Below are 57,093 nucleotides of genomic sequence, written 5' to 3'. Positions count from 1 at the left end.
ACGCACGGGCGATGATGGCGCGTACCAGCAATTGCTGCGCCAGCGACATGCGCGCATTGGGCGGCATCTCGAAACCGCGGAACTCAACAAGCCCAAGCCGGCCGGTCGGGCCATCGGGCGAAAACAGCTTGTCGATGCAGATTTCCGAGCGGTGCGTATTGCCGGTGACATCGGTCAACAGGTTGCGAAACAGTCGGTCGACCAGCCAAGGCAGCGGTGGGTTGCCCTGGCCCGGGTGCGGCACCTGCGCCATCGCGATCTCGAGTTCGTAAAGCGAATCGTGCCGCGCCTCGTCGAAGCGCGGCGCCTGGCTGGTCGGGCCGATGAACAGGCCGGAGAATAGATAGGACAGCGACGGGCGCCGCTGCCATTGCAGCACCAGGCTCTTCAACAGATCGGGCCGGCGCAGGAACGGGCTGTCATTGGGCGTCGCGCCGCCGACGACGACATGGTTGCCCCCGCCGGTACCGGTGTGGCGGCCGTCGATCATGAACTTGTCGGCGCCAAGCCGCGTCTGCCGTGCTTCCTCGTAGATCGCCGTCGTCGTCGCCACGCAGTCCTGCCAGTTGGCAGCCGGATGGATGTTGACCTCGATGACGCCGGGATCGGGTGCCACCCTGATGACGTTGAGGCGCGGATCGTGCGGCGGTCCATAGCCTTCGATATGGACGGGAAGGCCGATCGCCTTGGCCGCGTTTTCGGCGGCTGCGACGAGTTCGAGATAGTCTTCCAGCGCCTCGACCGGCGGCATGAACACGCACAGCCGCCCGTCGCGTGGCTCGACCGAAAGTGCTGTACGCACCGCGCCGCCGATCTCGGTGATCTCCTGTTCGACCCTATCCTGCTGGCCGGTCGTCGCCGTGAAAGAAATCGCCTGCTGGCGTCGTGCCATCTCGTCGGCGCCTTCCAGCTCGGCCGGAGCCGGTTCTGGCAGTATGGCTTCCCGCGCCGGCAGCGGTCCACGCGGCAGCGACGGATCGACCGGCACAATATAGGGGAACTGCGCCGGCGGCACATAGGGCAGCGTGCCCAGCGGCAGGCGGTAACCGACAGGGGAATCGCCCGGCACCAGGAACAGCCGCCCGCGCCGGGTCTTCCACTTCTCCGAGCGCCAGCGCGGGTCCGAAGCCTGGCTGTTCCAGCGCTGCACCGGCAGCACGTAGCCCGACGGCTTGGTCAGCCCGCGCTCGAACACTTTCGCCATGCGGCTGCGCTCTTCCGGGTCTTCCAGCTTGGAGTTGGACGGATCGACATTGTCGGGCAGCTTGCCTTCTTTCAGCAGCCATTCGGCCGGGTCCTCATAGGCCTCGCTGACCATCGCCTTGTCGATGCCGAGTTCGCCGGCGATTGCCGTCAGCAAGCTCTCGGCCTGCTGCGGCCCCACCTTTGCGTCGCTCTTTTCGCGTGCGATCAGCGACGGATCGCTCCACACCGGCTGGCCGTCGGTGCGCCAATAGAGCGAAAAGGTCCAGCGCGGCAGGCTTTCGCCCGGATACCATTTGCCCTGGCCGTAGTGGAGGAAGCCGCCCGGCGCGAAGCGTTCGCGCAATTTACGGATCAGCGCATCGGCCTTTTCGCGCTTGGTCGGGCCGACGGCGGCGGTGTTCCACTCGGCGGACTCGAAATCGTCGATGGAGACAAAGGTCGGCTCGCCGCCCATGGTCAGCCTGACGTCGCCCGCTTGAAGTGCGGCGTCGACCTTGTTGCCCAGCGCATCCAGCGCCTGCCAGCTTTCGTCCGAGAATGGCTTGGTGATGCGCGGATGTTCGGCGATGCGGTCGACACGCATGTCGAAGCCGAATTCGACATTGGCGAAGCTCGCCATGCCGGAAATGGGTGCGGCGTTGCGGAAATGCGGCGTGGCCGCCAGCGGCACATGGCTTTCGCCGGTGAGCAGGCCGGACGTCGGATCGAAGCCGATCCAGCCGGCGCCCGGCAGATAGACCTCGCACCAGGCGTGCAGGTCGGTGAAGTCGACGGCGGTTCCGGCGGGGCCATCGAGCGCGACCAGATCGGGCTTCAGCTGGATCAGATAGCCGGAGACGAAACGCGCGGCGAGGCCGAGATTCCTGAGGATTTGCACCAGCAGCCAGCTCGAATCCCGGCACGATCCCTTTTTCGCGGCCAGCGTTTCCTCCGGCGAGAACACGCCGGTTTCCATCCGCACGATATAAGCGATCTCCCGCTGCAGCCGCGCATTGAGGTCGACGACGAAATTGACGGTGTTGGTGGCGCTACGGTCGATGGTTGCGAGGAAAGCAGACAGCAGCGGCCCCGCCGGCTCCGGCGTGCGGTAGATGGCGAGATCGTCCCTGATGTCTTCGGGGTACTCGAACGGGAAGGTCTCGGCCGATGGCTCGACGAAGAAATCGAACGGATTGTAGACCGTCATGTCGGCGACGAGGTCGACCTCGATCTTCAATTCCGTCACCGGTTCCGGGAAGACGAAGCGGGCCAGGAAATTGCCGTAGGGGTCCTGCTGCAGATTGACGAAGTGGTTCGCCGGCCCGACCTTCAGCGAATGGCTGAGCACCTTGGTGCGGGAATGCGGTGCCGGCTGCAGCCTGATGACCTGGGGCCCGAGAACCACCGGCCGGTCGTATTTGTAATGGGTCAGGTGGTAGACGGCTGCCAGTATTGCCATGGGGCCCCGGAGATCGGCGTTTCTTCAGCCGAACCCTGACACATCTATTGGCCATTCTCCAAGCAGAGATGTTGCGCTGCACCTAAATTAAGCAGCCGAAGTCGGCTACGCTGTGTCGAGATTCAGGTCAGGCCGAGTCGAAAATGGCTGATACCGAGAACCGGAGCAGAGCGTACTTTTGGTACGCGAGCACCGGAAGCGCAGGTATCGGCCATTTGCAGGCCGGCCTCACTTGAATTCGGCACAGCTTAGAAAAACGCCTGTATCCCCGTCTGAGCCCTGCCAAGGATCAGCGCATGCACGTCATGCGTGCCTTCATAGGTGTTGACCGTCTCCAGGTTCTGCGCGTGGCGCATGACGTGGTAGCCGATCTGGATGCCGTTGCCGCCATGCATGTCGCGGGCCTGGCGCGCGATGTCGAGCGCCTTGCCGCAATTGTTGCGCTTGACGATCGAGATCATTTCCGGGGCCATCTTGCCTTCATCCATCAGCCGCCCGACGCGCAGCGAGCCCTGCAAGCCGAGCGCAATCTCGGTCTGCATGTCGGCGAGCTTTTTCTGGAACAGCTGCGTGCCGGCGAGCGGCTTGCCGAACTGCTTGCGGTCGAGTCCATACTGCCGGGCCCGGTGCCAGCAATCCTCGGCGGCGCCCATCGCGCCCCAGGAAATGCCGTAGCGGGCCCGGTTGAGGCAGCCGAATGGGCCGCCGAGGCCCCTGGCGTTGGGCAGCAGCGCGTCTTCGCCGACTTCGACGCCTTCCATCACCACCTCGCCGGTGATCGAGGCCCTAAGGCTGAGCTTGCCGCCGATCTTCGGCGCCGACAGCCCCTTCATGCCCTTCTCCAGCACGAAACCGCGGATTTCGTCCTTGCCGTTGTCGCCCTTCAGCTTCGCCCAGACCACGAACACGTCGGCGATCGGCGCGTTGGATATCCACATTTTCGAGCCGGAAATCTTGTAGCCGTTCGCCGTCTTCTCGGCCCGCGTCTTCATGCCGCCCGGATCGGAACCGGCATCCGGCTCGGTCAGGCCGAAACAGCCGATCCATTCGCCCGAAGCCAGCTTCGGCAGGTACCTCTTGCGCTGTTCTTCCGAGCCATAGGCATGGATGGGGTACATCACCAGCGACGATTGCACCGACATCATCGACCGGTAGCCGGAATCGACCCGCTCGACCTCGCGCGCCACCAACCCGTAGGTGACGTAATTGGCGCCGAGCCCGCCATATTCCTCGGGAATGGTGATGCCGAGCAGGCCGGCCTCGCCCATCTCGCGAAAAATGCCGGCGTCGGTCTTTTCCTCGAGATAGGCCTCCTCGATGCGCGGCGCGAGCTTGTCGGCGGCAAAGGCGGCCGCGCCATCGCGCACCATACGCTCATCCTCGGAAAGCTGGTTCTCGATCAGGAAGGGGTCTTCCCAGACGAACGCGTTCTTGTCGGCGGCCATGGCTTCGCCCTCTCCCAAATCTTGAAGTGCTCGGGCTTATCCACCTCCGCTTCGGAAAAATCAAACAAAATTGCATCACAGATCAATGAGGTTTAGTAATGGATCATGAACGTCCAACGCCGGCTTTTACCCAGCACCAGCGCCCTTGCCGCCTTCGAGGCCGTGGCCCGCCTTGGCTCCTTCACCGCTGCCGCCCAGGAACTCGATTTGACCCAAGGGGCCGTCAGCCGCCAGATAGCCCTTCTGGAGGAACAGTTCGGCCGCCGGCTGTTCGAGCGCGACAGCCGCAATGTTCGGCTGTCCACGGCGGGCGAAATCTATGCCGAAGCCGTGCGGGCGGCACTCGGGCAATTGCGCGACGCCGCGCTCGGATTGATGAGCAATCGGCATAGCGGCATGCTGAACCTCGCCATACTGCCGACCTTCGGCACGCGCTGGCTGATGCCTCTGATCCCGGATTTCGTCGCAGAAAACCCTGACATCACCATCAACTTTGTCACCCGCATCGGCCGCTTCGACTTCGCCCGCGAGCGGCTCGACGCCGCCATCCATCATGGCCAGCCCGACTGGCCGGACGCCGATTCCACATTGTTGATGCGCGAAACCGTGATGCCGGTGGTTTCGCCCGACTTCCTTGCCAGCCGCGATATCACCACTGCGGCCGACATCAGCCGCCTGCCGCTGCTGCACATGGCGACGCGTCCCGGGGCCTGGGGCGAATGGTTCGAGGAACAGGGCTTGAGCGCACCGATCGGACCCGGCATGCAGTTCGAGCAATTCGGCACCGTTGCCCAAGCCTGCATGGCGGGGCTTGGCGTCGCGCTCCTGCCGCAAGTTCTTATCGCCGGCGAATTGCAGCGCGGTCAGCTCGTGCCGGCGCCGGGACAGCCGATGCAAAGCCGCAGCGCCTACTACCTCGTCGTCCCGAACGACAAGCGCGGCCACCCGCCCGTCGTCAGCTTTCGCGACTGGCTGCTGGGCCAGGTTGAGAAGGAACCGGCCGTTCTGGCCTGGTAGCTACTTCCGCTTCATCGGCACGGTTTCCGGCTGGAAGCGCAGCGTTTTTGCGACTTGCGTTCGGCAACTTTCGCATCGAGCTTGCTTTTGATCCGGGCGAAAGCCTGGTCTCCATCGACCGAACTGCCACTCGCCATGCCCTCGTCCCAAAGACGCCCCAACTCTTGGACACTCACTTTCTCGAAACTTGCCATATCGCGCGTATCTCCACACAAGGATGGTAGATAACGCTCTAGCGATTGCAAGGAACCATTCGAGGCTACTTCCGCTTCAAGGCATCGGCCAGTGCTGCGCCAAACGCGCCTTGCTGTGCCGGTCGTTCCGGCTGACGCTGCGGCATCGGCGAAGGTCGCGCCGGCTTGCCGCCGCCATTGTCGCGCGGCCCCTTCGGCGTCCCGCCCTCGCCGCCGTCCTTGCGCATGGACAGCGCGATGCGCTTGCGCTTGATGTCGACATCGACGACCCGCACCTTCACCACGTCGCCGGCCTTCACCACCTCATGCGCGTCCTTGATGAAACGATCGGCCAGTTGCGAGACATGCACCAGCCCGTCCTGGTGCACGCCGATATCGACGAAGGCGCCGAAGGCAGCGACATTGGTGACGGTGCCTTCCAGAAGCATGCCGGGCTTCAGATCCTTGATGTCGTCGATGCCATCGGCAAAGGTTGCGGTCTTGAAGCCGGGGCGCGGGTCGCGGCCGGGCTTTTCCAGCTCGGCAATGATGTCGCGCACCGTCGGCAGGCCGAACCGTTCGTCGACGAAGACGCGCGGATCGAGCGCCTTGAGCGCGGCACTGTCTCCCATCAGCGAGCGCACATCGCGACCGCAGGCGGCGACGATCTTCTTGGCCACGCCATAGGCTTCCGGATGGACCGACGAGGCGTCGAGCGGCTCGCTGCCATTGGCAATGCGCAGGAAGCCTGCGGACTGTTCGAACGCGCGCGGTCCGAGCCGCGCTACCTTGAGCAGCTCCTTGCGGCTGGCGAACGGCCCGGTCGCATCGCGATGCGCGACAATGGCGTCGGCAAGCGAAGCGCCTAGGCCTGACACGCGGGCCAAGAGCGGCGCCGAGGCGGTGTTGAGATCGACACCGACGGCATTGACCGCGTCCTCCACCACCGCTTCCAGCGAACGGCCGAGCCGATACTGGTCGACGTCATGCTGGTACTGGCCGACGCCGATCGATTTCGGTTCGATCTTGACCAGTTCGGCGAGCGGATCCTGCAGCCGCCTGGCTATGGACACCGCACCGCGCAGCGACACGTCGAGCCCGGGAAACTCAGCCGCCGCTGTCGCCGAGGCCGAATAGACCGAGGCGCCGGCCTCGCTGACGATCACCTTGAGCGGCTTTGGCCTACCATCCGAAGGCATGTCGGACAGCATGTCGGCGACCAGCTTTTCAGTCTCGCGGCTGCCGGTGCCGTTGCCGATCGAGATCAGCTCGACCTTATGCTGGCGGATGAGTGCTGCGAGCTGGGCCTGTGTGCCGCGCACATCGTTCCGCGGCGGAAATGGATAGACGGTCGTCGTCGCCAGCACCTTGCCGGTGCCATCTACCACCGCGACCTTGACGCCGGTGCGGATGCCGGGATCGAGCCCCATGGTCGGCCGCGAGCCGGCGGGTGCCGCCAGAAGCAAATCCTTGAGGTTGCGTGCAAAGACATGGATCGCCTCTTCCTCCGCCCGCTCGCGCAGGTCGCGCATCAAATCGAGCGTCAGGTGCAGCGAAAGCTTGATCCGCCAGGTCCAGCCGGCGACTTCCATCAGCCAGCGGTCGCCCGGCAGGCTGCCGCCGATGGCGTAGGCATTGGCGATCATCCGCTCGACCGGCTTCACCGGCGAGGCATCGTCGGCATCGACCTCGATGTCGAGCGACAACACCTCTTCGTTGCGGCCGCGCAGCATGGCCAGCGCGCGGTGGCTCGGAACATTTGCCCAACGCTCGACATGCTCGAAATAGTCGGAGAATTTCGCCCCGGCCTCCTGCTTACCGTCGACGACACGGGCACGCATGAAAGCGCGCTCCTTCATGTAGGTGCGAAGCTTGCCGACCAGATCGGCATTTTCCGCAAACTGTTCCGACAGGATGTCGCGTGCGCCTTCCAGTGCGGCCTTGGCGTCGGTCACATCCTCGGTCACATAAGCCAGCGCCGCCTCGGCGGGCACCAACGACCGGTTGGCCAAAATAGCCTCCGCCAATGGCGCCAGCCCGCGCTCCCGGGCGATCTCGGCCTTGGTGCGCCGCTTGGGCTTGTAGGGCAGGTAGATGTCTTCCAGTTCAGCCTTGGTGGCGGCAGCCACAATTTTGGCCTCAAGTTCTTCGGTCAGCTTGCCCTGCTCGCGGATCGAACTGCGAATGGTATCGCGGCGCGCATCGAGTTCGCGCAGATAGGCCAATCGCTCGGCAAGGTCGCGCAATTGGGTGTCGTCGAGCCCGCCGGTGACCTCCTTGCGGTAGCGCGCCACAAACGGCACCGTCGCGCCCTCATCGAGCAGCCCTATAGCTGCTGATGCCTGCTCCGGCCGCGCCCCGATCTCTGCCGCGATGATGGATGCGATGCGTTTGCTGTCTGCTGCCATGCTGGTCCCTGTCGCAAAGAGCGGCGACCATAGGCGCTGATGTCCGTCACGCCAACCGCAGTGTTCTCAAGCGTCAAAGAGGTCCACAGGAAAGCGCCTTGCTTTGGCTCGTCCTCAGACCATCCCGCTCAGCGCCTCGAAAAAGGCAACGATCTCGCGTTCGAGCGGATAATCTTCAGGCACCGGCTGCGACCCCATTTTTGCAATCACCACTTCCATCTTCGGATCGACGTAGAGCCATTGGCCGTGGATGCCGATGCCGCAGAAAGCACCGTTTGCCGCACCGGTTTGGTACCACTTGTTGCGATAGCGGCCCTTCGGGAACAGATGCACCATCGTGCCGCGCTGCCAGGCCTCCGCGCTGCCGCCGGCAACGGTCGTATCGCGCACCCAGCCTTCCGGCACGATGCGCCGGCCATTGGCCGTGCCGCCCTGCCGCATCATCTCGCCGATACGCGCCAGGTCGCGCGGCGTCACCGAAATGCCGCCGGCGGTGCGCGCCGTACCTTCCATGTCGACGCCGATCGAAGCCTCGCTGACAGCACCCAGCGGTAGCCACAGTTTCTCGCGCATCAGGTCCGGGAAGCGCTGGCCGGAAGCTCGTTCGAGCAGCAGGCCGAGCAGATCGGAATTGGGCGAACGGTAGCGGAAGGTTTTGCCGTGCGGTTCTTCGAGCCGCTGCAAGGTCAGAATGAATTCGCGCAAGCTTTCAGTGCCGCCGCCCGGGTTCCACAGGGTGGCGCGACGGTAACGGGCAAAGGCGCTTTCGGGATCGAGATAGGCCTCCTCGAAGTCGAGGCTGACGCTCATGTCGAGCACATGCCGGCAGCTTGCATCGGCATAGGCCGAGCCGGCGGCTTCCGGAATGTACTGGGTGACCGGCACCTCCGGATCGAACACGCCCTCGCCTTCCAATATGCCGGCGATGATGGCGGTGACCGATTTGCTGATCGAGAAGATGATGTGACGGGCGCCGAAATCCATATTGGGCGCGAACCAGTCGCCGATGACCTTGCCAGCCTTCATCACCGTCAGCGCGTCGCTGCTCGAACGTGTGAGGAATTCGGCCACCGTCTCCGGCGCGCCGGCGACGGAGACGTTTTCGCCGAGCAGGCCGCTCAGGTCCCGCACCGGTGCCTCGACGCTTCCCGGCGTCGCCGCCACGGGGGCGGTAGGCACCAGCTCGCCAAGGTTCTGGAACGACCAGCGGTTGAACGGGCTTTCGCGCCAGTTGGAGAGCAGCACCTCATTGCGGGCAAAGCCGTAGCGGGTCTCGAACGCGGTCTTGCCGGTCATGAACGTTTCCTCAGAGGGTGATTTGTTGTGGGTCAACCAAGCGCCATGGCGATGGTGTGCACCGCCTTCAGCGTTGCCACCGAATAGGCGACATTGCTGAAATCCGGATAGGTCGAAAGCTTGACCACGAGCATGCCGGTGTCCCAGTCGATATGGATCATCTGCCCGAACACGCCTCGGCACATCAAAGCGCGCGTGCGCGGATTCTCGATCCAGAACTGGTTGCGATAGCTGCCCTCCGGCAGGCTCGGATTGAAATCCGGCGCATGCCTGCCGTTGCGCGTCGCCTCGATCCAGTCGGCCGCCACGATGCCGCGGCCCTTGTCGAGGATCAGCTGGCCGAAGCGGGCGTAATCGCGCAGCGTCGCGTTGAAGCCGCCATCGGCCAGCGCATAGCCGGCGCTGTCGACCGTGAAGCAAGCGCTTTCGTCGGCGCCGAGCTTTTGCCACAGCTCCTCGGACACCAGCTGCGCCAGCCGTTTACCGGTGACCCGCTCCATGATGAAGGCAAGCACGTCGGTCTCGATCGAGCGGTACTCGAACGCGGCGCCATGCGGCCGCACCTTGTCCTTCAGCTGCAGGATCAACTCGAACAGATGCGGCGGCCATTGGAAATCCGGATCGCTGTCCGGCGGCACCGGCTTCCAGCCCGTGGCGACATCAACCTGGCCGATGTCGGAGTAACGGTCGGTGTAGTCCTCGGAAAACCGCACGCCGGTGGTCATATCCAGCACATGCTGCACGCTGGCGCCGTCCCAGCCGGTCGCGCCGAGCTCCGGCAGATAGGCGGTCACCGGTTTGGCCGGGTCGATCAAGCCGCGTCCAACCAGAATACCGAACACGGTGCCTGTTACCGACTTCGCCATCGACTGCGACAGATGCAGCGTGCGCTCGGCCATGCCGTTGAAATAGCGCTCATAGGCGACCTTGCCGTCTTTGAGCACCAGGAAGCCGTCCGTGTAGGTCTCGTCGAGCAGGCCAACGAGCGTCGTCGGACGGCCCTTGCTGTCTTCCACCGGCAGCGCGTCGAGATCGGTCTCTGCGCGCTCAAGACGATGGCGATGGCCATTACCGCGCCAGACCTCGATGGTCGGCAGGAATTCGCGGATGTGTTGGAAGGCCCAGCGATTCCATGGCGGCCGGTCCCAGTCGAGCTTCGGCAGCACCATTTGAGGCGGCGAGCCCTGCATGATCGACGGCCGCGGATCGCTGTTGCGATAGGAGTCCATGAAAGCCATTCCGGAAAAGAAAAGACCCGGCGGCGCATGCCGCCGGGTCTGTCAGACTGCGGTTATTTCTGCAGTTCGGTCCAGATCTTGGTGTAGATGTCCTGGATCTCAGGCGCGCACATCTTCTGGAATTCGCCTTGTGCCTTCGCAGCCTCCGGAATGACGACTTCCGGGGCATCCTTCATATCGGCCGGCATGTACTTGTCCGAGCCGGTAATGGCGTTTGCGTAGCGATGGAAGGCCGAGAGGCCGGCCGCGTTTTCCGGATCCATGATGAAGTTCTGGAACAGCTTGGCGTTCTCGACATTTCTGGCTTCCTTGAGAACGACGACGTTATCGCTCCACAGGCCGTAGCCTTCCTTCGGATAATTGTAATGGATGGCCGGATTGGCCAGCCGCTGACGCAGCGCCGAACCGTTCCAGTCGCTGGTCGCCTTGAAGTCGCCGGCGCCCATCTTTTCGATGGTGTTGTATTCCATGGCGATCCAGTTCGGCTTGGCCGCGACAAGCGTGTCGCGCACCTTCTTCAGCACCGTCTTGTCGTCGGTGCACTGCTGGCCGCCGACATATTTGATCGCCGCGAAGATAACGTCATTCATCTCGGGAACGACATTGGTCTTGCCCTTCAGCTCGTCCGGCGTGTTGAAGATGATGCCCCAGCTGTCGGCTGGTCCCTTGTAGGCATCGGTGTTGACGACGACGCCGACGGTGCCCAGCGCCCACGGCACGGAATATTTGCGGCCGGGGTCGAAGTCTGGATTGGCCCATTCCGGCGCCACGTTCTTGAAGTTCTCCATCTTGCCCGGATCGGTCTCCTGCACGAGGCCCTCCTTGATCCAGATCGGCACGTAGGTTTGCGACGGAACGGCGATGTCGAAGCCGGTGCCGCCCTGGCGTACCTTGGCGAGCGCCGTATCGTTGGAATCGTAATCGGTGATCGTCACCTTGACGTTGTATTTGGCTTCGAACTTTTTGATCACATCGGGGCTGGTATAGTTGCCCCAATTGTAAATGTTCAGCTCGCCATCGGCGCGGGCCAGGCTCGTCGTTGCGAGCAGCGCCAACCCGATGGCGGCTGTCGTTGTTTTCCAGTTCATGGTTTTAGCTCCCATTTGTCGGTTCAGTCTCTTTTCCTGCTGACGAAGAAAAACAACGTGACGATCGCGACCGAAAGCAGCAGGAAGGCGGTCGATATCGCGTTGATCTCAGGCGTGATGCCGCGGCGGATCTGGCCGAGCATGTAGGTGGGCAGCGTATCCTGGCCGCCCGATTTGACAAACTCGGTGATGACGACGTCATCGAGCGAGATGACGAAGGCCAGCATCAGTCCGGCCAGTATGCCGGGCCACAAAAGCGGCAGCGTGATGCGGCGGAAGGTCTTCCAAGGCGTCGCGTACAGATCGGCGGCCGCGCGCTCCAGCGTCAGGTCCATGTTTTCCAGCCGCGCCCGGATCGGCAGATAGGCGAACGGGATGCAGAACGCCGTGTGCGCGGCGATCAGATAGCCAATGCCGGAATAGCCGGTGAAGATCTTGATGCGCGAGAAGAAGATCAGCAGCGCCACGCCGGTGACGATCTCGGGCACCATCAGCGGCTGGTTGATCGCCGCATATTTGAAGGTGAGGCCCGGATAGGACGCGGTGCGCGTGGTGGCGAGCGCGGCCATGGTGGCAAAGATTGTCGACAGCACCGCAGCGACGGCGCCGATCTGGAACGAGCGTAGCGTCGCGTCGATAACTTGCACGTTCTGCCAAGCCGACTGGAACCAGCGCATCGAAAAGCCGCCCCATTCGGACGTCGAGTTCGCCGCGTTGAAGGCATAGGCGACCAGCACGATGATCGGCAGATAGAGCACGATAAAACAGGTCGCAGCGATCACCGTGAAGCCGGTCTGGTGCTTGATGGAAAAGTTCTTAGCCATGCCGCGCCCCCGACTTGCCGGCATTGCGCACATAGGCAAGCAGCGCCACCATGACGATGATCATCACCGTGATCGACAGCGCCGAGCCGAGCGGCCAGTTGCGGCCTTGGCCGAACTGCAATTCGATCAGGTTGGACAGCATCATATTCTTGCCGCCGCCAAGCACGCTCGGCGTCACATAGGCGCCAAGGGCTGGAATAAAGACCAGGATGGAGCCGGCAATGACGCCGGGTTTGACCAGCGGGAAAATGATCTTCCGCAATACCTTGAGACGGGTCGCGTAGAGGTCGTAGCCCGCCTCGACGAGGCGAAAATCAAGCTTCTCCATGCTGGCATAGATCGGCAGCACCATCAGCGGCAGATAGACATAGGCCATGCCGATCAGAATCGCCGTGTCGGTGAAGAGGATCTGCACCGGCGCCGAGACGATACCAAGCTTGATAAGGATGGTGTTGATGATGCCTTCGTTGCGGATGATCTGCAGCACGGCGAAGGTGCGGATCAGAAGGTTGGTCCAGAACGGAATGGTGATCAGGAACAGCCAGAGATCCCTGGTTTTCTCGCTGCGCGTCGCCATGAAATAGGCGGTTGGAAACCCCAATGCCAAAGTGGCGATCGTCGTTATCACCGCCAGCTTGATCGAGCGCCAGAAGATGGTGACATGCGCTGCCGCAAGCGAAAGCGTATCGTCGAAAATGTCGCGTTCCATGAACACCGACAGCCAGGCATCGGGCGAAAACTGCCACTTCACATCGCCATAGGGGCCAGGCGTCAGGAACGAGTAGATCAGCACGATCAGCAAGGGGCCGGTCGCGGCGAGCAAGATCACCAGCAAGGCTGGCGCTGACAGCAGCCAGCGGTCGCGCACATCGCGCCGCTCCGCTGCCTTGGCGACTTGTTCCGCGGTCGCCATGATCAGTCCTTCAGCACTTGCGCGGCGTCGTTGCCGATCGTGATGCCGATCTGGCCGCCCTGCACGAAGCCGTCACCGGCGCCGCGGCTGTTCTGACGCCGCACGATGAACGGCTCGCCACCGGCAAGGCGCAGATGGAAGTGCGTGTCGGTGCCGAGATAGACGATGTTTTCGACGGTACCGGACAGCGAAGCGCTCGGGCTGGCCGTGCCCAACTGCGCATGCTCTGGACGCACGACGATGGTGACCTTGCCGCTGGGGCTGAAGCCTTCCGGCAGCGAGGCTGGGATTTCCACACCAGACGGCAGCTTCACCGTCGCCCGGCCACCAGTCGCGCTAACCACATCCGCCTTGAGGAAGTTCGACTCGCCGATGAAGTCGGCGACGAAACGCTCGGCCGGCCGGTCGTAGATGTCGCGCGGCGACCCGACCTGCAGGATCTTGCCCGACGACATCACCGCGATGCGGTCCGACATGGTCAGCGCTTCCTCCTGGTCGTGGGTGACGAAGATGAAGGTAATTCCGGTCTCGTGCTGCAGCCGCTTCAATTCGATCTGCATTTCCTTGCGCAGCTTGTAGTCGAGCGCCGAGAGCGGTTCGTCGAGCAGGAGCACCTTGGGCTGCGGCGCCAGCGCCCGGGCGAGCGCCACGCGCTGCTGCTGGCCGCCGGAGATCTGGCTGGTTCGGCGGCCCGCCAGCGCCTCCATCTTCACCAGTTTCAGCATCTCGGCGACGCGCGCCTTGATCTCGGCCTTCGGCTTGCCCAGCATTTCCAGGCCAAAGCCGATATTGTCGGCGACCGTCATATGCGGGAACAGCGCGTAGGATTGGAAGACGGTGTTGACCGGCCGCTTGAAGGGCGGCAACGGCGCGATGTCCTGACCGTAGAGGAGGATTTCGCCGGCGGTTGGAAAGTCGAAGCCGGCAATCAGCCGCAGCAACGTGGTCTTGCCGCAGCCGGATGGTCCCAGCAGGGTGAAGAACTCATTCTCGCGGATGGATACCGAGACCGTATCGAGGGCAGCAACCTGCCCCTCACCCGATCCGAAAATTTTACTGACGTTTACGACTTCAATTGCATTCCGATCCGGTTTTTCCGGCACGATACGCCTCACTGTTGACCCCGCTCTTGCTGGCGGAGTTTTTCCCCTGTTCGATGTGACCACACGGCCGGTTGGTTGGCAAGTCCGGCATTGAACCACAGTTCAGTCGGTCATTTCGTCTTGCAAGCGGCAAGCTGTGCAAGCCGCATGCCATTGTCAGGCCTGGTAGGTGACCTTGCCACCGCAGACCGTCGTCACCGGTCGCAGCTTGTGCAGATCGGCCGGCGCCGTCTTCTCGATATCGGCCGACAAAACCACCAGATCCGCCATGTAGCCGGGTTTCAGAACGCCTTTGCGATGCTCGGCGAATTCGGCATAGGCGCCCTCGACCGTGTAGGCGGCAATCGCTTCCTGCAGCGAGAAACTCTGGTCAGGATCGCCTTCTGCCCATGGTTTGCGCTGCACTGCCGCCTGAATGCTCAGGATCGGGTCGATCGCTGCCACCGGCCAGTCCGAGGCGAACACGACATGGGCGCCGGCGCTTTTCAGGGTGCGCCAGGCATAGCTCAGCGGCCAGCGGGCCGGCCCGATGCGTGACACCGTCGGCTCCAGCGGAAAATCCATGGCGCCGGGCGGATGCGACGGCTGCATCGAGGCGATGACGCCGAGTTCGGCAAAACGCGGCACGTCGGCTGCTGTGGTGACCTCGATGTGCTCAACCCTGTGCCGGCTGTCGCGCTTGCCATTGACCTTCTGCGCCGCCTCGTAACCGTCGAGCACTGCGCGCACGGCGCCGTCACCGATCGAGTGCACGGCGATCTGCAGCCCGCGTTTGTCGATAGCCACGGCGAGATCGATAAATTGCTGCGGCGTGAACAGCGGCTCGCCGACCCAGTCGGGACGATCCGCATAGGGTTCGACCATAACCGCGGTCCAGGAATCGAGCACGCCGTCATAGAACACCTTGACCATGCCCGATGACAGCCACTCGCTGTCGTAGCGCTCGGCCATGACGGACGCCTTCTCGAGCATGTCGAGCGTCATGAAATTCTTGTAGTGGAACGGGATCTTGACGCGGCAGGGCAGGCCTTCCTCGGCCTCGATCTCGGAAAGCAATTCGAGTTGGTAGAGATTGCCGTCCATGTTCTGGATCGAGGTGATGCCGTGGCGCGCGCACCAGGCAAGTCCGCGCCGCATGATGTCACGGTCAGCGGCCCGCTCGGCGGCCGACGGCATTGGGTCCGGCTCGCCGCCGGTCGACAGCCCCAACCGCACCCGGCTTTCGCCGGCAAGGTCGAGCACCGGACCGAAGGCCTCGCCCTCGCGCAATTCGCCCGCGGCCAGGCCGTCGTCACCCATCACGATCTCGTTGCCCGGACCGAGCGTGCGTCCCTTCAGGATGCCGGCCATCTCCAACGCCTTGGTGTTGGCCCACATCGTATGGTGGTCGGGTGCCGCCATGCAGAAGGGGCGGTCGGGCAGGATGGCGTCGAGATGATGGCGTGTCACCCGCTCGTCGCCGAGCACGGTGTAGTCGACGCCCTGTCCCACAAGCATCTTCGCCTCGGGCCGCGTCGTGGCGTAGTCGCGGATGGCGCTTTGAAGCGCCTCGAAGCCATGGATACCGCCGAGTTGAAGATGCGCGAGCTCAGCCCCTCCCGAGAACAGATGCATGTGGGCTTCGATGAAACCGGGCAGGACCGAACCGCCCTTGGCGTCGATCACGTCTGTGGTCGTTCCCTTGAGTTTTTCGATGGCGGCGTGGTTGCCGATGGCGATGATGGCGCCGTCCTTGACGGCAATCGCCTCGGCGGCGGGATTGTCATCGTCCATGGTCCGCACGCGACCATTGATGACGATCAGATCAGCATTTTGACCCGCACCCGTGACAGACATCGCGACTCCGCGCTTTTGACGACTGGCTGAGACCGACAACCCTCTTATCCGACAAGCTGCCACTCCGCTGGAGCGGCGTTATCGGACGAAAACTGATGCCAGTGCGCTGTTTTGAAATTCCCCTTGTGATCTCTCAAGACAGCGTGGATAAAAGAATGCGACTAATTATTCGCGTTTGTCAACGTGCCGAATTTCGAATGTATTATGGACAACACACCACGCCAATGTTGAGACCCGGACCTGTGTTGAAACCGGCAGGGAACGAAGGCATCAATCCGTGAAGCGCAGTCTCAGCCGCGAAACCAGGATGGCGCTCGAACCGCGCAAGCAGCCGCGGCAGGAACGGTCGAGCAAGGTGGTCGACCGGATACTCGACGCGGCTTTGATCCTGACGCGGGAGCAAGGAACCAAGACACCGACGACGCTCGCCATCGCCCGGCGCGCGGGCCTGTCGGTCGGTTCGGTCTACCAGTACTTTCCCAACAAGGAAGCCATTCTCCTCGACCTCGCCCGGCGCTGGCTGTCGTCGTTTCCCGAGGTGATCGCCAGGCGCATCGAGGTCACCCCACCCACCAACCGCGACGAGTTTCGGCAGGAGGTGCGCAAGCTCTTCATCGATACCTCCAGAATATATCTCGAAAACGCCACCCTGATGCCGGTGATCGAGGCGATATCCGGCAATGCCGACCTCAGGCCGATCCAGGACGAATATGACGAGCAGATCATCGCGCTTTACGCCGCGTGGCTGCAGCATGTGAACCCGGCCCTTGAGGACAAGATCGCCAGCCGGCTCGGCGTGCTGATGATGGATGTCGGGCACGCCTGCCGGCTTGTGGGGCTGAAAAGAGACCGCAAGACATACGACCTCATCGAGGACGATGTGGAAAGAATGTGGCTCGCTTTGGTCACCCCCTATCTCAACCTTGACTGATTTCGCTATTTCGAGAGGAATTCATGAAGACTGTCTATTCGCCGCTTCATGCCGGCCATGCCGGCCAGATGGAACTGGTGACGTCGGCAATCGTGCCGGGTTTCGAAAAGCCGTCGCGGGCCGAGTTCATCAGGGCGCGGGTCGAGAGCGAGAAGCTGGGGCCGATCATCGGACCGGTCGAGCACGATCTCACAGCCGCCAAGCGCATCCACAAGGCCGACTATATCGACTTCCTGCCGACCGTCTGGCCGGCGTGGAAGGCCGCCGGCTTCGAGGGCACGGCGATGCCCTTCACCTGGCCGACGCGCGGCCTGCGCGGCGACGTGCCACCCAAGCGCGTCGACGCCTTGCTCGGCTACTATTCCTTCGACGCCGGCGCCACCTTCGTCGAAGGCACATGGACCGCGATCAAATCGTCCTATGACGTGGCGCTGACGGCGGCGGCCTTGGTCAAGGGTGGCGAGCGGTCGGCCTTCGCGCTCTGCCGCCCGCCCGGCCATCACGCCGGTGCCGGGTTCATGGGCGGCTACTGCTACATCAACAATGCCGCGGTCGCCGCGCAGTGGTTCCTCGATCAGGGCGCAAAACGCGTCTCGATCCTCGACGTCGACTATCACCACGGCAATGGCACGCAGGAGATCTTCTATGAACGCGCCGACGTGCAGGTTCTAAACCTGCATGGCGATCCGATGGTCGAGTACCCGTTCTTCCTCGGCCATGCCGACGAACGCGGCGCCGGCGCCGGCGAAGGCTTCAACGTCAATTATCCCATGCCCTTCGGCACCAATTGGGACGCCTGGAACGCCTCGCTGGAGGATGCCTGCGTCAAGCTCGCCGCCTACGCCCCCGATATCGTCATCGTCTCCCTTGGCGTCGACACCTTCGAGAAGGACCCGATCAGCAAGTTCAAGCTGAAAAGCCCGGACTATCCGAAGATCGGCCATCGCATCGCCAAGCTCGGCCTGCCGACGCTGTTCGTGATGGAAGGCGGCTACGCCGTCGAGGAGATCGGCATCAACGCCGTCGGCGTGCTCACCGGCTTCGAGGACAAATAGGAAAGCAATTCCAGGATAAGTGTGAAGCGGTTTTCCCGCCGGAATTGCGCCAAAGAGATATGGGGCGGCTCCGGCCGCCCCGACCTCTATCTAGGCGGCCGCCGCCGGGTTGGGCGCAACCACCGGAACGGCTGGCCTTCGCGACCGACCGATGCGGTAGACAATCACCGCCGCAATCACGCCTGCCGCCAGGATGGCGAGCGCCAGCAACGGTCGGTACCACAACCAGGCAATCGCAATCGTCACCGTGCCGACCAGGATCGCCAGGACGAAGGCGATAATGCCGGTACCCATCCGCGCCATGCTGCCGAGGAAGGGTATGACGTCGAGGATCACCCCGATCGGGCTGAGGAACAGCGCAAAGCCTGTGGTCAGCAACAGCAAGCCGGCGCCGCGCAGCAGCCAGGTGATCAGCGTGTTGGCGCTGACGGCGTCGGCGAACATCTTTTCGGCCGGGACGTTGCCGGTGTCGACCATCAGCAGCGCATCGCCGGCTTGCGTCTGGTAGGGCTCGAAGCGGCTGTCGGCCTGGCGCGCGATGATGCTGATCACGCCCAGCGGCGCCAGTTCGTAGCCGATTCGATAGTCACCCAAAGCGGGCGTCGTGTTGTCATTGCCGAGAAAAATCTTGCCATCGACGATGCTGAGCGGTTTCGTTCCGGTATAGGCAGCCTTTATCGCCGCCGACTGGTCGGCTGAGAGCGAATAGTCCTTGTCACCCTCGATACGGTCCAGCACTGGCGTATCGAGATCGAAGGCGACAAGCTTGCCCTCAGGAATCTGGAAGGTCCGGCCGTGGATTTCCATCGGCGGATTCTGGTGGCCGTCCGGCTTCTTGAAGTCCGACGAGTCGATCTGGCTGTCGTCCCACACCTTGGAATAGCTGTAGGTGGTCACCGTCTCTTCGCCACCGCCGAGCTTCTTGGTCGTCTCCGACTTGGACTCTTCCTTCCACTGATACATCTCGACACTGCGCGACAGCCGCAGCCCTTGCGTGGCGATGCCGAAATCCGGATCCGCCAGGCCGCTGTCCGCCGTCACCAGTCCGCTGACATGAACCAGCTTGCCGTCATTGGCGGTATCGACGCTGTCGGCGCCGACCGAAACCACCGCTCCAGAACCTTCGGCCAGCGAGCGCGCCGTCTGCACGGCGCGGCCTTCGTTCCAGAACAGCCCGATCACCATCAGCACGATCAGGATAAGGCCGAAGATGACCCCGCCGACCGCGCGCTTGATCCGCCCGAACCACGAGACGGATGTGACTTCCCGAAATGAATCGCTCATCGTTTCCCCCGAAACAAAGTTATCCCAAATTACAACGCGGCCGGCGGCTGCGCGTTTAGCCCGTCAATCGGCGTGGATCTGCGCGCCGCAATCCCTTTCGCCGGCGCAGGCGTGCACCGCGCGCGTCGTGCCGCCATCGCCAACCCGCCACGGCGAGGCAGACAGCGGCGCCTGGCGATTGCCCCCGAGAAGATCGAGCGCCCGCATCGCCGTCTCTTCACCAGCCTCGTCACGCTTGACGATCTCGACGTCCTTGAGGCCGATCGCGGCAAGCTGCGGCATCACCACATCGGGGTCGCCCGCCACCACGATCAGCGACGGATCGAGCGACGCCAGGGCCAGCGCCTGTTTCTGAACCGCATCGAGCGTCAGCTTCGTGCGCGCCGCCATGCGGGTTTGCTGGTCCTCCAGCGTCGATCCGCTGCCGACCGCGCCAATCAGCGAGGAGAACAGACCAGCCGACGTCTCGGCCGATCCAGCCAGCGCCCGGCGATAGACAGTCACCGTGCGGTCGACTTCGTCCTGCGCCACCGGCAAGGTGGTCAGGCCGGCAAATCCTTTCAGGATTTCGGTAATCGCCGGCCCGGTGTTGGCGCGCTCGACGGTGGTTGCCACGACCAATCCCGAGCCGGCCTTCATCGGGCTCATCAGATAGCTCGACACGCCATAGGAGTAGCCCTTCTCCTCGCGGATCACCGAATTCAGCCGGCTGGAGAAATCGGCGCCAAGCAGGTTGGAGACCGCGGTCGATTCAGCGCGCTCGCTCTCGTCGGTGCCGGGCGCCGGCCGCGCCACGAACAGCGCCGACTGGCTGGCGCCGGGTTCGGGCACCAGCAGCACTTTCTGTCCCCCGTTGAAATGCGCCGCCGGCGACGGCTCGACGGCATAGCCGGCGGTGTCGCTTGTCCACGCGCCGAATGCTTTTTCAAGGCTGGCGGCGACGGTCGCGACCGGCATCGGGCCGACGCTGTAGAAGGTCACCGCCTTCGGCGTGAACTCCGCCTTGAATGCGTCCCTCGCCTCGTCGAGCGAGATCGAGGCCAGCGCCTTTGCCGACCAGTCCACCGCTGCCTTGCCCGGCACCTGCGGGATCAGCGTCGCCTTTGCCATGCGGCCGGCAACGCCGGGCAGATCCGCCTCGCGGCCGTTTAGCCAGTCGACCGTCTGCGCCATCAGCACCGTCCATTCGGTCTTGTCGAAACGAGGCTTCAGCACCGCGTCGGCGAGCAGGCCAATACCCTGGTCGAGCTTTTCCGGCGGCACGCCAAGCGTCATCATCGTGGTCAGCGTCCCGGCCTGGTGGCCGACGCCGGCGCCGATGTCGCTGGCCGCCTTGGCGAAATCAGCCGAGCCGCGATCGGCGGCCCCGCGTGTCGCCGCCATGCTTGCTGCAAGCTCCAGCAATCCCTCCTTGCCTTCCGGCACGCTGTTCCAGCCGCCGGCGGCACTGGCCGCGACATACACCATCGGCGCTTCCGGCATTGTGTAGTGGACGAGTTTGATGCCATTCGAGAGCGTCGCCGTTTCCATGGCGGGCAGTGTTGCCGAGGGCGCTTGCCCGGCCGCATGCTTCGGAATGTCGATCGCCGCTCGCTCCGGCGCGGTGAACGGCTGCGGTGTGCCGGACGACCCGATCAGTGCATCGGGATAGCCGCCGCGCGGGCCGGGCTTCAGCACCAGTATGCTGGCGTCTTCCGGTTTCAACAGCCGCTTCATCGTTGCCTCGACGCCCGCCACGCTGGCGTCCTTCACCCGCGGGTCGTCGACCAGCGCGCTCTGCGCATCGCCGAGCACGTCGGCATTGTAGGAGACGACGCCGGCGCGATCCTTCAGTGCTTCGCTGCCGAGCCGCGCTGCCTGCAAGATGCCGGTGCGCGCACGCTCGACATCGACCGGATCGAGCGGGGTCTTCAGGAAATCCGCAAACGCCGTTTTCATCGCGCTTTCCAGCGCTTCCGGCGCCACACCTTCGGCGGCACCCGCCTCGAAGGTAAAGCGGCCACCGAGCAGACCGCCGGTCCAGCTCGCGCTGGCATAGGTGGCAATGCCCAACTGCGAAACCAGCCGGTTGCGCAAAAAACCATATTCGCCGTTGCCGAGCAGTTCGGCGGCAATGCTGAGCGCACCATTGTCGGGCGACTGCGCCACCGGGCCACTGAAGCCGACCACGACGATGGGGCTTGGCACACGATCCTCGAGCACCAGCTTGAGCCGGGCCTGCGTCGGTGCCGGCACGGCGGGCCGCGCCACATCGGCGCCGCGCGCCACGCGGCCGAACGTGTCGGCAATCAGCGCCTTGGTGTCGTCGATCTCCAAGTCGCCGACCAGCACCAGCACCGCATTGTTGGGCAGATAGTAGCTGTTGAAGAAACCCCTGACATCGTCGAGCGTCGCCGCATCGAGATCGGCGACCGAGCCGATGACCATGCGGCTATAGGGATGCGGCTTCGGGAACAGCCCGGACCAGAAAGCTTCCCAGCCGGATGCGCCGGCCTTGTCGAGCACGTTCTGGCGCATCTCGTTCTTGACCACCGAGCGCTGCAGATCGAGCTTGGCCTGAGTCACCGAGCGGCCGAGATTGGCCATGCGGTCGGCCTCCAGCGACAAGATCATCGGCAGTGACGACGACAGCCCGTCGACGTAATAAACCGTGCCGTCTTCGGTGGTCCAGGCATTGATCTCGTTGCCGAGCGCGGCGTGCGCGCCGAACACGTTCGGCCAGGCCGGCGTGCCGGAAAACATCAGATGTTCGAACAGATGCGCAAAGCCCGAGCGTCCCGCGGGTTCATTCATCGACCCGACGCGGTAGCGCAGGTTCATCACCACCTTCGGCACGCGATGGTCGGGCACCAGCACCACCTGCAGCCCGTTGTCGAGCGCATAGGTAACGGTCGGCTCAGCCTTGGCGGGCGCTGCCATGCCGGCAAGAGCCGCAAGCACCACCGTGAACGCCAGGAAAACCTGCTTCATCATGACCCCCGATGCTGATGGCCGCGAGCAAGCGCCGCCAAATCCGCCGTATGACCGAAGGGATGCCCACCCCTGCCGGCTGCCGAGACCCTATCGGAATCGATCGGCCCTCGATACGGCAGTATCGCAACACCCTCTGGCTTTTTCGTGTCGGCGTTTCAGGCCTTTTGCGGCGGAAAAGGCCGCGAAAGCAGCCCCTGAGTCGCTTGAGTCCAATAATATTGATTTTGTCAAATCGCGTTTGATGTCGGATTCATCTGCGGGTAGATTAGACCCGAATCAGCCGGTCCTTGGGGGGCGCGGCGACCACCCAAAGTCTCAAGTTCCGGCCAATGACCGGCACCAGACGCGGACGGCTTCGCGTTCCCTGAATGGATTCGGCGATCAGCGCGACCGCCGCGCCGTGTGAGTGCTTCGTAAACGTGATGCGTCTTCAAGTTCGGCCGCTGCTAACCCCAGCGTCCGGGCTCAAGAAAAGACTCCGGCCATGACATACAACCAAAGCATCCAATGAGCAGTTCCGCCGCGCTTCTCCAATCCGATACGTTAGGCTCGCGCCTCGAATCGCGCGGCGATCTCACCTCCTTTTTCATGCAGCTTGCCGCCGAGATCGGCGCCGACAGCTACATGCTCGTCGCCATCGTCCACGACCAGGACCGCAACGACGCCCGCATCGTCTCATCCAACTGGATCTTCGACGCCATTGAACTGATCGGCAAGCGGCTGATCGCCGGCCTTGCCCAGGGACCGCTGACCGTTGCACCTGGCATCCGCCCGAGGCCCCTGGTCGCCGCCGCGGCACCCGACGCCGGCGGACTGCTCACAGGCGAAGAGGCGCGCCTGCTCGACGTGCTTGGACATGCCGAAGTCTATTCACTGCGGCTCAATGTCGGCCGCCAGCGGCTGTTTGCGCTTTTCTCGGCGGCCGAGGCCGGCAGTATCGACCAGCCGGCGCTGATGAAGGCTCAGTTGAAGTGCTGTTACGCGCTGTCCGCCATCCCGCAATTGATCGCCGCCGTCGCCATGCAGGACCCGCTGTCCGACCGCGAGCGCGAATGCCTGTTCTGGGTGTCTGAAGGCAAAACCACCGATGAGGTCGCAGTGATCCTCGGGGTCTCGTCCAACACCGTCAACAGCTACATCACCCACGCCATCCAGAAATTCGCGGCGTCGAACCGCGCGATGGCCATCGCCACGGCGATCAGGAGCGGCATCATTTGAAACATGCTGACATCAAGGCGGCGGCCGAAGCCCTTTTCAACGAGCAGCGCAATCCGTTCGGCGCCTTCTCCATCGGTTCCGAGACGCACCATGCCGTTACCATCCCGGACGCGGTGCGCCGCTGCCGCTGGATCGCCGTCGACATCAACGCGTCGGCGTTTGGCCTCTACTTCGTCAGCCCCTCGCCGGAACGGGCGCGCCTGGTGCCGAGCTTCGATTCCGACTATCCCGCCACCGCGGTGACAACCAAATTCATTGCCGGCGCCAACGGTGAGGAGATGGTTCGCCACAGCGGCGCCTCGACAGCGCCGCGCTGGTGGGCCGATGACGGCATCGCCGGCTCGGACGCCGTCTTCAAGAACCTCGCCTGGGCGGAGCGGACGGAGCCGCTGGCGCCGGGCACCAACGGCATTGGCTTTCCCGTCCATGCCGATCGCGGCCATTGCGGGCTGGTGGTGTTCCTCGGCTCGACGATCGCTTTGCCGGAGGACACGCTCTACGAAATCCACGCCCGCTGTTTTTCGCTGTTCGCCGCCGTCGCCCGCATTCGTCCGAACGATGCCGGCCGGATGCGGTCGATCTCCAAGCGTGAACTGGAGTGCCTGAAGCTGACCGCCAACGGCAACACCAGCGAAGAGATCGCCAGGCTGTTGAAGCTGTCGGTCCACACCGCCAACCAGTATCTCACCCAGTCGACGCAGAAGCTCAACGCGGTCAACCGCAACCAGGCGGTGGCCAAGGCGCTGCGGCTGGGGCTGATCGAGTGATCGCGTCTGGCAGTTGGAGTAAGACAAAAGATCAGCGATAGGCGAGCGGCTCGGTCCTGCGGATTCGCGCCTCTTCGATCACCGTCTCCAGCAAAGCGGTGTTGTGCTCGGGGTCTTCCCCGGGCTTTTCGAACGACACATAGTTGACCGCGACCGAAGACCTCTCCTCGCTCAGCGTCAGCTGGAAATAGACGGTGACGCCCGGCGGCCGAAGCTCGAGATCGAGCACGATGCGCGGGCTGCCGCTCCAGTCGACATGTGCCTCTCCGCCATGGCCGAGCCTGAGCGTGCCTGGGAGGAAAAAAAGCTCCACAGCTGAATCCACCAGATCCGACAGGCAAGCGAAATGCTCGAGCCGGATGAAGGCGATGTAGTCGGCGACGTCGATCAGCCGCAACTCGTCGACCACCTGCTCGATGGCCTTGGCGACGATGAGTTCGCGGGATTTTGCGTGCGGTTGGCGGTTCATGAAATTTGTCTCCGCTCAGCCTTTTTGGAGTAGACGATCCGCACCAGTTCGGCGACGGCCTGGTAGAATTGCGACGGGATCACGCTATCAACCGAAACTTGCTTGTACATGGAGCGGGCGAGCGCCACGTCCTCGAAGATCGGGATGTTGTGCTCCTTGGCAATCTCGCGAATCTTGAGCGCCACAAGGTCCTGGCCCTTGGCCAGCACCATGGGTGCTGAATCCTCGTCGCGGACATATCTGAGCGCGATGGAAAAGTGCGTCGGATTGGCGATGATCAGCGTCGCGCGCGGCACCGCCGTCATCATCCGCTTGCGCGCCCGGTCGCGCGCCAGCGAGCGCAGCCGCGACTTGATGATCGGGTCGCCCTCGGACTGCTTGAACTCGTCCTTGACCTCCTGCTTGGTCATCCGCAGATCCTGCTTCCAGTGGAAGCGCGACCAGACGACGTCGACCGCCGCGATCAGCCCCATGACGAAGACGATCGCCACCAATATGTCGACGGTGATGCTTTTGATGACGAGGCCGAAAGCGACGGGGTTGGTGATCATGCCGGCCAGGAGCTGGCGGTAGTCCTGCGATAGCGTGAAGTAGAGCACGATGCTGGCGAAGCCGAGCTTGCCCAGCGATTTCAGGAACTCGACCCAGCCCTGAATGCCGAACATCCTGGTCCAGCCTTTGGCTATCGAGATGCGCGACAGTTGCGGCCGGATCCGCTCGCCGACGACTTGCGGCATGTTCTGCAGCACCGAGGCGCCGATGCCGGCCACCACCAGCAGCACCAGCAGGCTGACGACGGCGTTGCCTATTTCCATCATCACGGTCTTGTAGAGCGCGATGACGTCGGTCTCGGTGTCCATCGGCCACGCCTCGGGCTTTTCCAGGAACATCGACAGGAACATGCCGAGATCAACGACCGCGTCCTTGGCGTAGAAGACGGTGAACACCAGTATGGCGATGAAGGACGCCAGAAGTGCGGCCTCTCGCGAATGGGGCAGCTTGCCCTGTTCGACGGTGTCGCGGATCTTCTTTTCGGTCGCGTCTTCGGTTTTGGAGTCTTTGTCCGCCGCTTCAGCCATTCAGCGCTCGGCGTTAAGCCGCTTCGCTCTGCTGCGATGAGGGCAGTTCGAAAGCCCCCTCGCGCGAAAGCCGGATTGTCGCCACCGCGATGTTCTTGCGCGCCGTCATGATGTCGGCAAGCTGAATGCCTTCCGAGCCCTGGCCGAGCTCGGACTCGATCATGCGCCGCGACCGTGCGCCGATCGCCGACAGCACCGATTCCGTCAATGCGGGCGCCGCACCGCGCAGCGCCAGCGTGATCAGTTCGGTCGACAGCCCGTCGAAAAGGAGTACCCTCGCCTTCTGCGTCAAAAGCGGCAGATCGTCGAAGGCAAACAACCTGGAGCGAACACCGCCGAGGTCCGGCGTGCCGGCCTCTTCCAGATCCTGCATGACCTCTTCCAACTGAGGCTTGTCCATCTCGTTGAGCATACTGGCGACGCGCGCCTGTCCCGCCGAGATATCCTTGGTCGCGGTCTGCGCCAGCACGCTGGCGCGCAGCTGGTTCTCGATGATCCTGGTGGCCGCGTCCGGAATGGTCGCCATCGTCACCATGCGCTTGATGATCTCGCTGCGCATCGGCTTTTCCATGGTCAGCAAAATGTTGGCGGCGGCTTGCGGCGCAAGCTTCGACAGCACCATGGCCGCGGTCTGGGGATGCTCGGCGGCAAGGAATGTGCCCAGACGCGTCGGTTCGAGCTTTTCCAGCTCCGGCCAGATCGGCGGTGGCCCTTCCGGCGCAACCTCGAAGCGCTTGTCGCCCATGATGGCGCTCATCTCTTCGGGCGACAGCGATTCATTGAGGATCGTGTCCATCCGGTCGGCGGAATCGAGCAGGCCCGCACCTTCGGTGAACTCGGCCTCGAATTCGGCAACGATGCGTTCGAGGTCGCTTTGCGGAATGGTGCGCAGCAGCCGCGCCCCTTCGATCAGTGCCTTCAGTTCTTCTTGCTTGAAGAATTTCAGCAGCCGGCTGGCCGAAGGTTTGCCCATCGCCACCAGGATGGCGGCGGCCTTTTGCGGGCGCGTGAGCGTCACCGGCGTCGTCATGGCATCCGCTCCTGCTGAGACCGCATGTCATTCATTGCTCAAGCGCCCTTGGTCGCCGAGATAATTTCGGTCAGCCTGATGCCAAAGCGCGACGGATCGCTTTCCAGCACGGTGATCTCGCCGCGCGCGATCTTGCGGCCGTTGACCACGACATCGACCGGTTCGCCGATGCGCCGGTTGAGCGCCACCGTCGAGCCCTTCTGCAGCGCCATCAGGTCCGACACCGGCATTTCCGTACTGCCGAGGATGATCTGCACATCGACCGGGATGCTCATGATGATGTTGGAATTGGCGCCGGACGTGGCAGCCCGCAAGGCGGCGTCGGGGCGCTTTTCCTCCTCCTGGAGGACGCCGCGCAATTCCTCGATGGCGCGGTCGAGCTGCTCGTCCGGCTGGTCGATGTTGGCTTCCACCTTGGTCTTGGCCATAAGTCGTCTCCAAATGCTTGAGCTTGCCCGGCGTCAGCCCGGCATGAGCCCATCGACAAAATCCTGACCGGCATCGTAAGGATGCCTGATCCGGACGGTGTAGTTCTGCCCGAGTTTGCCGAACTCGCAGACAAACAGCGTCTTGTCGCGCGCGCTCAGCTTGGCGTGCGACTGCGCGGTTTCCTCGAACTCGATGATCTGGCCCGGCTCGAAACCGGCGAGATCGCCGAGCGTCAGGCAGGCCAGCGGCATGGTCGCTTCGAGCGTCACCGTCGAGCGCATGATCTCTTCGGAAAAACGTGCCCGCCAGTCGGAGGTCGTGCCTTCGCTGTCGTGGACATCGGCGATACCGCGTGTGGCCAGCAGGATGCGCTGCGGGATCATCACCGTGACCGTTCCGCTGTCGGTCGGCGTCGAGATGCCGAAGACGATGCGCACCGCCGCGCCATCGCGCAGCACGCGGCGCTTGGCTTCGCTGCCCGAAAGCGCCCGCGGCACCGGCAGCCGCAGTTCGAGCGAGCGCCGGCCCGATCCGTTCAACGCCTGCGCAACTTCCTGGAAGACCGTGGTCGCGACATCGGTCTCGATCTGCGACAGAGCGCGCTCGATCGGCGAAACCGGCTGATCCGGATCGCCGCCGAACAGCGCGCACACCATCACGGCGATGGCCGGCGCATCAGCCACCAGCGTCATCGCATCCGAAGACGTCGGCGATGCTATGATGGCCATGGCAAAGGCATCGCCGGCATTCGTGCGGGCATCGGGAACACGGCTGATCTCGACCGTGCGCAGGTCGACGGTGACCGGTGCACCGAGCTCGCCGGCCAGGCTCTTCTGCAGCAGCGGCAGTGCGCGCTCCCCCATCGAGCGCCCGGTTCCGATGACGTGAGCGGCCTCACCGCTGTCACCGACCAGACGCTCGATGATCAGCGAGCGGGCTTGCGAGGGGCTGCCAGGACTTGTCATGACGGCGTGCGGTCCTGTCTGTCGTCATGCATGGCTCAAGCCGCTTTCTTCTCGGCGGAAGCTGTGTTCATCGTGCTTTGCTCGACGGCATCGATCGTCGGCCGCTCATAGGATGAGATGGTCTTGCGGCCGAACTCGATCGCCACCTGCGGCAGAGCGCCGTTCATGTAGGCAAGCAGCGTCTGCTTGACGATGATATAGAGGCGGTTCTTCTTCTCGCGCACCGTCTTGATCTTGGTGGCGACCGGCCCGACCACTGCATAGGACAGGAAGATGCCGAGGAAGGTTCCGACAAGGGCGGCGCCGATCAGGCCGCCGAGGATTTCGGGCGACTGGTCGAGCGCGCCCATCGCCTTGACCACGCCGAGCACGGCGGCGACGATGCCGAGCGCCGGCAGACCGTCACCCACTGCCACCAGCGCGTGGTAGGCCTTCATCTTGTCGGACTTGATGGTCTGGATTTCCTCGTCCATCAGCGCCTCGATCTCATGCGAGCGGGCATTGCCGATGATGATGATGCGGCAGTAGTCGCAGATGAAATTCGTCAGGTCGTGGTTCTTGAGCACGGTCGGGAACGCCTGGAAGATCGCCGACTCCTCCGGATTGTCGATATGCGCCTCGACCTCGCTGCGCGACTTCGAGCGCAGTTCGCGCATCAGGCTGTGCAGCACGCCCAGCGTCTCCAGATAGTCGCGCTCTTTCGGCACCGCCTGCTTGAACGCTTCGAGGATACCCCTGCCGGTGTCCTTGACCGTCTTCATCGGGTTGGCGACGAGAAAGGTGCCAAGTGCGGCGCCACAGATGACCACCGCTTCCCAAGGCTGCATCAGCACATGCAGATGGCCGCCCATCGCCATGAAGCCGCCGAGAACACAGCCGAGCGTCACCACAAGTCCGATCAGAATGCCCACGCCAGATCCTTCCGCATCACGTCAGGCCTAACCGATAGCCCCCGTGCCTTGTGTGAGGCTTGAATCATGCAAGGTGAGGCGATTCAGCCTCGCGCAAGCAAGTCCGCATACTCTTGCTTTTGAAGCTGCGACCGGAGGCATGTCGTGTTGAGCACTTTTACCAGCTACCAGCTCATCGCCAGGGACATCCCCAAGGCGATCGACCGCATCGAGGCGGAGCCGATCACCAAGCGCGACACCGACTACTATCTCGCCAACATCGGCAGCGTGAAATCGATAGACGATTTCGTCAAGAACGACCGGCTGTTCAAATATGCCATGAAAGCTTTCGGTCTCGGCGACATGGCTTACGCCAAGGCCTTCATGGTCAAAGCCCTGAAGGAAGGGGTGTCGGATTCCGACAGCTTCGCCAACAAACTGAGCGACAAGCGTTATGCCGAGTTCGTGTCGGCCTTCAATTTCGCCGCACTTGGCGCTAATGCCACGAGCTACAATTCGGCGCAGCAGGGCGTGACCAACAATTATGGTCTCCAGGTCTCGGTCGGCCCTTCGCAGAACGGCTTCACCTACTACAAGGGCGAAACCTCGTACTACCTGAGCAACATTTCCAACGTAAAATCGATCGACGACCTGATGGGCAACGATCGCCTGCTCACCTATGCGATGGCCGCGTTCGGCCTGGACGCCGACGCCGAGCCGGCTGCGACCGTGCGGGCCATGCTGGAAGGCGGCGTCACCGACCCGAACAGCCCCGCAAACACGTCGACAAACAAGGGCTATGCGGCTTTCGTCGCGGCTTTCGACTTTGCCCAATATGGCGACCAGGCTACGGCGCGCGACGCCGTCCAGCAGGCGGTGCCGAAGGCTGTGATCGGCGGAACCGGACTGTTGCTCGTCAAGCCGACCGCGCAATACATCAAGGGCGAGGCCGACTACTACGCAGCCAACATCTCCAAGGTGAAGTCCATCGAAGACCTGCTGAAGGACAAGCGCCTGCTGACCTTCGCCATGGCTGCCTATGGGCTTGATGCATCGACCCAGACGACGAAGCAGATCCGCACCATGGTCAATGGCGGCGTCACCGATCCGTTGAGTCCCGCCAACCTGTTGACCGACAAGAGCTACGCCAACTTCGTCAGCGCCTTTGATTTTGCCCAGTATGGCGATCAGACGATCACGCGCGACGCGGTGCTGAAGACCACGCCGAAGCTCTACACGACCGAGTCCAGTCTTGGCCTCATCAAGCCGAATGCGGACGCCGTCGAGGCCGAGACCAGCTACTACCTCGCCAACATCACCAAGGTGAAATCGGTCGACGACCTGATGGCCGACAGCCGCCTTTATAACTATGCTCTGTCCGCAAGCGGGCTCGATCCGGCGACCACCAACAAGGATCTCGTCCGTGATGTCCTTGAGGGCGGTGTCCGCGATCCCGCCAGTGTCGCCAACAAGCTCTCCAACAAGGCCTATGCCAGGCTCGCCACCTCGTTGAATTTCGAGGCCTACGGCGAAGCGGCAACGACCCGCAGCCCGTCGCAGCAGCCGGTGGTCGACAAATACATGCGCCAGACCCTGGAAGAAGACGCCGGCAAGACCAATGAGGGCGTGCGGTTGGCGCTCTATTTCGAGCGCAAGGCCTCGACCATCACCAACTGGTACGACGTGCTGGCCGACACGGCCCTGGCCAGCGTGGTACGCACCGCCATCGGCCTGCCCGATTCCTTCGCTGCCGCAGATATCGACAAGCAGGCGCAGGCCTTCGACGCAAAGCTCGACCTCACCGATTTCACCGACCCGGCCAAGCTCGAGAAATTCCTCACCCGCTTCACCAGCCTTTGGGAAATCAATCATCCGACCTCGACCGCCCAGACATCGATCGGTGTGCTGTTTGCGCAGCCGACCACCGTCGGCATCTCGACCGATCTGATGATGGCCATGCAGAAACTGAGATTCTGAGAACACCATGCAGGACAGCCTTTACGTCGCCCTTTCCTCGCAGATCGCGCTTGAGCGCCGTCTCGACACCATCGCCGATAATGTCGCCAACGCCTCGACCATCGGCTTTCGCGCCACCGGCGTGAAGTTCGAGGATGTCGTCTCCGGCAGCGGCCCCAAATCGGTGTCCTTCGCCTCCTCCGGCAAGACCTATTTGTCCGGCGCGCATGGCGCGATGACGCAGACCGGCAACCCGTTCGACTTCGCCGTCCAGGGCGATGCCTGGTTCGGCATCGACACCCCGGCCGGCACCGTGATGACGCGCGACGGACGCTTTTCGATGAACGAGAACGGCGAGTTGATGTCGCTCGAAGGCCATCCGGTGCTCGACGCCGGCGGTGCGCCGATCCAGCTCGACCCGCGCGACGGCCCACCCAAGGCGGGCGCCGACGGCTCGCTGCGCCAGGGCGACAAGCTCGTCGGCGCCATCGGCCTGTTCAATTTCGATCCCGGCCCGAATTTCGTCCGCTACGGCAATTCTGGCATCGTGCCCGCGCGTGCGCCGGAGCCGGTCACCGACCGTTCCGATCTCGGCGTCGCGCAGGGCTATGTCGAGGAATCCAACGTCAATCCGGTGCTGGAGATGACGCGCCTGATCATGGTCCAGCGCGCCTTCGAGAACACGGCGGCGCTGATGCGCCAGACCGATGCCTCGACCGACGACGCCATCAAGACGCTCGGCTCCAAGTCGTAGCAGCATGTCGAGCAGCAAATCATCGATACGCGCGCTTGAACGGCAACCGGAGACAGCACCGGAAAACCGGCTGGCTGCGCTGGAGCGGATCTGGCGCCGCTTCGATGACACCGAGACGTTGCTGCGGCGCGGCGGCCGTGTTTCGGAGGTTTCGCCAACGCATTACAAGGTGCGCGGCCTGTCTGAAGTCGCCAGGCTTGGCGACCTCGTCGAACAGCGCGGCAATGCCGGCACGCGCCGCGGCGAGATCGTCAGGATCGGCCGCGACGAAGTCGTCATCGCCCCTTTCGAACGCAGCGCCGACGCCGGCATCGGCGACGCCGTGTTTCGCCGCGGCCCGCTGACGGTAACGCCGCATGCTTCGTGGCGTGGGCGCGCCATCGACGCGCTGACCCGCGTCATCGACGGCGGCCCGCCGCTGATCAGGATCGGCGAGGCTGCGAGCGGCGACGGCACAACGCCCGGCGCCATGGCGCGGCAGCGCGTCGGCACCGCCTTCACGACCGGGGTCAAGGTCATCGACATCTTCACGCCGCTCTGCCTCGGCCAGCGCCTCGGCGTCTTTGCCGGTTCCGGCGTCGGCAAGTCGACGCTGCTCGCCATGCTGGCCGGCGCCGACGCCTTCGACACCGTGGTCGTGGCGCTGATCGGCGAGCGCGGCCGCGAGGTACGCGAATTCCTCGAAGACACGATCGGCGCAGAGAGCATGGCCAAGACGGTCGCCGTCGTCGCTACCAGCGACGAGAGCGCCATGATGCGCCGGCGCGCGCCGGATACCGCCATGCGCGTTGCCGAACATTTTCGCGACCAGGGCCATCGCGTGCTGCTGGTGCTGGATTCGATTACCCGCTTTGCCCATGCGCTGCGCGAGGTAGCGACCGGCACCGGCGAGCCGCCGGTCGCCCGCGGCTATCCCGCTTCGGTTTTCACCGACCTGCCCAAGCTGCTCGAACGCGCTGGCCCGGGCGCTGAAGGCCCCGGTATCAAAGGACAGGGATCAATCACTGCCATCATCTCGGTGCTGGTCGACGGCGACGACCACAACGACCCGGTCGCCGATTCGGTACGCGGCATTCTCGACGGCCATGTCGTGCTCGACCGCGCCATTGCCGAACAGGGCCGCTACCCCCCGGTCAATCCGCTGTCGTCGATCTCGCGCCTCGCCGACAAGGCATGGAGCCCCGAGCAACGCATGCTGGTGACCAGGCTGAAGTCGATGATCTCGCGCTTCGAGGACACGCGCGACATCCGCCTGCTCGGCGCCTATCAGGGCGGCGCCGATGCCGAGCTCGATATTGCCGTGCGCCAGGTGCCGCTGATCTACGAGGCGCTGACGCAGTCGCCCAGGGATCGCGCCTCGAGCGACGCATTCTCCGACCTCGCCCGTCATCTGAAAGGCAAGCAAAGTGTCGATGCAGGAGACTGAGCTTCAGTACACCGAGCGGCTTTTGCGCGAGATGATCGCAGAGGCCAGTGCCGCCGAGGAAGCCCGGGCCAACGAAGCGAGAGCTGTCAGGGCAAAGGCCGATCTCGACAAGGCCGCCAAGGCTGAGGCCATTCTGGCCAGGGCCGCCAGGCCATTCTTGCCCAGGGTAGCCAGCGTAGTCGAGTCCACTGTGCCTCGCTTGGCCGAGCCTGCCTTGCCCAGCGTCGTCAAGCCTGAATTGCCAAGGACCCCTCGCGCCGGCCCCAAAGAAGCGATCGAGACCAGTCGTGGCTCGCTTCTCGACGGGCTGTTCCCGGTCACCGAATGGCCGCAGCCGCCAAGGCCGCAATATCCCAGGCTCGACAAGAAATCCGACCGCCGCAGCGATATCGTCTTTGCCGCGCTCGGCATCACGCTTGGCCTGATCTGCGCGCTGTTTCCCTGGTATATCTTCTTCAATCAGGACCAGTTCGGCGTGCAGGCGATCAAGTTCGGCGGCAGCGGCACCAATGCAGGGCGGGTCAGCGGCGGCTCGCAGATGGAGAACAGCGGTCAGCCGCTGACGGCAAACGATGTTCCCGATGTCGACCTGTTCGCCACCGGCACGCTGCAGGACCCCGAGGACAAGACCCAGCCTCCCGGCGTCGACCAGCAGCCCTTCCCGGCGGACGCCAAATTTCGCATGGTTCATGTCGCCAATGGCCGCGCCATGATCGAGGACGATGCCGGCCTGTGGATCGTCCAGCGCGGCTCGAAGCTGCCCGATACCAGCGTCGTCTCGTCGATCGAGCAACGGGGCGGCAAGTGGGTCATGGTCACCAGCACCGACCAGGTGATCGAACTCTCCAAATAGCGGCACACCGGATTTACCCCCGAGCCGCGCAAGGTCCGCGCAAGACTGGCAGCCTAGTCTTGTACGTACCAGCCCGGAGATCCCCATGGAGCCCGTCAATCTTTTCGATCTCGCCGCCAAGCAGTCGCAATGGCTGTCGGTGCGCCAGTCGGCCATTGCCGGCAACATCGCCAACGTCAACACGCCGGGCTACACCGCCGGCGATGTCGAGCCGTTTGAGAAGGTGCTCGACCGCACGGCAGTGTCGCTGACCGCCACCCAGGCAGGCCACCTCGGCACTGCCGCCACTAATGCCGGCTTCACGGTCAAGCCAGAAGAGACGACCGGCGCCATCATGCCCTCGAAGAACACGGTCGTGGTCGAGAACGAACTGATGAAGGCCGGCGAGGTCCGCCGCTCGTTTGAACTCAACACCGCGATCGTCAAGGCCTTCCATTCGATGATGATGATGGCGGTGAAGAGCTGACCATGGACGCCTTGACCTCAGCCCTCAAGATCGCCGCGTCCGGCCTCAGCGCCCAGTCGGACCGCTTGCGCGTCGTCTCGGAAAATCTCGCCAACGCGCAGTCGACCGGCAACACCCCGGGCGCTGACCCCTATCGCCGCAAGACCATCAGTTTCGTCTCGGAACTCGACCGTGCCTCCGGTGGCACGACAGTTGAGGTCAACTCCATCGACCGCGACCCCAGCGACTTTCCCGTCGAATTCCAGCCCGGCAACGAGGCCGCCGACGACAAGGGCTACGTCAAGATGCCCAATGTCAACGTGCTGGTCGAGATGGCCGACATGAGCGAGGCCAACCGCTCCTACGAAGCCAACCTTCAGGTCATCAAGCAGGCGCGTGATCTGATCTCCATGACCATCGACCTGATGAGGAACCAGTAATGATCAGCGGCATTGGCGGTATCGGATCGCTTCCCCTCAAGCCGGAGATCGGTGGCGCCGATACCACGACCGACCTGTTCCAGGGCACCAGGGCGCCGATGGCCGGCAGCGAAATCGGCGCCACCTTCGCCGAAGCGCTGAGCCAGGCTGCTTCAAAGACCGTCAACACCTTGCAGAACGCCGAGCAGGTCTCGATCCAGGCGCTCAAGGGCGACGCCGATACCCGTCAGGTCGTCGACGCCGTCATGAGCGCCCAGCAGGCCCTGCAGACCACGATCGCCATCCGCGACAAGGTCGTCTCCGCCTATCTCGAAATCAGCCGTATGGGCATCTGAGGAGACTTGCCGTGAAAGCACTCGCCATCGCAGCGACCGGCATGAATGCCCAGCAGACCAATCTGGAAGTGATCGCCAACAACATCGCCAACATCAACACCACCGGCTACAAGCGCGCGCGCGCCGAATTCTCCGACCTGCTCTACCAGGTCGACCGCACGCAGGGCGTGCCCAACCGCTCCAATTCATCGCTGGTGCCGGAAGGCGTGTCGATTGGCCTTGGCGTCAAGACGACGGCGGTGCGCAACGTCCATACCCAGGGCGAACTGACCTCGACCGGCAACAGTTTCGACATGGCGCTGACCGGCCGAGGCTGGTTCCAGATCGAGGGCGCCGACGGCGGCACACTCTACAGCCGCGCCGGCGCCTTCAACACCAACGCCACCGGCCAGCTGGTGACCGTCGACGGCGCCAATGTCATCCCGGCCATCACCGTGCCGACCGATGCCATCGAAGTCGTGGTCAACAAGACCGGCCAGGTCTTTGCCCGCATCGACGGCCAGACCGACCTCCAGCTGCTCGGCCAGCTGCAACTCGCCAACTTCGCCAATGAAGCCGGCCTGGCGCCGCTCGGCGATAATCTGTTCCAGGAAACGCCGGCCTCGGGCCCGGCCAATGTCGGCGTGCCCGGCGATCCCGGCTTCGCCTCGGTCGAGCAGGGTTATCTCGAGGCCTCCAACGTCGATCCTGTCAAGGAAATCACCGAGCTGATCTCGGCGCAGCGCGCCTATGAGATGAACTCCAAGGTCATCCAGGCCGCCGACGACATGGCCTCCGTCGTGTCCAAGAACATCAGGTAAGGTTTGATGCTCTCTCCGGCCTCCCGCTCCGCGCTTTGCCGCACCGCGCTGATGCTCGCGCTGGTAGCCGGCGGTGTGCCGGCGTTTGCCCAGGAGAGCGCAGACCAGCAGACCAGCACCCACGTCGCGAGCAGTCAGGCAACCGGCGAGATCGTTCTGATCCCCAACCGGGTCATTTATCCCGGCGAGATGATCGACACCGGCGTGCTGAAACCGGTGACGCTGCTCCCCGGAAAGCACAGGCCGGATGCGGTCGCCACGCAGGCCATGGAACTCCAGGGCAAGGTCGCCAAGCGCACGCTGCTGCCCGGCCGCTACATCCCGGCCGCCGCCATCCGCGACGCCTGGCTGGTCGAACAGGGCGCCGCCGTGCAGGTCTATTTCATCGCCGGCGACCTCACCATTTCGGCTACGGCGGTGTCGCTGCAGCCGGGTGCCGCCGGCGATTTGATCAAGGTCCGCAACACAGACAGCGGCAAGATCTTTTCCGGCACGGTGATGGCGGACGGCACCGTCCGGGTCAGCGCGTCATGAGACGCGGAGCTGCCCTTCTGCTCGCGACCGTTGTCGGCCTGCAGCCGGCGCTGGCCGACGGTCTTACGCCGAAGCAAAAGCGCGATCTTGCCGGCCAGAATGGCGGCGCCTTTGTCGATCCCGAATATGATCCGGCCACCACCAACCGCATGTTCAGGGTCTCCAACGGCCCAAGCTCTCTGCCACCCGGCCAGGTCGCATCGCGCATCAAGGACATTGCGCAGCTGCAGGCTTCGCGCGACAACCAGCTCGTCGGCTACGGCCTCGTCATCGGCCTCGCCGGATCGGGCGACAGCCTGCGCAATTCGCCCTTCACCGAACAGTCGATCCGCGCCATGCTCGAAAATCTCGGCATCGCCACCGAAGGCGGCAGCGCGCGGGCCAAGAACGTCGCCGCCGTCATCGTCACCGCCAACATGCCGCCTTACGTGCAGTCGGGCGCCCGCATCGACATCGACGTCTCCTCGATGGGCGACGCCACATCGCTTGCCGGCGGCACGCTGATAATGACGCCACTGAAGGCGGCCGATGGCGAAATCTATGCTGTCGGGCAAGGCTCGGTCATCGTTTCCGGCTTCACTGCCCAGGGCGATGCCGAAAAGCTGACGCAGGGCGTGCCGACGGCCGGCCGCGTGCCCAACGGCGCCATCGTCGAGCGCACGGTGCGCGCCGAATTCGAGGACCAGGCGCTGCTCACCTTGCAATTGCGCAACCCCGATTTCTCCACTGCCGTTCGCATCGCCGACGCCATCAACGGCTACACCTCGCAACGCTTCGGCATGCGCGTGGCGGCGGAGCGCGATGCACGTACCGTGCAGATCAGGCGGCCGAAGAATGTTTCGGCGGCGCGCTTCTACGCCGAGATCGAGAATTTGGTGGTCGAGACCGACACGCCGGCACGCGTCGTCATCGACGAACGCACCGGCACCATCGTCATCGGCAACGAGGTCAAGATCTCGCGGGTGGCGATCAGCCACGGCACGCTCACCGTGCGCATCACCGAACAGCCGAAGATCGTCCAGCCGGAACCGTTCTCCAAGGGCGTGACAGCGGAGGAACCCTTCACCACCATCGATGCCACGCGGCCTGACGCCCGCGTCAATGTGCTCGACGGACCGAACCTCGAAACGCTGGTGTCGGGCCTCAACCGTCTCGGCGTCAAGCCGGACGGCATCATTGCCATTTTGCAAGCCATCAAGTCGGCCGGCGCTTTGCAGGCCGATCTGGTTCTCCAATAGGCCATGCCGATGATCGATTTCTTTTCCCAAAAGCAGCACCGACGCAGCGCAGCCTTGGCAGCTTGCGTCATCGCCGCCACCGTCCTTGCCGGCGGCACTGTCCGCGCGGAAGAAGCGGTGCGGCAGGTTCTGCCTGGCGGGCAACAGCCGGCGGCAGTGCAGCAGCTGGTCCGCGAGAAGGTGCCCGATGAAAGCGAGATCCAGCGCTTCTGCTCCAACATCGCCGACGCCGCCCGCGACCGCCGTTACGCGCTGCAGGCCGAAGAGCTGAAGCAGCTGCAGGCCGGCATCGACCTCCGCATGAAGGCGCTGGACGACAAGCGCGCCGAATACGAGCAATGGCTGAAGCGGCGTGAAGTCTTCCTGGCCCGCGCCGAGGATGGCGTCGTCAAGATCTATGCCGGCATGAAACCGGATGCCGCGGCCGAGCGCCTGGCCATGGTCAACGCCGATCTCGCCGCCGCCATCCTGATGAAACTCGATTCGCGCAAAGCCGGCGTCATTCTCAACGAGATGGACCAGAAGGCAGCGGCCACACTCACCGGCATCATGGCCAGCGCGGCCCGAAGGGTAGATCCGTCATGAAGTCGCATATTCTCGCCCTGGTCGCCACGGCTTCACTTGCCGGCTGCGCCTCCGACCCCAGGGAGATCGGCAGGGAGCCGGCGCTGTCGCCGGTTGGCACCGGCATCACCGGCAGCGTCAATGCGCCCTACTCCTATCCCGAAACGCCAGCCGCGCCGGTGAAGAAATTCTCGCTGTGGGATGATCGCCAGAGCCGGTTGTTCACCGACCCACGCGCGCTGCGCGACGGCGACATCCTCACCGTCAGGATCAAGCTCAACGACAAGGCCAACTTCAAGAACCAGAACGACCGCAGCCGCACCGCCGGTCGCAAGCTCGGCTATGACGTCAACCTCGGATGGGAAGGTGCCACCACCAGCGGCAAGGGCGACGCCGGCTTGAGTTCCACCACCGAAACCAATGCGGACGGCGAAATCAAGCGCTCGGAGAACCTCGAGCTCAACGTCGCCGCCGTCGTCACCGAAGTCCTGCCCAACGGCAATTTGATGATCCGCGGCTCGCAGGAAGTGCGCGTCAATTACGAGCTCAGGGTGCTGACCATCGCCGGCATGGTGCGTCCATCCGATATCGGCGCTGAAAACACCATCTCTTATGAACGCATCGCCGAGGCGCGCATCTCCTATGGCGGCCGCGGCCGCGTCAGCGAAATCCAGCAGCCCGCTTACGGTCAGCAGATCCTCGACCAAGTCCTCCCCTTTTAGGACTGGAGAACGGCGCCGTGGCAAATGTCGAACAGGTTCAGCAAAAAAAGGGCCCGTCGCTTGTCATCCAGCTTGCGATGCTGCTGGCGGTGACGGGCGCCGCGATTGGCATGGGCTGGATGTCCGGCGGCTATCTGAAGGGCGTCGGGGGACCGGTGCCTGTGCCCGCCGCACCGGAGAACCAGTCCAATGCCGAGCAACCGAGCAAGGCGGCCGAACATGCTCCCGGCACCGGGCCGACGCTTGTCCAGCTGGCGCCGATCACCACCAATCTGGCTTCGCCTGCTGACACCTGGATAAGGCTGGAAGCGTCGGTGGTCTACGATGCGCCGCAGCCGCCGGAACTTACCGAAAGCATTCACCAGGACCTGCTTGCCATGGTCCGCACCCTGAAGATGCATCAGATCGAAGGCGCCAGCGGCTACCAGCATTTGAAAGCCGACCTCGAGGAGCGCGCCGCAATCCGCAGCGGTGGCCATGCCAAACAGGTTCTGATCAGGACATTGCTGCTCGAATGAGAAAACTCGTCCTCGCCGCCGCGATCGTCGTCGCCGCCACCTCTGTCGCCGCCGCCCAGCAGCTCGATCTCGGCGGCATCGGCAAGGCCGACGGCGCCACCGTCGGCTATATCATCCAGATGTTCGGTCTGCTCACCGTGCTGTCGGTGGCGCCGGGCCTGTTGATCATGGTGACGAGCTTCACCCGCTTCGTCATCGCCTTCTCGATCCTGCGCGCCGGCATCGGCCTGCAGTCGACGCCGGCCAATCTGATCCTGATCTCGCTGTCGCTGTTCATGACCTTCTACGTCATGGCGCCGACCTTCGACCAGGCCTGGAACACCGGCGTCAAGCCGCTGATGGACAACCAGATCAGCCAGACCGAGGCGTTCGAAAAGATTTCGGACCCGTTCCGCACCTTCATGCTGCACAATGTCCGCGACAAGGACTTCGACCTGTTCGCCGATCTCGCCCGCGAACGCGGCCAGGTCGTTGCCAGGGACACCGTCGACCTGCGCATCCTGGTGCCGGCCTTCATGATCTCCGAAATCCGCCGCGGCTTCGAGATCGGCTTCCTGATCGTGCTGCCGTTCCTCGTCATCGACCTGATCGTCGCCACCATCACCATGGCCATGGGCATGATGATGCTGCCGCCGACCGTCGTTTCGCTGCCCTTCAAGATCCTGTTCTTCGTCCTCATCGACGGCTGGAACCTGCTTGTCGGCAGCCTGGTGCGCTCCTTCACCTGACCGTCCGCGCGCCCTTGGCGCCTTGCTAAAGTTTTATGCAATATATTTCCGGTTAACCGTCCCGTTTAGCCCTTTGGTAGGGACTTGCCCGCATATTGCTCGCAGATGGCGGGTGATCGGGTCTCACGATCATTGGCATGATGCCGCTCCGTCATACCGGAAAAGCCGGTATGTCAAAAACACCCTGTAAAAATCAAGGTACGAGTAGCCATGTCCAGTATCATGACGAACGCCTCGGCGCTGACCGCGCTGCAGAGCCTGAACAACACCAACAAATCCCTCGAGCAGACGCAGGCCCGCATCTCGACCGGCTACCGCGTTGCCACCGCTTCCGACAACGCCGCTTACTGGTCGATCGCGACCTCGATGAAGTCCGACAATAAGGCCAACTCGGCCGTGCAGGACGCCCTCGGCCTCGGCGCCGGCAAGGTCGACACCGCCTACACCGCCATCAACGACGTCAAGGACCAGGTCGACCTGATCAAGACCAAGCTGGTCACGGCCCGCAGCGCCTCGAAGGAAGATCAGCAGAAGATCGCGACCGAAATCAACGCCATCCAGGCGCAGATCAAGTCCTCGGTCGCCAACGCCAACTTCGCCGGCTCGAACCTGCTGCAGAACGACGCTGCCGCTGCGTCCGACCTGAAGATCGTTGCGGCTTACAACCGTACCGGCGCGACCGTCACCATCGACACCATCGACGTCAAGGCAGCCGATACGCAGGTTCTCGATGTCGCCGGCACGGGCGGCATCGTCGGCGGCCTGCTCGCCGCTGCCTTCTTCGACCCGAGCACCACGGCGGTTACCCCCGCCGCCATCGACACCGCGCTCGGCACTGTTGAAACCGCGCTTGCCAAGCTTTCCACCGGCGCTGCCTCGCTCGGCGCCGCCAAGTCGCGCATCGACACCCAGAAGAGCTTCCTGTCGAACCTGTCGGACTCGATCGACAAGGGCGTCGGCGCTCTGGTCGACGCCGACATGAATAAGGAATCGACCCGTCTGCAGGCCCTCCAGGTCCAGCAGCAGCTCGGCATCCAGGCGCTGTCGATCGCCAACGGCAACTCGCAGTCGATCCTGTCGCTCTTCCGCGGCTGATCTCTCGACATTACGACTGACACCATCCGTCGGGCCGCGCCAACAGCGCGGCCCGATTTCTTTTTGCGGCTGTTGATTGTCTTGCTAAATGGCTGCCGATTTTTGCTCTTGGCCAGCGCCCTGAATGGCTTGGTTTAACAGGCCGTTAACCATATCCCGGTAGTCATGGTTAACCATTCCATGGCGGGCAGACCATACGGTCGATGGGCTTATGCCTACCCCCTTGATGAAGTTGATCCGGCGTGTTCGGGACACGCCAGTGTTTGAAAAGGGGTAAATATCTTGGCTAGCATCATGACGAACGCTTCGGCTCTGACCGCGCTGCAGAGCCTGAACAACACCAACAAGCAGCTTGAAACCACCCAGTCACGCATTTCGACCGGCTACCGCGTCGCCACCGCCAGCGACAACGCCGCCTACTGGTCGATCGCCACCACGATGAAGTCCGACAACAAGGCGCTTTCGGCCGTTCAGGACGCGCTTGGCCTCGGCGCCGGCAAGGTCGACACCGCCTACACCGCCATCACCGACATCAAGGACCAGGTCGACCTGATCAAGGCCAAGCTGGTCACTGCACGCAGCGCCAGCAAGGACGACCAGCAGAAGATCGCCACTGAGATCAAGGCTATCCAGGACCAGATCAAGTCGTCGGTCACCAACGCCTCCTATGCCGGCTCGAACCTGCTGCAGAACGACGCTGCCGCGACCTCCGACCTGAAGATCGTCGCGTCCTATAACCGCACCGGCACGACCGTCGCCATCGACACCATCGACGTCAAGGCGGCCGACACGCAGGTCCTCGATCTTCCCGGCACCGGCGGCATCGTCGGCGCTCTGCTGGCGACGACCTTCTTCGATCCCAGCACAACCCAGGTCCTTCCGGCAGCCATCGACACCGCACTTGGCGCCGTTGAAACGGCGCTTGCCAAGCTGTCCACGGGCGCTGCCTATCTCGGCGCCGCCAAGTCGCGCATCGATACCCAGAAGAGCTTCCTGTCGAACCTGTCGGACTCGATCGACAAGGGCGTCGGCGCGCTGGTCGACGCCGACATGAACAAGGAATCGACGCGGCTGCAGGCCCTACAGGTCCAGCAGCAGCTCGGCATCCAGTCGCTGTCGATCGCCAACGGCAACTCGCAGTCGATCCTGGCGCTGTTCAAGCAGTAAGCCTGACCCGGCTTTCTCCTTCTTGAATTGAAGGGCCGCGCCGACAGCGCGGCCCTTTCGCTTTGTGGCTGTGTTTTGACGCATGTCGTTGACCCGGAACCGCTGCACTTCCGGGCGACATGCTCTATCATCTTCGCACAAGCTTCGCGGTCTAGTGTTCCCACGGAATATCATGCTGGGAGCGCTTGAATCGTGCCGCAACAGATCCAGAGCATCATCTCGAATCTCAGGGCATTTGGCGTCAGGCGCCTTGCCATGCTGGCCGGCATTGCCGCATTGGTGATGGCCGTCATCGGCATCGGCTCGGTCTATCTCAACCGCCCTGCCTATGAGACGCTCTATGTCGGGCTCGATCGCTCCGACGTGAACCAGATCGGCCTGGTGCTCGGCGAGGCCGGCATCGGCTTCGACGTCGGCTCCGACGGCACCTCCGTGCTGGTGCCGGCCGGCACCACCGCGCAGGCGCGCATGCTGCTCGCCGAAAAGGGCCTGCCGACCAGCGCCAATGCCGGCTACGAACTGTTCGACAATGTCGGCTCGCTCGGGCTGACCTCCTTCATGCAGCAGATCACCCGCGTGCGCGCCCTGGAAGGCGAGATCGCCCGCACCATCCAGTCGATATCCGGCATCAAGGCGGCCCGCGTTCACATCGTCATGTCCGAGCGCGCCAATTTCCGCCGCGACGAACAGCAGCCCTCCGCCTCGGTGGTCATCCGCTACTCCGGCATCGATGCTGAAAAGAGCGCCATGTCGATCCGCCATCTCGTCGCCGCCGCCGTGCCGGGCCTGTCGGCCGACAAGGTTACCGTGCTCGATTCCAACGGCAATCTTCTCGCCGCCGGCGACGATCCCTCCAACACAAGTGCTGCCCGCACGCTCGGCGTCGAGCAGACCGTCGAGGCGCAGATCGGCGACAACATCCGCCGCGCGCTGACGCCTTATCTCGGCCCCGACAATTTCCGCGCCAGCGTCAAAGCCGACGTCAATACCGACACCCGCCAGACCGAAGAGACGATCTTCGATCCGGAGTCACGCGTGGAGCGTTCCGTGCAGTCGGTGCGCGCCAACGAAAACAGCAACCAGAGGCAGGCCTCGACCCCGGCCACCGTCGAGCAGAACCTGCCCGAGACCCAGGCGACCAGCACCGATGGTCCGCAGACGTCATCGGAGAATGATCGCAAGGAGGAGATCACCAATTACGAGATCAACTCCAAGAAGATCGCCACAGTCTCCAACGGCTATTCCGTCACCAAGATGTCGATCGCCGTCGTCGTCAACCAGCAGCGGCTGATGACCATCCTCGGCAAGGACGCCACACCCGAACAGATCGCCAAGCGCGTCGCCGACATCCAGAAAATGGTCGCCTCGGCCACCGGCTTCGACGACAAGCGCGGCGATATCATCGATGTCTCGGCGGTCGAGTTCATCGACGGGCTGGACGGCGAGCCGGTCGAACAGCCGGGCATAATGGCGTCGATCGGAACCCATGCCGGTACGATGATCAACGCCGGCGCGTTCATCGTCGTGGTGTTCCTGGTCGCCTTCTTCGGCCTGAGGCCGATGGCCACCGCGCTGAGCGCGCGGCCGACGCCGGCACTTGCCGGTCCGAGCTTCGACGACGTCCAGCGTTCACTGCCGACACCCGAAGCCGCCGGCGCCGAACCGGCGCCGGCTGCCTTGCCCGGCAGCCGCCCAGGCCCGACTCCACTCGACGATCTTCGTCAGAAGATCAGGCCGGCGCCGCAGGAGCGGCTTGCCCGCATGGTCGACATCAATGAGGAGCGCACCGCGCAGATCCTGCGCAAATGGGCGGCCCAGGAAGCAGCGGTATAGACCATGGCCTCGGCAGCGCTTTTCGACCTTTTGCCGGATTTCGGCGCACGCAGCCAGCGTGCCGGCCAGCCCTCGCTCGCGGCCATGGCCGAGCCAAGGCCGGAGACGTCGGCGCCGCAGGCCGACATCGGCGCGCTGATCGCCGAAGCGGTCATCGATGCCGAAGCCGCCCTTGAAGCCCGCCTTGCCATCGCCCACCAGGCAGCGCTCGAGGCACAGAGACAGGCCAACGCCGATGAAGCAAAGGCGTTTCTGGAAACTTTCGGCGGCGATGTCGGCGCGGTCGTCACTGCCCGTATCGAGATCATGGAGGCCAAGGTCAGCGACCTCGTCGGCGCCACCATTGCGCGCATCATTGGCGGCCTTGTCAGCGACGATCTGCAGAAGCGTTCGCTGGAAGCCCTTGCCGGCACGATCCGCGAAGCCGTCGGCGACAGCGAGGCGGTGCGCATCGCCGTGCGCGGACCGCTGTCATTGTTCGAGACGCTGAAGGCTTCGCTCGGCCCACGCGCGGCCAATCTCGATTTCGTCGAGGCACCCGGCTTCGACCTTACCGTCGCCATTGACGAGGCGGTGTTCGAAACCCGCATTGCCGAATGGTCGGCCGCCTTGTCCGAGGCCCTATCATGAGCGAAGGCCCTCTTACGAACGAGTGGACGTCATGAGCGTTGTCGAGGCCGCAGACGCCAGGCATGAGATCATCATCGTGCGGCGCAATCACGACGACCACGACGACGCCCACCATGGCGGCGTCTGGAAGATTGCCTTTGCCGATTTCATGACCGCCATGATGTGCTTCTTCCTCGTCATGTGGCTGATCAACGCCGCCAACGAGCAGACCAAGGCGGCCGTTGCCAGCTACTTCAATCCGGTCAAGCTGGTCGATCGCAACGCCAGCCGCAAGGGCCTCGAAGACCTCGGCGATGGCCCGAGCAAGGTCGGGCTGACGGCGGACGACCCGCGGGACAAGACCAGCAAGGCCGGACAGGACGGCATCGGCGGCGCCGGCACCTCGGACAAGAAGCAATCGAAGGAATCGGCGCCGAAGACCGATCTTTCCGACGAGCATCTGTTTGCCGATCCCTATGCGGTGCTGTCGGAAATCGCCACCGACACCGGCGTCATGCAAAATGTCAGCGAGAAGGGCGATGGCGGCGCGCAGGCGTCCGGCCCGGCTACCGGCGCATCCGGTGGCCAATCCTACCGCGACCCGTTCGCGCCGGATTTCTGGTCGCAGCAGGTGGCTGCACCAGGCGCCGAAGCCACCGCCGAACGCACCAAGATCGAAGGCGATCCGCTGAAGCCGGGTGACAAGGCGGCACAGACGCAAGTGGCGGAGGTGAAGGCCGTGCCGGCCGCGCCGCCAGTGGCCGCGGCGCCGCTCGAGCCGCTGGCGAAATCCGTTTCAGATAAGCCACTGACCAAGGCTGAAGCCAAGGCAGAGGCCAAGGCTGAAGCAGCGAAGGCCCAGATTGCAAAGGCCGAAGCCGCCGAAGCACAACCCGCACCCAAACCCGAAGCCGCGGAAAAGGCGCCGACGGCCGCCACTGTTAAAGCCGCGGCGCAGGTCAAGCAGGAACTGGCCGAGGCCTTCAAGCCAGGCGACAAATTGCACGATGGCGTCTCCGTCGAAGCTACCGACAAGGGTGTCGTCATTTCGATCACGGACCAGTTCGATTTCGGCATGTTCGAGATCGGATCGGCGGTGCCTAGGCGTGAACTGGTGCTGGCGATGGAAAAGATCGGCCGCATCGTCAACGAGCAGAAAGGCACGATCAGCATCAACGGCCACACCGACGCGCGGCCGTTCCGCAGCGACACTTACGACAATTGGCGGCTGTCCACGGCGCGCGCCCATTCCGCCTACTACATGCTGGTTCGCGGCGGCGTCGACGAGCGCCGCATCACCGAGGTCGCCGGCTTCGCCGACCGCGAGCCGAAAATCGCGGCCGACCCGATGGCTGCAGCGAACCGCCGCATCGAAATCCTGATGGCGACCGACGGATGAGGCGCGCCGCCATCATCGGCGGCGTCGGGCTGCTGCTGCTGCTGCTGAGCGCTGTCCATCCGCCATCGGCCTTCGCCGAGGACGGCTTGCAGCCCTATCAGCTGGTGCGCTCGCTGCAGCTTGTGCAGGACCGCATCGCCGCCGGCGATCACGCCGCGCTGCCGATGCAGGCCAAGCTGCTCGAAATGGCCGACACAAGGCTGCGCGTGGCGGACGCAGACGATTTCAGCGACCCGAAGAATTTTCGCGCCTTGCTGGTCTATGGCATGAGTGGCGGCAACCCCGTCACCGTCGAGGCGGCGGTGTCGCGCGCCAAGGCCGACCCGCAAAGCCTGGCCATCGCCAAGGGCATTGTCGATTATCTGAACGGCCGGCCGGCGGCTGCGATCGAGGCGCTGAAGCCGATCGATCCGATAACACTGCCCGCCGATCTCGGTGCCTTTCTGGCGCTGGTCAAGGGCTCGCTTCTCGCCACCGAGCAACCGGTCAGCGCGCTTGCGCTGCTCGACGATGCTCGCCTGCTCAGCCCCGGCACGCTGGTCGAGGAAGCAGCGCTGCGCCGCTCGGTCGGCATCGCCGCCGCGCAAGGCGACGGTGCGCGTTTCGCGCTTGCCTCAACCCAATATGTCGAAGACTACCTCTATTCGCCCTATGCCAGCCAGTTCGCCGACGCATTCGTCTCCGGCGTCATCACGCTGCACATGGCAATCAGCCAGGACAAGCTCGCCGACATCACCGCAATGATGGATCCCGAGCGCGAGAAGGTGATCTATCTGCGCATCGCCCGCCGCGCCGCGATCGACGGCTTTGCCGATCTCTCCGCCTTCGCCTCGGCCAGGGCTGAACGGGGCCGCGACGGCATCCACAATCAGGACGATCCGCGCGCCCAGCTCTATTCCAGCCTGTCCACGGTAACGTCCGGCACCATCGGCGAGGTCCGCGCCAAGTTGGACAAGATCGATCGCAACCAGCTTTCGCAAAGCGACCGCGACCTGCTCGATGCCGCGCAGGCCGTGGCCGGTGAAGTCATCGCCCCGCCGGCGCCGTTGCCTGCCGAAAAGCCCGCACCTGCCGCGGCCAGGCAGGAGCCGGTCAAGACCGCGGCAGTGGAAAAACCCGACGAGCCAGAGCTGCCGCCGGTCGAAGGCGCGATGCCGGAACAGCCAGCCGTCACAACATCGAGTGAACCGGCAGCAACCGACCGACCGAAGGCGGCAAGTGAACCGGCCGCGCAGGCACCAAGCACGCCAGAGGCAAAGGCGGCGGAAATGCCTGCAGTCGCCTCCGCCAGCGATGCGGCTCCGGTCGTGCCGGCATCGGCGCCGGCCCCCGCCGCCGTAGAGCCAGCCGATCCCACCGACGCCGCCATGGCGAGGACGCGTCGCCAGCTCGATTTGATCGACCAGATGCTTGGAGCAGCCCCGAAATGACCACCAATGTTGGCCAGGCCCTGCCGGCTCCCGCGCACGCCGGATCGAAGCAGTCGGCCTCAAACGCCAAGGGCGGCGACAAAAGCTTCGGCGACATGGTGCGCGGCGACGACGATGCGCCGACACCGATAGGCCAGGGAGCAATTGAGGCCGCGTCGCACGAGCTGCATTGGGCCAAACGCAGCCCTGCCGGTCCCGGCAAAAGCGAAATCCCACACACCCAGTCTGGCAAAACGGGGACGAAATCCGCTGCCGGCAAGGCCGCAAAAGAACATGCCGATAGTGGCCCGGACAAACCATCCAAGGACGCTGAGGTGGCCGGACGAGACGCGGATGCAGGATCGCTGCAGGATCATTTGCCACTGGTGCTGGCGTTGCACGATATCAGGCATTTCTCAACGGTCCGGACAAGCGGGAACGGCATCGCGACGAATGGACAGACTGGGCAACCGGCGCCCGCTGGCGAGGCCATTTCTGCACAGACGTCGCCTCTGAAGAGACACCGCGCAGCGTCCGGCATTGACGATAGACTCGACACGACGACGCGATCGGAACGGGCCAAGCCCGGTACCAGCGTTTCCGCACAGGATCAGGGGCAAAAGCTGCCCGCGATCGGGCTCCAGTCCGGCAAACTGCCGCACCAGGATGGTCCGACGCCTCCTCTACCGGCGGACCAGACGGCAAGCGACGTTTCGGCACCCGAGGCAAAACGGTCCGCGCCGTCGGCGAAGTCCGTCGATGGAGCCCATTCCGCGGCATCGTCCACACAGGGAAACCAGCCGCCATTCGCTGCGCGCGTCGACATTGTCGCCGAACAGAGCTTCCCCGCGCCGGCGCATAGTCCGATAAACCAAACGACTTCGGCGCTTATCGTCGCGCTGGCTTCGGACAACGGCCTGCGGCCAGCCGTTTCGACGCCGTCAACGACCGCCCAGACGGGCGGTTCTGTTGCCGTTCCGACACATATATTGAAGATCGAGCTTCACCCGGCAGAGCTCGGCATGGTCACCGCCAGTCTGAGGCTTTCCGGAGAACAACTTTCGATAGAATTGAAGCCCGAAACCCATGAGGCTTACCGCCGTCTCGCCACCGATAGCGACGCCATCGTGAAGTCGTTGCGCGGGCTCGGCTTCGATGTCGACAAGGTCACCATCCTGCAACCCTCGATAGCGATCCACGCAGCGGCCCGCAGCGATGCAGCGAACTCGCAGCCAATGCCGCAAGGCCGCGACCAGTCCGCTTTTCAGCCCGGAAACTCGAGCGGCAACAATACGGGTTCGGGCGGCCAGCAGTCGGGAAGAAACCGCAATGACGATGCCCAGGAATTCGGCCGCGCTGGCGCGCCTGCTGGCGAGCGCGCTGGCGACGATATGTTTATCTAGCCTCGCCACCAAGCCGGCCACCGCCGCCACCAACCCTTGCGAGCCCGAGATTTTGCGTGCCGCCGACCGCTATGGCGTGCCCGCCGGCATCCTCTATGCGGTCGGGCTGACCGAGACCGGCAAGAAGGGTAGCTTGCAACCTAATGCGCTGAATATACAGGGGAAAGCGGTATTTCCAAGGAACCGCACCGAGGCCATGGCCACCTTCGAAGCAGCCCGGCGCGAGGGCAAGACACTCATCGATCTCGGCTGCATGCAGATCAACCATCACTATCACGCCGCGCATTTCCGCAGCGTCGACGACATGCTCGACCCGCGCCAGAATGTCGACTATGCCGCGCGCTTCCTGGCCAGCCTGCATGCGCGTCATGTCAGCTGGTCGATGGCCGTCGCCCGCTACCACGCCGGCCCCGACAATGACCCCGCGCAGAAATTCTATGTCTGCCGCGTCATCGCCAATATGGTCGCCGCCGGCTTCGGCAAATGGACCCCGAACGCCCGCAACTTTTGCAACCCTTAGGTGAATCATCTCTTGCGAACGGCTGCAAATCCACGCCCGGCGGGTGACGTGCCACGTCACCCGTTCGGCAACCAACGATACAACCTCCTGATTGCGGTTATTTCGAAACTCGAAATAACTCCCAAGAAAATAGCTACAAGAAATGATGGTTGTTCAGGATTCCCGGCACCGGTTACGGCTCTTCCCACGGGGCAGATGATCTGATTCGGAGGCGGGGCCGATGATTGTAATCGTTGACGAGCGTGAGCTCGTAACTGAAGGCTATAATTCACTTTTCGATCGTGAGGGCGTCGCCTGTGCAGGCTTCGCGTCCGGTGAATTCGGCGAGTGGGTGACATCGGCCGCCGACACGGATTTGCGATCGGTCCGAGCCTTCCTCATCGGCGACTGCCGCGAAGGCGCCATCTCGCCACGCCAGATCCGCGACCGCACCGGCGCTCCGGTTATCGCGCTCAGCGAACAGCACTCGCTTGAAAATACGCTGCGGCTGTTCGAGAGCGGTGTCGACGACGTCATCCGCAAGCCGGTCCATATCCGGGAGATCCTGGCCCGCATCACCGCCATCCGCCGCCGCGCCCATGAGGACGTCAGCTATACCGAGATCGGCGCCATGCGCATCTTCATGGACGGCCGCGATCCCGAGATCGATGGCCAGCCGTTGCCTCTGCCGCGCCGCGAACGCCGCATCCTCGAATATCTGGCGAGCAACCGCGGACGCCGCGTCACCAAGACCCAGGTCTTCAACGCCATCTACGGCATCTTCGACGAAGAGGTCGAGGAGAACGTCGTCGAGAGCCACATCTCCAAATTGCGCAAGAAGCTGCGCGAAAAGCTCGGCCAGGACCCGATAGATTCCAAGCGCTTCCTTGGCTACCGGCTGGTGTTCTGATGGCGGTCTGCGCCAGCCTCGCGCAAGACAGAAATTATATCCTCGCGACCACAGACATAGGCCCAACGATGTTGGGCATTGAGGAGACGTTCGATGAGCCTTTACGGAATGATGCGGACCGGCGTTTCCGGCATGAACGCGCAGGCCAACCGCCTTTCGGCCACAGCCGACAACATCGCCAATTCCGACACCACCGGCTACAAGCGATCCTCGGCCGAGTTTTCGACGCTGATCATGCCGCAGGTCGGCGGCGCCTATAATTCCGGCGGCGTCAACACCACCATCCGCTCGGCCATCAGCGCCCAGGGCGTGCTGCAGTACACGACCTCGGTTTCCGACCTTGCGGTCAACGGCAACGGTTTCTTCGTCGTCCAGGACCCCAGCGGAACGCCTTTCCTCACCCGCGCCGGCGCATTCGTTCCCGACGCTCAGGGCAGACTGGTCAACGCCGCCGGCTACCAGCTGATGGCCTACAGCTACGCCAACGGCACACCGGCTGCCACCGCCAACGGTTTCGAAGGGCTGGTGCCGGTCCAGATCTCCGACCAGGAAATGACCGCGACGCCCAGCACCGCGGGCAACTTCAACGCCAATCTGCCGGCCGGCGCCACGCCGCCCGCCGGTCCGCTGCCGTCCACCAACAGCCCGACCGCCGAATACACGTCGAAATCCTCGATGGTCACCTACGACAATCTCGGCAACAAGAAGCTGCTCGACCTCTATTTCACCAACACCGGCACCGGCGCCTGGTCGGTCTCTGTGTTCGACCAGTCCCAGGCGACGCCGGGCACATCCTTCCCCTATACGGGCGGCGCGCTGGCCACGGCCAACCTGACCTTCGACACCACCACCGGCAAGCTAACCGGCGCGGTCGACAGCATAACGATCCCCGTACCGGGCGGTGCGTCGCTCGACCTCGATTTGTCCAAGCTGACTCAGCTCGGCACCGGCTTCACGGTCTCCGAAGCCAAGGTCAACGGCAACGCGCCCAGCACGATCGAAAAGATCCAGATCGGCGAGGACGGAGTCATTTACGCCCAGTATCAGGACGGCTCGACCAAGCCGCTGTTCAAGATCCCACTGGCCGACGTCCAGAGCGCCGACAACCTCACCGCACTGCCTGGCAATGTCTATGCGCAGTCCACCGACTCCGGCACCGTGCGCATCGGCTTCGCCAATGAAGGCAAGCTCGGCAGCATCATCTCCGGCGCGTTGGAAAATTCCAACGTCGATATCGCCGAGGAATTGACCAACATGATCGCGGCGCAGCGCAGCTACACCGCTAACTCGAAAGTGTTCCAGACCGGTTCCGACCTCATGGATGTCCTTGTCAACCTGAAGAGATAAACGACGGGCGCCAGGGGAATGAACCCAAACCAGAGCAGCGCGGTGCGCGGATTTCGAATTCAAGGCCACACCGGCAAACCGGCCGGGGTGGTCTGGAATTGCAGGTTTCCGAACGCCGACGCCGCCGACAGGGCAGAGACGTCATCCCCTCCCCACTGGCCTCGTGAAAGACCCGCATGTCGCTGACTTCCGCATTGACCATAGCCCAACAGTCGCTTCAGACCACATCGAAGCAGACCAGCGTCCTTTCCCGCAATATTGCCGACGCCAGCAACCCCGACTATGCCCGCCGCACGGCGGTCGTCGTCAGCAGCGCGCCCGGCGCCCGCTCGGTCGAGATCCAGCGCGCCACCAACGCCCTGCTGTTTCGCCAGAACCTTAGCGCGCAATCGGCATGGAGCGGCCAGAGCACGCTTTACAGCGGAATTGACCGCCTCGCCGTTGCCGTCAACGGCGTCGACAACGCCTCCTCTGCCTCGACCGCGATCGGCAAGCTGCAGAACGCGCTGCAGCTTTACGCCGCTACGCCATCCAACCAGAACCTCGGCTCCAGCGTCATCGACGCGGCCCAGCAGGTGGTGCGCGCTCTGAACGACGGCACCAACGCGATCCAGGATTTCCGCACCCAGGCCGATGGCGAGATATCAACGGCGGTTAACGATCTCAACTCGCTGCTTAGTCAGTTCCAGGACGCCAACAAGGCGGTCATCTCCGCAACCCGTTCGGGTACCGACGCATCCGACGCGCTCGACCAGCGCGACGCTTTGCTGAAGAAGATCGCGGACTATGTGCCGGTGTCAACCTTCACGCGGGGCGACAACGACATGGTCATCACCACCAAGGACGGCACGACACTGTTCGAGACCATTCCGCGCTCGGTAAGTTTCACCCCGTCGGCGGGCTACACGGCCGGCACACCAGGCAACACCATCTACATCGACAATGTGCCGGTCAGCGCCGGGGCTGGCGGCAACACCAGCGCCGACGGCAAGCTCGCCGGGCTCATTACCTTGCGCGACGGCGTCGCGGCGACGATGCAGAGCCAGCTCGACGAAGTGGCGCGCGGCCTCATCACCGCCTTTGCCGAAACAGCACCTTCGCAGCCCGACCGAACCGGCCTGTTCACCTGGTCGGGTGCGCCCGCCATTCCGGCCGCCGGCACGCTGATCGACGGGCTTGCCGGCTCGATCAAGGTCAACGCCGCAATGGACCCGAGCGTCGGCGGCAATCCGGTGCTGCTGCGCGACGGCGGCGCCAATGGTGCGGCGTATATCGCCAACACCGCCGGCAACGCCTCCTATTCGCAGCTCTTGATCGGCTATGGCGACAAGCTCGACAAGCCGATGCCTTTCGACGCTGCGGCCGGCATCACCGTGACGTCCAGCGTCTCCGACTACGCCGCCAATGCCATTGGCTGGTTCGAAGGCCAGCGCCAGCAGGCCTCGAGCAATGCAGACGCCAAGGAAGCGCTGGCATCGCGCACCGCCGAGGCGCTGTCCAACGACACCGGCGTCAATGTCGACCAGGAGATGTCGCTGCTGCTCGACCTCGAACACACCTATCAGGCCTCGGCGCGCATGATGAAAACCGTCGACGACATGCTGTCGGCCCTGCTCGATGCCGTGGGATAAGCCATGAAAGCCACATCCGTCTCCTCAGCCGCTCTCTCCAACGCCGCGCGCTATCAGCAGATGCGCATGCAGGGCGAACTGGTCAAAGCCACTAAGGAATCGACGACCGGCACCGTCGCCGATGTCGGTCTGGCGCTCGGCGCGCGCACCTCGCAGGCGGTCACCTTCTCGCGCGACCTCGACCGGTTGAACGTCATCATCGATTCCAATTCGCTGGTCACCGCTCGGCTGTCCTCGACGCAGGCTGCGCTTGGCCAGCTTTCCGACACTGCGCAGAATTTGCTGACCGCACTGACCGCCGCCGGCAATTCCTCGAGCACCATCACGCAGCAAGCCGGCAAGGCCGCCGTGCAGCAGATGACCTCTATCCTCAATGCCAGCGTCAACGGCGAATATCTGTTTGCCGGCACCAACACCGACGTCAAGCCGATCGACGATTTCACCGCCGCCGGCTCGCCGGCCAAGGCGGCGTTCGACGCTTCCTTCTCGTCGTATTTCGGCTTCACGCAGACCGATCCGCTCGCCGCCAACATCACCGCCGCCCAGATGGACGGCTTCATCACCAGCAATGTCGTGCCGCAGTTCATGGGCGCCGGCTGGCAGGCCAACTGGTCGAACGCCACCGACCAGCAGATCGTCAGCCGCATTTCGCTGGGCGAAACCACCCAGACCTCGGCCAGCGCCAATGAAGACAGCATCCGCAAGCTCGCCATGGCTTCCGCCCTGGTCACCGGCCTGCTCTCCGGCAACATCAGCCAGGCGGCGAAGACCACCGTCGTCGGTCGCGCCCAGGCGATGGTCGGCGAGGCGCTGGGCGGACTCGGCCAGTTGCAGGCCGAGACCGGCCTTGCCGAGAAGCGTGTTTCCGACGCGAGCGACCGCATGAAGACGCAGGTCGACCTGTTCGAGCGCCATATCCTCGATCTGGAGGGCGTCGATCCGGCCGAGGCCGCCACCCGCGTCGCGGATCTGACGCAGCATATCGAGACGTCCTTCGCGCTGACCGCGCGCCTGCAGCAGATGAGCCTGCTGAACTACCTGACCTGACAATCTCAACCGCAACGGTAGAGCCAAACGATGTACCAATTCTCCTACGCCGACATCCAGACCGACTCCGTTGCCGATGCGAAAGATCGCGAGCGGCAGCTTTTGACCCGCTCGATCGAAATGCTGGCGGCGGCGGCGGCGGTCGGCCACACCTCGATGGAGGCAGTCGAAGCGCTGCACTTCACCAACCGGGTCTGGACCACCTTCGTCGAGGATCTCGGTTCCAGCGACAATGTCCTGCCCAAGGAACTGCGCGCCAACCTCATCTCCATCGGCCTGTGGCTGCTGCGCGAGGCCGAGGACATCCGCCAGGGCCGCACCGACAATTTCGAAGGGCTGATCGAAGTGTCCCAGATCATCCGGGACGGCATTCAATGACCAACACGCTGAAGATATCGCTGAAGCCGAACGAGAAGATCTACATCAACGGCGCCGTCATCCGCGTCGACCGCAAGGTCACCGTCGAGCTGATGAACGACGTACAGTTCCTGCTCGAGAACCATGTCATCCAGGCCGACGATGCCTCGACGCCGCTCAAGCAGCTCTATTTCATCCTGCAGGTGATGCTGATGAACCCGGCCGGCGCCATCGAGGCGCGCGCCATGTTCCGCCGCTCGCTGCCCTTGCTTTTGGCAAGCTTCGAGGATGAGCAGATCAGTGGCGCGCTGAAGCAGATCGACCGCATGGTCGGCGAAGACCATATCTATGAAGCGCTGAAGGCTATCCGCGCGCTTTATCCGCTCGAACGCCGCGCACTTGGCGGCAATGACGATGTTCAGGGTGCGAAGCGCCCGCTGGCCGTGGGAGCACAATACTGATGAATGTGGACATGACGACGACGATCCCCACGGGCGCCAACCAGGGTACCCAGCAGACGTCGAAGACAGCGGTCGACTACCAGTCGTTCCTGAAGCTGTTGATCGCCGAGATGAAGAACCAGGATCCGACGAAACCGATGGATTCGACGCAGTACGTCGCCCAACTCGCCACCTTCTCGCAGGTCGAGCAATCGGTGCAGACCAACACCAAGCTCGACCAGATCATGCAGTCGTCGGCGCTGTCGCAGGCCGATGCCCTGATCGGCCGTTCGATCACCTCGGCCGACGGCAAGACGACCGGCGTCGTGGCCTCGGTCAGGCTTGCAAGCAACGGCGTGATCGCCGTGCTGCAGAACGGCACCGAAGTGCCGGTCGGCGCGGGCGTTTCGATAAAGCCGGCCAGCTAGACAGTTCCATAGAGGCGCGCTCACATGAACGAGGCCGACGCCCTAGACATCGTCCAGTATGCGGTGTGGACGGTGCTCGTCGCGTCCGCGCCGGTGGTGCTGGTTGCCATGGTGGTCGGCATCGGCATCGCGCTGATCCAGGCCCTGACCCAGATCCAGGAAATCACCCTGACCTTCGTACCCAAGATCGTAGCCATCATGCTGGTCGTGGCGCTGACCGGTCCGTTCATCGGCAGCCAGATATCGGCCTTCACCAACGTCATCTTCGAACGCATCGAAAACGGGTTCTAGGCAGCGCTTGCAGGCGGCTGTGTTCCGGCTAGATTGCAGGCCATGACTCAGGCAGAACTCACCGGCAGGCCATGTGCGGAATAGCCGGCGTCTGGCGCAAACGAAACCCGATCGACGCCAACGACCTGTCGGATGTCGCCAGCATGATGCAGGCGCTGGTACATCGCGGCCCCGACGATCATGACAGCTGGCACAACAATCGGCTGGCGCTCGGTCACCGCCGGCTTACCATCATCGATCCCTCGCCCGCCGCCCGTGAGCCGATGCTGACTTCTTCCGGCGATGGCGTTCTCGTCTACAATGGCGAGGTCTACAATTACCGCTCGCTGCGCGAAACGCTGCAGGCGCAAGGCGTCGTCTTTCGAACCATCTGCGATGCCGAAGTGGTTCTCGAAGCCTTGCATCACTGGGGTCCCGAAAAAGCCGTGCCGCTGTTCGACGGGATGTTTTCCTTCGCCTATTTCGACGCTCGCAGCAGTGCGCTGTGGCTTGCGCGTGACCGTCTTGGAATCAAGCCGATGTCGGTGGCCGACACGCCGGAGCGAATCCTGTTCGCCTCGGAGGACAAGGCGATCCTCGCCTGCGACGGTTTTCCGCGCGACATCGACAGCCGCGAGATCACCTTGCGGCTTGCCTGGCAGAGCCGCGATTCCAGCTACAGCCTGTTCGACCGCATCGAGCGCCTGCCGCCCGCCGGCCTGTGGAAGATCACCGATGGCGTTATCGAGAAGCGCCGCTTCTGGCATGTGCTGGACGTGCTGGAGACCGCGCGCATTACCGGCGATGCATCCGCTGATGCTGAACACATGGCGACGCTCGAGGCGTTGCTCAAGGACAGCG

General features: G+C 63.6%; 55 protein-coding genes (2 of these 55 cut by a window edge). 36 read left to right on the top strand and 19 right to left on the bottom strand.

Features of this window, described 5'->3' with window-relative positions; genetic code table 11:
- Both NKL04_RS31895 and NKL04_RS31890 read right to left on the bottom strand, forming a co-directional pair.
- Nucleotides 1–2,644: the 5' portion of a transglutaminase family protein gene (locus tag NKL04_RS31895; RefSeq protein ID WP_023699742.1), read on the bottom strand. The gene continues 716 nt to the left of window position 1, outside the view; only the first 2,644 of its 3,360 coding nucleotides appear in the window; it begins with the start codon at nt 2,642–2,644; the stop codon falls past the left edge of the window.
- 248 nt (nt 2,645–2,892) lie between these two features.
- Nucleotides 2,893–4,089: an acyl-CoA dehydrogenase gene (locus tag NKL04_RS31890; RefSeq protein ID WP_023699743.1), complete on the bottom strand. Its 1,197-nt coding sequence runs from the start codon at nt 4,087–4,089 to the stop codon at nt 2,893–2,895.
- Nucleotides 4,090–4,194: 105 nt separating this feature from the next.
- Between NKL04_RS31890 and NKL04_RS31885 the strand changes: the two genes are divergently transcribed.
- Nucleotides 4,195–5,106: a LysR family transcriptional regulator gene (locus tag NKL04_RS31885; RefSeq protein WP_023686321.1), complete on the top strand. Its 912-nt coding sequence runs from the start codon at nt 4,195–4,197 to the stop codon at nt 5,104–5,106.
- Between the two features lie 11 nt (nt 5,107–5,117).
- Here NKL04_RS31885 and NKL04_RS31880 read toward each other — a convergent pair whose 3' ends face one another.
- From NKL04_RS31880 to NKL04_RS31840, 9 genes are all read right to left on the bottom strand, one after another.
- Nucleotides 5,118–5,300: a hypothetical protein gene (locus NKL04_RS31880; RefSeq protein ID WP_023820690.1), complete on the bottom strand. Its 183-nt coding sequence runs from the start codon at nt 5,298–5,300 to the stop codon at nt 5,118–5,120.
- A gap of 65 nt (nt 5,301–5,365) precedes the next feature.
- Nucleotides 5,366–7,687, bottom strand: a complete 2,322-nt coding sequence (locus tag NKL04_RS31875) for a Tex family protein (RefSeq protein WP_023699744.1) — start codon at nt 7,685–7,687, stop codon at nt 5,366–5,368.
- A 114-nt stretch (nt 7,688–7,801) separates the two neighbouring features.
- Nucleotides 7,802–8,983 carry a serine hydrolase domain-containing protein gene (locus NKL04_RS31870; protein WP_023699745.1) on the bottom strand — a complete coding sequence of 394 codons (1,182 nt, stop codon included), beginning with the start codon at nt 8,981–8,983 and terminating at the stop codon, nt 7,802–7,804.
- Between the two features lie 32 nt (nt 8,984–9,015).
- A complete protein-coding gene (locus tag NKL04_RS31865) occupies nt 9,016–10,212 on the bottom strand; it encodes a serine hydrolase domain-containing protein (RefSeq protein ID WP_023699746.1) in 1,197 nt (398 codons plus the stop codon).
- A gap of 62 nt (nt 10,213–10,274) precedes the next feature.
- Nucleotides 10,275–11,309: an ABC transporter substrate-binding protein gene (locus NKL04_RS31860; protein ID WP_023699747.1), complete on the bottom strand. Its 1,035-nt coding sequence runs from the start codon at nt 11,307–11,309 to the stop codon at nt 10,275–10,277.
- A 23-nt stretch (nt 11,310–11,332) separates the two neighbouring features.
- A complete protein-coding gene (locus tag NKL04_RS31855; protein ID WP_023671766.1) occupies nt 11,333–12,133 on the bottom strand; it encodes an ABC transporter permease in 801 nt (266 codons plus the stop codon).
- The gene (locus NKL04_RS31850) at nt 12,126–13,046 is read right to left on the bottom strand and encodes an ABC transporter permease (RefSeq protein ID WP_352724890.1); all 921 of its coding nucleotides are present in this window, start codon (nt 13,044–13,046) and stop codon (nt 12,126–12,128) included. Before NKL04_RS31850 ends, NKL04_RS31855 begins: the two co-directional genes overlap by 8 nt.
- A 2-nt stretch (nt 13,047–13,048) precedes the next feature.
- Nucleotides 13,049–14,149 (bottom strand): ABC transporter ATP-binding protein, encoded by a 1,101-nt coding sequence (locus NKL04_RS31845; protein ID WP_023699750.1) that lies wholly within the window; start codon nt 14,147–14,149, stop codon nt 13,049–13,051.
- A gap of 156 nt (nt 14,150–14,305) precedes the next feature.
- Nucleotides 14,306–15,985: an amidohydrolase gene (locus NKL04_RS31840; protein WP_023699751.1), complete on the bottom strand. Its 1,680-nt coding sequence runs from the start codon at nt 15,983–15,985 to the stop codon at nt 14,306–14,308.
- Nucleotides 15,986–16,262: 277 nt separating this feature from the next.
- Here NKL04_RS31840 and NKL04_RS31835 point away from each other — a divergent pair, with 277 nt between their 5' ends.
- The gene (locus tag NKL04_RS31835; RefSeq protein ID WP_023686329.1) at nt 16,263–16,916 is read left to right on the top strand and encodes a TetR/AcrR family transcriptional regulator; all 654 of its coding nucleotides are present in this window, start codon (nt 16,263–16,265) and stop codon (nt 16,914–16,916) included.
- 23 nt (nt 16,917–16,939) lie between these two features.
- The gene (locus NKL04_RS31830) at nt 16,940–17,971 is read left to right on the top strand and encodes a histone deacetylase family protein (protein ID WP_023699752.1); all 1,032 of its coding nucleotides are present in this window, start codon (nt 16,940–16,942) and stop codon (nt 17,969–17,971) included.
- 90 nt (nt 17,972–18,061) lie between these two features.
- On the opposite strand, the gene NKL04_RS31825 is transcribed toward NKL04_RS31830, so the two are convergent.
- Both NKL04_RS31825 and NKL04_RS31820 read right to left on the bottom strand, forming a co-directional pair.
- Nucleotides 18,062–19,255, bottom strand: coding sequence for a TMEM43 family protein (locus NKL04_RS31825; protein ID WP_023699753.1), 1,194 nt, complete (start codon nt 19,253–19,255; stop codon nt 18,062–18,064).
- 63 nt (nt 19,256–19,318) lie between these two features.
- Nucleotides 19,319–22,228, bottom strand: a complete 2,910-nt coding sequence (locus tag NKL04_RS31820) for a M16 family metallopeptidase (protein ID WP_352724887.1) — start codon at nt 22,226–22,228, stop codon at nt 19,319–19,321.
- A gap of 507 nt (nt 22,229–22,735) precedes the next feature.
- Between NKL04_RS31820 and NKL04_RS31815 the strand changes: the two genes are divergently transcribed.
- Together NKL04_RS31815 and NKL04_RS31810 are read left to right on the top strand one after the other, a co-directional pair.
- Entirely contained in the window at nt 22,736–23,446 is a 711-nt protein-coding gene (locus tag NKL04_RS31815) for a helix-turn-helix transcriptional regulator (RefSeq protein WP_023683473.1), read from the top strand.
- Entirely contained in the window at nt 23,443–24,213 is a 771-nt protein-coding gene (locus NKL04_RS31810; RefSeq protein WP_023683474.1) for a helix-turn-helix transcriptional regulator, read from the top strand. The genes NKL04_RS31815 and NKL04_RS31810 overlap by 4 nt, the downstream gene beginning before the upstream one ends.
- Nucleotides 24,214–24,244: 31 nt before the next feature.
- On the opposite strand, the gene NKL04_RS31805 is transcribed toward NKL04_RS31810, so the two are convergent.
- Genes NKL04_RS31805 through motA form a run of 6 tightly spaced genes read right to left on the bottom strand, consistent with a single transcriptional unit; the run spans nt 24,245 to nt 29,096 of the window.
- The gene (locus tag NKL04_RS31805) at nt 24,245–24,682 is read right to left on the bottom strand and encodes a BspJ family T4SS effector nucleomodulin (RefSeq protein ID WP_023671756.1); all 438 of its coding nucleotides are present in this window, start codon (nt 24,680–24,682) and stop codon (nt 24,245–24,247) included.
- Nucleotides 24,679–25,761 carry a flagellar biosynthesis protein FlhB gene (flhB, locus tag NKL04_RS31800; RefSeq protein ID WP_023683475.1) on the bottom strand — a complete coding sequence of 361 codons (1,083 nt, stop codon included), beginning with the start codon at nt 25,759–25,761 and terminating at the stop codon, nt 24,679–24,681. Before flhB ends, NKL04_RS31805 begins: the two co-directional genes overlap by 4 nt.
- A 13-nt stretch (nt 25,762–25,774) precedes the next feature.
- On the bottom strand, nt 25,775–26,791 hold the full coding sequence (locus tag NKL04_RS31795) for a flagellar motor switch protein FliG (RefSeq protein WP_023683476.1): 1,017 nt from the start codon (nt 26,789–26,791) through the stop codon (nt 25,775–25,777).
- Between the two features lie 38 nt (nt 26,792–26,829).
- Complete coding sequence (gene fliN / locus NKL04_RS31790) at nt 26,830–27,219, bottom strand: flagellar motor switch protein FliN (RefSeq protein ID WP_023699755.1); 390 nt, start codon at nt 27,217–27,219, stop codon at nt 26,830–26,832.
- A gap of 33 nt (nt 27,220–27,252) precedes the next feature.
- Nucleotides 27,253–28,185 (bottom strand): FliM/FliN family flagellar motor switch protein, encoded by a 933-nt coding sequence (locus NKL04_RS31785; RefSeq protein ID WP_023699756.1) that lies wholly within the window; start codon nt 28,183–28,185, stop codon nt 27,253–27,255.
- 35 nt (nt 28,186–28,220) lie between these two features.
- On the bottom strand, nt 28,221–29,096 hold the full coding sequence (motA, locus tag NKL04_RS31780) for a flagellar motor stator protein MotA (RefSeq protein ID WP_023671751.1): 876 nt from the start codon (nt 29,094–29,096) through the stop codon (nt 28,221–28,223).
- 144 nt (nt 29,097–29,240) lie between these two features.
- Between motA and NKL04_RS31775 the strand changes: the two genes are divergently transcribed.
- The 31 genes from NKL04_RS31775 to asnB all read left to right on the top strand — a co-directional run.
- Complete coding sequence (locus tag NKL04_RS31775; protein WP_023699757.1) at nt 29,241–31,052, top strand: DUF1217 domain-containing protein; 1,812 nt, start codon at nt 29,241–29,243, stop codon at nt 31,050–31,052.
- Between the two features lie 7 nt (nt 31,053–31,059).
- Nucleotides 31,060–31,785, top strand: coding sequence for a flagellar basal-body rod protein FlgF (gene flgF, locus NKL04_RS31770; RefSeq protein ID WP_023671749.1), 726 nt, complete (start codon nt 31,060–31,062; stop codon nt 31,783–31,785).
- A gap of 4 nt (nt 31,786–31,789) precedes the next feature.
- The gene (fliI, locus tag NKL04_RS31765; protein WP_023710976.1) at nt 31,790–33,211 is read left to right on the top strand and encodes a flagellar protein export ATPase FliI; all 1,422 of its coding nucleotides are present in this window, start codon (nt 31,790–31,792) and stop codon (nt 33,209–33,211) included.
- Nucleotides 33,198–34,064 carry a hypothetical protein gene (locus NKL04_RS31760; RefSeq protein ID WP_031205100.1) on the top strand — a complete coding sequence of 289 codons (867 nt, stop codon included), beginning with the start codon at nt 33,198–33,200 and terminating at the stop codon, nt 34,062–34,064. Before fliI ends, NKL04_RS31760 begins: the two co-directional genes overlap by 14 nt.
- An 85-nt stretch (nt 34,065–34,149) precedes the next feature.
- The gene (gene flgB / locus NKL04_RS31755) at nt 34,150–34,530 is read left to right on the top strand and encodes a flagellar basal body rod protein FlgB (protein WP_023683310.1); all 381 of its coding nucleotides are present in this window, start codon (nt 34,150–34,152) and stop codon (nt 34,528–34,530) included.
- Nucleotides 34,531–34,532: 2 nt separating this feature from the next.
- The gene (flgC, locus tag NKL04_RS31750; RefSeq protein WP_023686341.1) at nt 34,533–34,949 is read left to right on the top strand and encodes a flagellar basal body rod protein FlgC; all 417 of its coding nucleotides are present in this window, start codon (nt 34,533–34,535) and stop codon (nt 34,947–34,949) included.
- The gene (gene fliE / locus NKL04_RS31745) at nt 34,949–35,284 is read left to right on the top strand and encodes a flagellar hook-basal body complex protein FliE (RefSeq protein WP_023701074.1); all 336 of its coding nucleotides are present in this window, start codon (nt 34,949–34,951) and stop codon (nt 35,282–35,284) included. Before flgC ends, fliE begins: the two co-directional genes overlap by 1 nt.
- A gap of 11 nt (nt 35,285–35,295) precedes the next feature.
- Nucleotides 35,296–36,084: a flagellar basal-body rod protein FlgG gene (gene flgG, locus NKL04_RS31740; RefSeq protein WP_023686343.1), complete on the top strand. Its 789-nt coding sequence runs from the start codon at nt 35,296–35,298 to the stop codon at nt 36,082–36,084.
- Nucleotides 36,085–36,090: 6 nt separating this feature from the next.
- Nucleotides 36,091–36,618: a flagellar basal body P-ring formation chaperone FlgA gene (flgA, locus tag NKL04_RS31735; RefSeq protein ID WP_023686344.1), complete on the top strand. Its 528-nt coding sequence runs from the start codon at nt 36,091–36,093 to the stop codon at nt 36,616–36,618.
- Nucleotides 36,615–37,856 (top strand): flagellar basal body P-ring protein FlgI, encoded by a 1,242-nt coding sequence (locus NKL04_RS31730; protein ID WP_023695751.1) that lies wholly within the window; start codon nt 36,615–36,617, stop codon nt 37,854–37,856. The genes flgA and NKL04_RS31730 overlap by 4 nt, the downstream gene beginning before the upstream one ends.
- Before the next feature lie 3 nt (nt 37,857–37,859).
- A complete protein-coding gene (locus tag NKL04_RS31725) occupies nt 37,860–38,441 on the top strand; it encodes a MotE family protein (RefSeq protein WP_027049841.1) in 582 nt (193 codons plus the stop codon).
- The gene (gene flgH, locus NKL04_RS31720; protein WP_023691727.1) at nt 38,438–39,142 is read left to right on the top strand and encodes a flagellar basal body L-ring protein FlgH; all 705 of its coding nucleotides are present in this window, start codon (nt 38,438–38,440) and stop codon (nt 39,140–39,142) included. Before NKL04_RS31725 ends, flgH begins: the two co-directional genes overlap by 4 nt.
- Before the next feature lie 17 nt (nt 39,143–39,159).
- On the top strand, nt 39,160–39,660 hold the full coding sequence (locus tag NKL04_RS31715; protein ID WP_023673655.1) for a flagellar basal body-associated FliL family protein: 501 nt from the start codon (nt 39,160–39,162) through the stop codon (nt 39,658–39,660).
- Nucleotides 39,657–40,388: a flagellar type III secretion system pore protein FliP gene (gene fliP / locus NKL04_RS31710; RefSeq protein ID WP_023710973.1), complete on the top strand. Its 732-nt coding sequence runs from the start codon at nt 39,657–39,659 to the stop codon at nt 40,386–40,388. The genes NKL04_RS31715 and fliP overlap by 4 nt, the downstream gene beginning before the upstream one ends.
- Nucleotides 40,389–40,598: 210 nt before the next feature.
- Nucleotides 40,599–41,483, top strand: coding sequence for a flagellin N-terminal helical domain-containing protein (locus tag NKL04_RS31705; protein WP_023683303.1), 885 nt, complete (start codon nt 40,599–40,601; stop codon nt 41,481–41,483).
- Nucleotides 41,484–41,765: 282 nt separating this feature from the next.
- On the top strand, nt 41,766–42,650 hold the full coding sequence (locus tag NKL04_RS31700) for a flagellin N-terminal helical domain-containing protein (RefSeq protein ID WP_023683302.1): 885 nt from the start codon (nt 41,766–41,768) through the stop codon (nt 42,648–42,650).
- Between the two features lie 192 nt (nt 42,651–42,842).
- Nucleotides 42,843–44,483, top strand: a complete 1,641-nt coding sequence (gene fliF, locus NKL04_RS31695) for a flagellar basal-body MS-ring/collar protein FliF (RefSeq protein ID WP_023683301.1) — start codon at nt 42,843–42,845, stop codon at nt 44,481–44,483.
- Nucleotides 44,484–44,486: 3 nt separating this feature from the next.
- A complete protein-coding gene (locus tag NKL04_RS31690; protein ID WP_023701073.1) occupies nt 44,487–45,113 on the top strand; it encodes a hypothetical protein in 627 nt (208 codons plus the stop codon).
- A 31-nt stretch (nt 45,114–45,144) separates the two neighbouring features.
- Complete coding sequence (locus NKL04_RS31685; RefSeq protein ID WP_023701072.1) at nt 45,145–46,491, top strand: MotB family protein; 1,347 nt, start codon at nt 45,145–45,147, stop codon at nt 46,489–46,491.
- Nucleotides 46,488–47,921, top strand: a complete 1,434-nt coding sequence (locus NKL04_RS31680; RefSeq protein WP_023701071.1) for a MotC family chemotaxis protein — start codon at nt 46,488–46,490, stop codon at nt 47,919–47,921. Before NKL04_RS31685 ends, NKL04_RS31680 begins: the two co-directional genes overlap by 4 nt.
- The gene (gene fliK, locus NKL04_RS31675; RefSeq protein ID WP_023701070.1) at nt 47,918–49,303 is read left to right on the top strand and encodes a flagellar hook-length control protein FliK; all 1,386 of its coding nucleotides are present in this window, start codon (nt 47,918–47,920) and stop codon (nt 49,301–49,303) included. Before NKL04_RS31680 ends, fliK begins: the two co-directional genes overlap by 4 nt.
- The gene (locus tag NKL04_RS31670; RefSeq protein ID WP_023701069.1) at nt 49,236–49,823 is read left to right on the top strand and encodes a transglycosylase SLT domain-containing protein; all 588 of its coding nucleotides are present in this window, start codon (nt 49,236–49,238) and stop codon (nt 49,821–49,823) included. The genes fliK and NKL04_RS31670 overlap by 68 nt, the downstream gene beginning before the upstream one ends.
- A 220-nt stretch (nt 49,824–50,043) precedes the next feature.
- Nucleotides 50,044–50,712, top strand: coding sequence for a response regulator transcription factor (locus NKL04_RS31665; RefSeq protein WP_023683295.1), 669 nt, complete (start codon nt 50,044–50,046; stop codon nt 50,710–50,712).
- Nucleotides 50,713–50,805: 93 nt separating this feature from the next.
- Nucleotides 50,806–52,059 (top strand): flagellar hook protein FlgE, encoded by a 1,254-nt coding sequence (locus NKL04_RS31660; protein WP_023701068.1) that lies wholly within the window; start codon nt 50,806–50,808, stop codon nt 52,057–52,059.
- Between the two features lie 176 nt (nt 52,060–52,235).
- Nucleotides 52,236–53,690, top strand: coding sequence for a flagellar hook-associated protein FlgK (gene flgK, locus NKL04_RS31655; RefSeq protein ID WP_023701067.1), 1,455 nt, complete (start codon nt 52,236–52,238; stop codon nt 53,688–53,690).
- Between the two features lie 3 nt (nt 53,691–53,693).
- Entirely contained in the window at nt 53,694–54,737 is a 1,044-nt protein-coding gene (locus NKL04_RS31650; RefSeq protein WP_023683291.1) for a flagellar hook-associated family protein, read from the top strand.
- A gap of 30 nt (nt 54,738–54,767) precedes the next feature.
- Nucleotides 54,768–55,115 (top strand): flagellar biosynthesis regulator FlaF, encoded by a 348-nt coding sequence (gene flaF / locus NKL04_RS31645; protein ID WP_023671893.1) that lies wholly within the window; start codon nt 54,768–54,770, stop codon nt 55,113–55,115.
- The gene (gene flbT / locus NKL04_RS31640; protein WP_023683290.1) at nt 55,112–55,555 is read left to right on the top strand and encodes a flagellar biosynthesis repressor FlbT; all 444 of its coding nucleotides are present in this window, start codon (nt 55,112–55,114) and stop codon (nt 55,553–55,555) included. Before flaF ends, flbT begins: the two co-directional genes overlap by 4 nt.
- The gene (gene flgD / locus NKL04_RS31635) at nt 55,555–55,962 is read left to right on the top strand and encodes a flagellar hook assembly protein FlgD (RefSeq protein ID WP_023683289.1); all 408 of its coding nucleotides are present in this window, start codon (nt 55,555–55,557) and stop codon (nt 55,960–55,962) included. The genes flbT and flgD overlap by 1 nt, the downstream gene beginning before the upstream one ends.
- Before the next feature lie 24 nt (nt 55,963–55,986).
- Nucleotides 55,987–56,253: a flagellar biosynthesis protein FliQ gene (gene fliQ / locus NKL04_RS31630; protein ID WP_023671896.1), complete on the top strand. Its 267-nt coding sequence runs from the start codon at nt 55,987–55,989 to the stop codon at nt 56,251–56,253.
- Nucleotides 56,254–56,324: 71 nt separating this feature from the next.
- Nucleotides 56,325–57,093, top strand: the 5' portion of a protein-coding gene (asnB, locus tag NKL04_RS31625) for an asparagine synthase (glutamine-hydrolyzing) (protein ID WP_023691732.1). Its footprint extends 1,100 nt past the window's final position; the window shows 769 of its 1,869 coding nt (coding positions 1–769); its start codon is at nt 56,325–56,327; its stop codon lies beyond the right edge, outside the window.

The sequence above is a fragment of the Mesorhizobium sp. C264A genome (assembly GCF_040324515.1).
GTDB lineage: Bacteria > Pseudomonadota > Alphaproteobacteria > Rhizobiales > Rhizobiaceae > Mesorhizobium.
This window is presented reverse-complemented; position numbering and strand designations above follow the sequence as displayed.

What these genes read in the sequence shown, in the direction of transcription:
- NKL04_RS31890 (WP_023699743.1), bottom strand. Translation starts at nt 4,089, where the DNA reads ATGGCCGCCGACAAGAACGCGTTCGTCTGGGAAGACCCCTTCCTGATC.
- NKL04_RS31885 (WP_023686321.1), top strand. Translation starts at nt 4,195, where the DNA reads ATGAACGTCCAACGCCGGCTTTTACCCAGCACCAGCGCCCTTGCCGCC.
- NKL04_RS31880 (WP_023820690.1), bottom strand. Translation starts at nt 5,300, where the DNA reads ATGGCAAGTTTCGAGAAAGTGAGTGTCCAAGAGTTGGGGCGTCTTTGG.
- NKL04_RS31875 (WP_023699744.1), bottom strand. Translation starts at nt 7,687, where the DNA reads ATGGCAGCAGACAGCAAACGCATCGCATCCATCATCGCGGCAGAGATC.
- NKL04_RS31870 (WP_023699745.1), bottom strand. Translation starts at nt 8,983, where the DNA reads ATGACCGGCAAGACCGCGTTCGAGACCCGCTACGGCTTTGCCCGCAAT.
- NKL04_RS31865 (WP_023699746.1), bottom strand. Translation starts at nt 10,212, where the DNA reads ATGGACTCCTATCGCAACAGCGATCCGCGGCCGTCGATCATGCAGGGC.
- NKL04_RS31860 (WP_023699747.1), bottom strand. Translation starts at nt 11,309, where the DNA reads ATGAACTGGAAAACAACGACAGCCGCCATCGGGTTGGCGCTGCTCGCA.
- NKL04_RS31855 (WP_023671766.1), bottom strand. Translation starts at nt 12,133, where the DNA reads ATGGCTAAGAACTTTTCCATCAAGCACCAGACCGGCTTCACGGTGATC.
- NKL04_RS31850 (WP_352724890.1), bottom strand. Translation starts at nt 13,046, where the DNA reads ATGGCGACCGCGGAACAAGTCGCCAAGGCAGCGGAGCGGCGCGATGTG.
- NKL04_RS31840 (WP_023699751.1), bottom strand. Translation starts at nt 15,985, where the DNA reads ATGTCTGTCACGGGTGCGGGTCAAAATGCTGATCTGATCGTCATCAAT.
- NKL04_RS31830 (WP_023699752.1), top strand. Translation starts at nt 16,940, where the DNA reads ATGAAGACTGTCTATTCGCCGCTTCATGCCGGCCATGCCGGCCAGATG.
- NKL04_RS31825 (WP_023699753.1), bottom strand. Translation starts at nt 19,255, where the DNA reads ATGAGCGATTCATTTCGGGAAGTCACATCCGTCTCGTGGTTCGGGCGG.
- NKL04_RS31820 (WP_352724887.1), bottom strand. Translation starts at nt 22,228, where the DNA reads ATGATGAAGCAGGTTTTCCTGGCGTTCACGGTGGTGCTTGCGGCTCTT.
- NKL04_RS31815 (WP_023683473.1), top strand. Translation starts at nt 22,736, where the DNA reads ATGAGCAGTTCCGCCGCGCTTCTCCAATCCGATACGTTAGGCTCGCGC.
- NKL04_RS31805 (WP_023671756.1), bottom strand. Translation starts at nt 24,682, where the DNA reads ATGAACCGCCAACCGCACGCAAAATCCCGCGAACTCATCGTCGCCAAG.
- flhB (WP_023683475.1), bottom strand. Translation starts at nt 25,761, where the DNA reads ATGGCTGAAGCGGCGGACAAAGACTCCAAAACCGAAGACGCGACCGAA.
- NKL04_RS31795 (WP_023683476.1), bottom strand. Translation starts at nt 26,791, where the DNA reads ATGACGACGCCGGTGACGCTCACGCGCCCGCAAAAGGCCGCCGCCATC.
- fliN (WP_023699755.1), bottom strand. Translation starts at nt 27,219, where the DNA reads ATGGCCAAGACCAAGGTGGAAGCCAACATCGACCAGCCGGACGAGCAG.
- NKL04_RS31785 (WP_023699756.1), bottom strand. Translation starts at nt 28,185, where the DNA reads ATGACAAGTCCTGGCAGCCCCTCGCAAGCCCGCTCGCTGATCATCGAG.
- flgF (WP_023671749.1), top strand. Translation starts at nt 31,060, where the DNA reads ATGCAGGACAGCCTTTACGTCGCCCTTTCCTCGCAGATCGCGCTTGAG.
- fliI (WP_023710976.1), top strand. Translation starts at nt 31,790, where the DNA reads ATGTCGAGCAGCAAATCATCGATACGCGCGCTTGAACGGCAACCGGAG.
- NKL04_RS31760 (WP_031205100.1), top strand. Translation starts at nt 33,198, where the DNA reads ATGCAGGAGACTGAGCTTCAGTACACCGAGCGGCTTTTGCGCGAGATG.
- flgB (WP_023683310.1), top strand. Translation starts at nt 34,150, where the DNA reads ATGGAGCCCGTCAATCTTTTCGATCTCGCCGCCAAGCAGTCGCAATGG.
- flgC (WP_023686341.1), top strand. Translation starts at nt 34,533, where the DNA reads ATGGACGCCTTGACCTCAGCCCTCAAGATCGCCGCGTCCGGCCTCAGC.
- fliE (WP_023701074.1), top strand. Translation starts at nt 34,949, where the DNA reads ATGATCAGCGGCATTGGCGGTATCGGATCGCTTCCCCTCAAGCCGGAG.
- flgA (WP_023686344.1), top strand. Translation starts at nt 36,091, where the DNA reads ATGCTCTCTCCGGCCTCCCGCTCCGCGCTTTGCCGCACCGCGCTGATG.
- NKL04_RS31730 (WP_023695751.1), top strand. Translation starts at nt 36,615, where the DNA reads ATGAGACGCGGAGCTGCCCTTCTGCTCGCGACCGTTGTCGGCCTGCAG.
- NKL04_RS31725 (WP_027049841.1), top strand. Translation starts at nt 37,860, where the DNA reads ATGCCGATGATCGATTTCTTTTCCCAAAAGCAGCACCGACGCAGCGCA.
- flgH (WP_023691727.1), top strand. Translation starts at nt 38,438, where the DNA reads ATGAAGTCGCATATTCTCGCCCTGGTCGCCACGGCTTCACTTGCCGGC.
- fliP (WP_023710973.1), top strand. Translation starts at nt 39,657, where the DNA reads ATGAGAAAACTCGTCCTCGCCGCCGCGATCGTCGTCGCCGCCACCTCT.
- NKL04_RS31705 (WP_023683303.1), top strand. Translation starts at nt 40,599, where the DNA reads ATGTCCAGTATCATGACGAACGCCTCGGCGCTGACCGCGCTGCAGAGC.
- NKL04_RS31690 (WP_023701073.1), top strand. Translation starts at nt 44,487, where the DNA reads ATGGCCTCGGCAGCGCTTTTCGACCTTTTGCCGGATTTCGGCGCACGC.
- NKL04_RS31685 (WP_023701072.1), top strand. Translation starts at nt 45,145, where the DNA reads ATGAGCGTTGTCGAGGCCGCAGACGCCAGGCATGAGATCATCATCGTG.
- NKL04_RS31680 (WP_023701071.1), top strand. Translation starts at nt 46,488, where the DNA reads ATGAGGCGCGCCGCCATCATCGGCGGCGTCGGGCTGCTGCTGCTGCTG.
- fliK (WP_023701070.1), top strand. Translation starts at nt 47,918, where the DNA reads ATGACCACCAATGTTGGCCAGGCCCTGCCGGCTCCCGCGCACGCCGGA.
- NKL04_RS31670 (WP_023701069.1), top strand. Translation starts at nt 49,236, where the DNA reads ATGCCCAGGAATTCGGCCGCGCTGGCGCGCCTGCTGGCGAGCGCGCTG.
- NKL04_RS31665 (WP_023683295.1), top strand. Translation starts at nt 50,044, where the DNA reads ATGATTGTAATCGTTGACGAGCGTGAGCTCGTAACTGAAGGCTATAAT.
- NKL04_RS31660 (WP_023701068.1), top strand. Translation starts at nt 50,806, where the DNA reads ATGAGCCTTTACGGAATGATGCGGACCGGCGTTTCCGGCATGAACGCG.
- flgK (WP_023701067.1), top strand. Translation starts at nt 52,236, where the DNA reads ATGTCGCTGACTTCCGCATTGACCATAGCCCAACAGTCGCTTCAGACC.
- NKL04_RS31650 (WP_023683291.1), top strand. Translation starts at nt 53,694, where the DNA reads ATGAAAGCCACATCCGTCTCCTCAGCCGCTCTCTCCAACGCCGCGCGC.
- flaF (WP_023671893.1), top strand. Translation starts at nt 54,768, where the DNA reads ATGTACCAATTCTCCTACGCCGACATCCAGACCGACTCCGTTGCCGAT.
- flbT (WP_023683290.1), top strand. Translation starts at nt 55,112, where the DNA reads ATGACCAACACGCTGAAGATATCGCTGAAGCCGAACGAGAAGATCTAC.
- flgD (WP_023683289.1), top strand. Translation starts at nt 55,555, where the DNA reads ATGAATGTGGACATGACGACGACGATCCCCACGGGCGCCAACCAGGGT.
- fliQ (WP_023671896.1), top strand. Translation starts at nt 55,987, where the DNA reads ATGAACGAGGCCGACGCCCTAGACATCGTCCAGTATGCGGTGTGGACG.